The following is a 57671-nucleotide window of genomic DNA, read 5'->3' as shown; positions in this document are numbered from 1 at the left end:
AAGCTCGAGGGCCTGCGCTCGGGTGCTTTCGCGCTGCTCGGCGCGGCGTCGATGCTGCGCGCGGTTCCCGGCCATGAAGGCGCGCTCAGGATTGTCCGGCAGTTCGGCGGCACACTGCATGCGGCGCTGCTTGAATATCGCCGCGCCGATTGGCGTTGGTTCGAGCCCGTACTCGCTTATGATAATGCCCGGCTGCCCGAGGCGCTGCTTCTCGCCGGCAAATTGCTCGGTGACGCCGCGATGAGCGAGGCCGCGCTCGATGCGCTCGATTGGCTCGACGGCGTCCAGACCGCAAAGGCGGGTCATTTCCGCGCCGTCGGCACCGAAAGCTTCGGCCGTCGCTATGCCGCGCCGATGATCTATGATCAGCAACCTTTGGAGGCATGGGCCAGCGCCGACGCTGCGATCACCGCGTTCGAAGCGACCGGTGACCCGCGCTGGCACGAGGCCGCGATGCGGGCATGGCGCTGGTATCTGGGTGAAAACGACCTGGGCCAGCCAATGGCCTCGATGGCGGACGGAATATGCTTCGACGGGCTGATGACCGACCGGGCGAACCTCAACACCGGCGCCGAATCGGTGCTGGCATTCCAGCTTACTTGTTGCGCTATTGCACGTTTGTCGGGAACCGCCGACGATGCGGAGCATTCCGGAGCAGGTGCGGTCGCCATGTGAATGTCAGCCGCTGACCGTATGAGGGGAGACGGCAGGTTTGGTTGAAGTGATCCACACGGCGATGCGGCTGCAGGCGGATGCGTCGCGCGTTGTGGTCCGTCCGTTTCATCTGCCCATCGATCCGGCGAATCCTCATGGCGGGCGGGTAGGCCGTATCGTCAGCGAGGTGCTCGCGTTCGACGAGCAGCAGGCTGACAGCGTTTTGGCGCTGATCTTCAAGGACTTCGAGGCGCGCCACTGGCAGACCCGCAGCGTGTTCAATGAACGCTATGGCCAGATTGCCAAGGCGCTCGGTCTCAACGGCAGCATATCTCCCGTTCAGAAAGAGCTGATCGGCGCCTATTTCTGCCACGAATATAGCTATGCCGCCGCTGCGCTGATGAACCCCAGCATCGTGCTGCACCCCGATCAGTCGGGCCTGTCGCCGGGGTCTCGCCGCGTGATAATGTCGCTGCGCGCGGTGGGGGAGGGGCATATTAGCTCGATCGCCTTCCGCGAGGGAATATTGTCCCCCGGTGCGCACTTCGAATTGGGGCCCGAGCCGCCTTTCGCCATCGCCGCCGCGCTGGGGCGCAATGGGCATGATCTCGGTAACGAGATGATCGAGATCCATCGCCATGAAGATTCGACGATCTCGGGCACGCTGATCTTCCCGATCACCCGCGAGCAATCGAACGGGCTGGAGGATTTGCGCCTGCTCCAGTTTACCCATGACGATGGCTCGGTCGAATGGATCGGCACCTACACCGCCTATGACGGTCGCACGATTCGGTCGGAATTTCTGCGCACCGGCGACTTCCGCAGCTTCCGCATGCAGCCGATCCGCGGCACTTCCGCGCGCAACAAGGGCATGGCGCTGTTCCCGCGCACCGTGAACGGCGACTATATGATGATTGGCCGCCAGGATGGGGAGAACCTCTTCCTGATCCGCTCGCCCGAGATCGACAACTGGGCTGAGGGCGAGTTGCTGATCACGCCCAAATATCCGTGGGAGATGGTGCAGATCGGCAATTGCGGCGCGCCGATCGAACTCGACGAGGGCTGGCTGCTGCTTACCCATGGCGTCGGCGCGATGCGCAAATATTCGATCGGCGCGGTGCTGCTCGACAAGGACGACCCGTCCAAAGTCCTAGGCCGGACGGTCGAGCCGCTGCTCGCCCCGGGCGACGAGGACCGCGAAGGCTACGTGCCCAACGTCGTCTACACCTGCGGGGCGCTCCGACATGGCGACATGCTGTTCATACCCTATGGCGTGGCCGACAGCTCGGTGGCGTTTGCGTTCATTCCCATCGACTCCCTGCTGGCGGCGATGGGGTAAGCCAGCCGCGCGATGGTCGATGCGGCCAATGCCGGTTGACAATCGCCGGCCCCGCCGCCATTGCCGCGCTCCTCTGGCCCGATGGCGGAGTGGTTACGCAGAGCACTGCAAATCCGCCGTCAGGGCCCGGAAATCCGCCAAAGTTTGCAGATTTCACGCTTCGCCCCCCCCTGATTTCAATGACTTACGGGGCGAGTGAAAACTCGTTGGGGATTTTCCACGTCGAGCCGTGTGTATTTATTTGCACAAAGACGCTTGACGCCTTGTGCATCCGTGTGTATTTATATGTGCATGGAACGAGATACGAAAAAGATCATCAAGCAGCTCAAGCGCGAAGGCTGGGAGCTAAAGTCGGTGAGCGGCGCGCACCACAAGTTCACCCGCAACGGCAAGGTGATCATCGTATCGCACCCCAACCGGGACCTGCCAATCGGGACCGCCCGGCAGATAGCAAAGGAAGCGGGGTGGCTCTAGGCCACCCCAACGGAGGATCGATATGAAATATTTCTATGCAGTGGTGCACAAGGATCCGGACAGCGCCTATGGGGTCCACTTCCCCGATCTTCCCGGCTGCTTCTCAGCCTCAGACGATTTGGAAGACGTCCTCTCCAATGCGACCGAGGCGATGGATCTTTGGCTGGAGGATCAGCCCGAGCCCGCCGCGAGCAGCGTTGCGGCGATCCGCGAGGTGGCGGCGGCCGACTTGGCCGAGGGCGCGTTTCTGATCGCGGTTCCGCGCATGACGGTGAGCGGCAAAGTCACCCGAGTGAATCTATCGATGGATGCGGGAACGCTCGCAGCGATCGACGCGGCAGCTGGTGCCCGCAAGCTGACCCGGAGCGCGTTTCTCGCCGAGGCGGCGCGCAACGAAATCCAGGGCAGGCATTGATGGAGGGATCAGATGCCCCCGAAGGCCAAGACATCCGTTGACCGTCCGCGAACCCGCACCGGTAAACGCCAGAAGATTTCTATCGAGATCGACCGGGACATTTTGGATCATTACGTTCGGCTCGGGCCTGACTGGCAGTCGCGCATGAGCGAAGCGCTGCGCAGGGCGGTTGAGCTTTGAGCATCTAGCTACGGGGGAAGGCCATCACGAACCGCGCGATCGCTATGATCCAGGCAGCGGCCGAGCTTGACCCGCCTCCCGCGATGGTGGCGGCTAAGCCATGCCGCCGAGCGTGACCTCCGCGCCGCCATCCGGAACTATGATGTCACCAACTTTGCTCAGACCCTCAACGATGATCCGAAAAGCTACTTCGGCCTGCCAGTCGAGATCGTCGATAGCGATTGCGATATCGAAATGATTGTGGAGGGTGATATGCGCCTTGGCAGCTACGCTCAACCGACGCGCTGTCGTCGATTGTGGGCATTGCCTTCGACACGACGACGCGCAAATAGGCGTCAGTTCTCCCATACCTTCAGGCTGCGAACGCGCATCTCGCCGGAACCGTCGTCATAGGGTTTTAGGGTGTCGGGGGTCTTCACCGCAACGTTCATGATCGGATACCAGGTCGATCGGTGGAACGGGTTGACCGCCTGGTAGACCTCGAGCCCGTCAATGAAGATGGTGATATAGTCCTTCTGGATATCGACGAGCCAGCGATGATAGCCCGTCGTCAGGTCGCCGATGCCATAGACGTCCGTGGCGTTGACGACGACCGGCACCGTATACGATCGCCACGATCTCGACCGTTTCGCCGATCGCCTCGACGGACAACCGCTGGACACCGCCTCCGAGGCGGAGGAAGCTGACGACGTCGAACGGCGATTTTTGGAGAAGCGGAACCGTGGCCGTGGCTAAGCTGCCCTACACCTATGTCGTGAAGGGCGTTTATTGGCGCTTTAGGCGTGGCGGGCTCAACTGCCCGCTGCCCGGCCAGCCCGGCGAGTCGGCCTTCCATGCGGCCTATGCCGAGAAGATGGCGGCGGCGGAGCGCAAGCCAGCCGCGATCGACCGCAAGTCGTTCCGCTGGCTGATCAAGCGCTATCGCGAGAGCGCCGAGTTCCGCGCGCTCGCCGACCCGACCCAGCTCGACTACGGCAAGACGCTCGACATCCTCGAAGCCGACGATCTGGCCGACCAGCCCTATCGCTACATCACCTGGGCGATGGTGAAGGCGGTGCGCGACGACTTCGCCGGCACCCCGCGCAAGGCGCACAAGGTCAAGCAGATGGTGTCGGCCCTTTATGGCTGGGCTGACCAGGCGGGGATGGTGCCGGAAAAGTTCAACCCGGCCGCCGGCCTCAAGAAACTCAAGACCAAGGGCGGCGACAAGGAGATCGTCGTCTGGTCCGATCACGAGATCGCTCTGTTCCTCCAGCACGCCAAGCCGCACATCGCGACGCCGGTCATGCTCGCGCTCTATACGGGCCAGCGGCTGTCCGACGTCGTGGCGATGACCTGGTCGCGCTACCAGACCGACATGATCCGCGTCCGCCAGTCGAAGACCAGGGCGCTACTCGACATCGCCTGCCACAGCCTGCTGCGCCGTCACCTCGACGCGATCAAGCCGAAGGGCAGGGCGGTGGTCCCAATGCCCGACAAGGACGTCATCTGCCTGCGCGAGGACGACGTGCCGTGGAGCGCCAACGCTTTCGGCTCCGCCATGTCGCGCGCGGTTCGCGCCACGCCCGGCATGCCGCATGACCGATCGATGCACGGCCTGCGCTATGCGGCCGGATCGACGATGGAGGAGGCCGGTTGCACGGTCGCCGAGATCGAGAGCGTGCTCGGTCACCAGACCTTCAAGATGGCGCTGAAATACGCCTCCCAGCGGCTCCGTGCTAAGGCCGCACTCGCGAAAATCGAGGCCTGACCTAGCCAGATCAGTCCTCGTCTGGCTCGGCGTCATAGGCAGGTTTTACCCACGGGCGCGTTGCGAAGGTAGCCTTGCAGCGGGAGCAGCTATGCACAACTTGGCGCGCGTCGTTGCCACGCCCCTGAAACTGCAAGATCGACTTCTGGCCATCATCGAAGCAACGGGTGCACAGCCAGTAAGGCGGATCGTCGCGCCGCTCATCCGGCCGCAGCATATAGGCGAACGTGCCCACCCCGATGTTCTTGAGTTCATAGCGCTGCTTCTCGGACGACCAGTCCCGAAGCCGCTGGATTTCCGCGGTCAGTTCGTTGACGCGCTGTGCACTGGCCGTCTGCGCTTCCTGCGCGGCAAAGAGCCCTTGCTGCGCTTCGAGAATGTGCCCCTGCAATGTCAGCTTCACATCGTTGATGGCGGCGGCTGTCTGGATGCCGTTGAGCGCCTGGACGATGTCCTTTGCCGCCTTGAGACTTCCCAGTCCGGCACCGATTGCCTCGATCATGATATGCTCCCCTTTAGCCGATCACCCTATCATCAGCAGGGACATTTGTAAGGCTTCTGGTGGGGAGGAACGAATCACGCACGAATTATCCGACTGCAAACTTGACGGATCCGACTGCAAACTCTAGAGCCCGCTGACCACGAAAAACCCCGTTTTTCAACGTTTGGCCCGATGGCGGAGTGGTTACGCAGAGGACTGCAAATCCTTGCACGCCGGTTCGATTCCGGCTCGGGCCTCCACTTCCCGCACTATTGCTCCTCGCTAACTTCGCGTCCGTCGCGGAGGAGATCGCGCTTGGCTGGAATGCCGCGACGCGATAAAGCCTTGAACCTCGCCTTACTGTATTGTAGGGATAAGACACTAAATAGCGGGAAACCCCAGTGACCGAGCAGAATTTCGAGCAGATGCGCCGAGCCATGGTCGTCAGCCAGCTGCGGACCACCGGCGTCAGTGACGCTCGGGTCGTGTCCGTCATGGGCGATGTGGCGCGCGAACGCTTCGTTCCGGCCGACAAGGCGCAGACCGCCTATTCGGATATCGCTCTGCCGATCGGCGGCGGGCGGGCGCTCAATCCGCCGATGGTGACGGGACGGCTGCTGACCGAAGCGCGGATCGCGCCGGGCGAGACCGTGCTCGTTGTTGGCGCGGCGACGGGCTACACCGTAGCACTGCTCGAAAAGCTGGGCGCGACGGTCGTCGCTGTCGAGGAGGATGCCGATCTGCTCGCGACGGGCAAGGCGGCTGTGCCTGGCGCGACCTGGGTCAAGGCGGCGCTCAACGCGGGCAGCAAGAAGGGCGCGCCCTATGCGCTGATCGTGCTCGATGGCGCGGTCGAGGAAATTCCGCAGGCGCTGATCGATCAGCTGGCCGATGGCGGCCGGCTGGTCGGGGCCATTATCGACAATGGCGTGACACGGCTCGTTTCGGGCGTGCGCGCCGGGCGTGGGTTCGGGGTCAAGGCGTTCGCCGATGCCGATGCCGCCCGCCTGCCCGGTTTCGCGACACCGGCGGCCTTCAGTTTCTGAGAGGGATGATCCGGGTGAGTTTCAAGCTTGGTAACGGGTCGGCGATGCGCCGCTGGGGTGTCTCGGTCGCGGCGGTGATGGCGGCTGGCCTCTCGGGTCCCGCGTTCGCCGATACGTTGCGCGATGCGCTCGCCCAGACCTATGCGGCCAACCCGACGCTGACCGGCGCGCGCGCCGGCCTGCGCGCCACCGACGAGGATGTCGCGATCGCCCGCGCCCAGGGCCTGCCCGATGTGAGCGCGACCGCCGCCTATAACCGCTTCGTCAAACGTTCGGCAAACAGCTTCACCTCGCCCAAGAAGTCGATCGGCGGATCGGTCACGGCGTCTGTGCCGCTGTTCGAAGGCGGCTTCGTGCGCAATTCGATCAGGGCGGCCAAGGCGCGCGTCGAGCAGGGCCGCGCCAATCTGCAGGCGACCGAGGGCGATGTCTTCACCAGCGCGGTGGCCGCCTATATGGACGTGATCCGCGACACCGCGATCGTCGATCTCAACGCCGGCAATGTGAAGGTGCTGCAGACCAATTTGCAGGCGAGCAACGACCGTTTCGAGGTCGGCGACCTGACCCGCACCGACGTTGCCCAGTCCGAAGCCCGTCTTTCGGTGGCGCGCAGCGATCTTCAGCGCGCGCAGGCCGAACTCGACAACAGCCGGCAAACCTATCTCGAAGTGGTCGGAAAATTCCCCGACAATCTCGAAGCGCCGCCCGCGCTGCCCGGCTTGCCGGCGCTGTCCGACGACGCGGTCGACATCGCCGTAACCAACAATCCCGATCTTGCCGCCGCCAGGCAGGCGTCGCGCGCCGCCGACTATGACATCGGCATCGCCCGGGCGCAGCGGATGCCGCGCATCTCGGCGTTCGGCACCGGCGACTACACCGATTATCAGGGAACGCTGGCCGGTGGTGCGGCGGGCGTGCGGCAGGTCGACAAGACCGCGACTGTCGGCCTCCAGGCCCAGATCCCGATCTTCCAGGGCGGTGAGCCCGGTGCGCGGGTCCGTCAGGCGCAGGCTCGCAAGAGCCAGGCGATCGAGGCGCAGACCGCGGCCGAGCGCGCGGTGATCGCCGACGCGCGGGTCGCCTTCTCCCGCTATCAGGCCGCGCTGGGCGTGATCGATTCGTCGCAGCAGGCAGTTTCGGCCAACGAGCTCGCGCTTGAAGGCGTCCGCGCCGAACAGGGCGTCGGCACCCGCAACGTGCTCGACGTGCTGAACGCGGAGCAGGAGCTGCTCATTTCGCGTTCGACGCTGGTGTCGGCCAAGCGCGACGCCTATGTCGCCGGCTTCGCGCTGCTCGCGGCTATGGGGCGCGCGCAGGCCCGCGATCTCGGCCTCGATGGCGGATCGCTTTACGATCCGGTCGCCAACTACAAGCGGGTCAACAGCCGCATCTGGGACTGGGACGAGGACAAGAAACCGAAGCCGGTCGCAACCACCACGCTGGGCCAGCCGACCGTTTCGGCGGTGCCCCCTTACACGCCGGTGGCAACCTCCAGGAAATAGCCTATATCGGCTCCATGGCCGAAGCGCGTCCCGAACCCTCGATGGAAGATATTCTCGCTTCCATCAAACGCATCATCTCCGACGAACAGACGCCGTCGCCGCAGTCCGTGGCGCCGTCGCGGGTCGAACATGCGCCCATAGCGCCGCCGCCCGCGCCGCGCAGCCCTGGCGAGCCGATGACCGGTTGGCCCCGGCCGGGCGAGTCCCAGCCGCCCGAATCGATTCTCGAACTGACCGAGCGGGTGCCCGGTCGCGTGCCCGATCGCACCGCCGAGGTTCCGCCACCGCCGCCACCGCGCGCAATCCCTGAACCTGCCGCGCCCGTCCAGCGCGCGGTCGAACGGCTGCGTCAGGCCGAGGCCGAAATGCCGCAGCCGGCCGCGCCGCGTCCGGTGCCGCGCGACCTGATGCCGCGCACGCCCACCCCCCGTCCGGCCGGGGGCGATATCACCCTCGACGCGCTGGTCCGCGACGCGCTTCAGCCGATCCTGAGCGACTGGATCGAGCGGAACCTGCCCGACATGGTCGAGCGGCTTGTCCAGGCCGAAATCCGCCGGATGACCGAGAAGGACGGCTGACCGAAGGGAGTGTGTACCACTCCACTGATACAGCTCTTGCGCCGACCTGCATTTGGCTTAGTCTTGCGCCATGCAAAAACTCCCGCTCCTGGCCATTGGCCTCGCCGCGGGCATCGGCGCCACCGCGCATGCCCGCCCGCTCACCATCGAAGATGTCGTCTCGCTCTCGCGCATCGGTGCGGCCGATGTGTCGCCCGACGGCCGCTGGCTCGTCTGGGATCAGCGCGGAACCGATATGGCCGCGAACAAGGGCCGTACCGATCTGTGGCGGCTCGACCTGTCGAGAAAGGGAGCTGTCCCGGAGAAGCTCGCGGCCGATCCCGCGCTGAACGAAGCCGCCCCGGCCTTTTCGCCCGATGGGCAATGGGTATTCTTCACCGCCGCTAAGGGCGACAAGACCGCGCTGTGGCGCGTGGCCGTCGCGGGGGGCGCGCCCGAACTTGTCGCCGATCAGGACATCAGCGGCTTCAGGATCGCGCCGACCGGCGACAAGCTGCTCGTCTGGGCCGATCGCCCGGTCGGCGCAAAGTCGCTCGCCGACACGCGGGCCGCCGCGAAGGGCGGTAGCGCACGCACCTACGACCATTATTTCATTCGCCACTGGGACACATGGGCCGATGGCCAGCGCTCCCAGATATTCGTGTTGCCGCTGAGTGGAGGCAAGACCAGCGGCGATGGCATTCCGATCGTCGGTGCGCTGGTCGGCGATACGCCCTCCAAGCCGTTCGGCGATGGTAGCGAAGTCGCGTGGAGCAAGGACGGCCGGACCGTCTACTTCACCCTGCGCGAGGCCGGGAAGACCGAGCCGCTATCGACCAACCTCGACATCTTCGCCGCGCCAGCGGACGGATCGGCGGCCCCGGTCAACCTGACCGACGCCAATGACGGCACCGACACGCTCCCGGTCGTGTCGCCCGATGGAAAGTGGCTCGCCTATGTCGCGATGAAGCGGCCCGGCTACGAAGCGGACCGGCAGGTGATCCAGCTCCGCAATCTGGCGACGGGCGAGGTCCGCGCGCTGACCGAGGCGTGGGACCGGTCGGTCGGCAGCTTGACCTGGAGCAGGGACGGCAAGTCGCTCTATGTGACTGCGCAGGACACCGGCGATGATCCCGTGTTCGCGGTATCGGTTGCGACCGGCAAGCCGACCCGGCTGACCGGGGACGGCAGCGCGGGGACGCTGCTCGCGACGCCGAAGGGCTATATCTACGCGCTCAACAGCATCACCGCGCCGTCGGACTTCTATTCGGGAACTGGCAAGGGCAAGCCGGTGCGGCTGACCGCGGTGAACAAGGACAAGCTGGCGGGCATCGAGATGCCGGCGGTTGAGCATTTCAGCTTCAAGGGTGCGAACGGCGACACCGTCTGGGCCTATGCGGTCAAGCCGGCGGGGCTCGCCCCCGCCGCCAAAGCCCCGGTCGCCTTCCTGATCCATGGCGGGCCGCAGGGATCGTTCGGCAATGGCTGGTCCTATCGCTGGAATCCGGCGGTGTTCGCGGGCGCGGGCTATGGCGCGGTGATGGTCGATTTCCACGGCTCGACCGGTTATGGTCAGGCCTTCACCGATGCGATCAACCAGGACTGGGGCGGCAAGCCGCTCGAAGATCTCAAACTCGGCCTCGCCGCCGCGACGGCGAAGTACAGCTGGCTCGACGGCAGCAATGCCTGCGCGGCGGGCGGCTCCTATGGCGGCTATATGGTCAACTGGATCGCCAGCCAGTGGGCCGACGGCTTCAAATGCCTCGTCAGCCACGCCGGCGTCTTCGATGCCCGCGCGATGGCCTATGAAACCGAAGAGCTATGGTTCGACGAATGGGAACATGGCGGCCCCTATCATGAGGTCGCGTCGAACTACGAGAAGTGGAACCCGGTCAACCATGTTACCGCCTGGAAGACTCCGATCCTCGTCCTGCACGGCGAGAAGGATTTCCGCATTCCCTATACCCAGGGCATCGGCGTGTTCACTGCCGCCCAGCGTCGCGGTGTCGAAAGCCGGTTGGTGATGTTCCCCGACGAGAACCACTGGATACTCAAGCCGAAGAACAGCATCCAATGGTATGGCGAGGTACTCGGCTGGATGGGAAAATATCGCGGGAAGTGATTGTCCCTGTTTCCTGATCGTCACCCCGGCGCAGGCTGGGGTCTCGGGAGGATAGCGCGCCCTTGCGCCCCCCGAGATCCCAGCCTGCGCTGGAATGACGCTTTTTGCATGTCGCGTAAAAACGGGTGGCGTCCGCCCGCATTCCCCCGCTAAAGCCAGCCCCATCATGACGATAGACAAGACGTTCGACCCCGCCGCCATCGAAGCGCGTTGGTATAAATATTGGGAAGAGCAGGGGCTGTTCCGCCCCGAGCGCCCCGATGCCGAACCGTACACGATCGTCATCCCGCCGCCCAATGTCACCGGTAGCCTGCATATCGGCCATGCGCTTGATGACACGCTGCAGGACGTGCTGATCCGTCACGCCCGGCTGAAGGGCAAGGACGCGCTATGGGTGGTCGGCACCGATCATGCCGGCATCGCGACCCAGATGGTGGTCGAGCGGCAGCTCAACGCCGCCGGCCAAAAGCGCACCGATTTCAGCCGCGACGAGTTCATCGCGAAGGTCTGGGAATGGAAGGAAGAGAGCGGCGGCACGATCACCCGTCAACTCCGCCGTCTCGGCGCGTCATGCGACTGGGCGAACGAGCGCTTTACCATGGACGAGGGCTTCTCGAAGGCCGTCCTCAAGGTGTTCGTCGATCTCTACAATCAGAAGCTGCTCTATCGCGACAAGCGGCTGGTGAACTGGGATCCCGGCCTGAAGACCGCGATCTCCGATCTCGAGGTTGAAACGAAGGAAATCCAAGGGAAATTCTGGCATTTCTCCTATCCGCTCGCCGATGGTTCCGGCGCGATTTCGGTCGCGACGACGCGGCCTGAAACGATGCTCGCCGACATGGCGGTCGCGGTGAATCCGGAGGATGATCGCTACAAGGCGTTGATCGGCAAGCAGGTGAGGCTGCCAATCACCGGCCGGCTGATTCCGATCGTCGCCGACGAGCATGCCGATCCGGAACTGGGCTCGGGCGCGGTGAAGATTACGCCGGGGCACGACTTCAACGATTTCGAGGTGGGTAAGCGCGCGGGCTTCAAGGCCGGCCAGATGCTCAACATGCTCGATGCCGAGGCGAAGGTCGTCCAGACCTCGGACGGCCTGATCCCGCCGGACTATCTTGGCCTCGACCGCTTCGAGGCGCGCGGCAAGGTGATCGATGCGATCGACGACGCCGGCCTGCTGGAGAAGATCGAGGACCGGATCATCCAGACGCCCTATGGCGACCGCTCGGGCGTGGTGATCGAGCCCTGGCTCACCGACCAATGGTATGTCGATGCCGAGACGCTGGCGAAGCCCGCGATCGAAGCGGTGCGATCGGGCGCGATCAAGGTCGTCCCCGAAAGCTGGACCAAGACCTATTATAACTGGCTTGAAAATATCCAGCCGTGGTGCGTCTCGCGCCAGCTCTGGTGGGGGCATCAGATCCCGGCCTGGTATAACGAGGACGGCGAGGTTTACGTCGCTGAGGACGAGGCAGGCGCGCAGGCGCTGGCGGGCGCGGGCCGGAAACTGACCCGTGACAGCGACGTGCTCGACACCTGGTTCTCCTCGGCACTGTGGCCGTTCGGCACGCTCGGCTGGCCCGACGCGCCGTTGCAGGGCGATCCGGCGGGGGCGGGGCGCTCGCTGCTGACGCGCCATTATCCCAATGACGTGCTGATCTCGGGCTTCGATATCCTGTTCTTCTGGGATGCCCGCATGATCATGCAGGGTTTGCACTTCATGGGCGAAGTGCCTTTCAAGACCTTGTATCTGCACGGACTTGTCCGTGCCGCCGATGGCTCGAAGATGTCGAAGTCCAAGGGCAACACCGTCGATCCTCTCGGCCTGATCGACAAATATGGCGCCGATGCGCTGCGCTTCACGCTCACAGCCATGGAGAGCCAGGGCCGCGACATCAAACTCGATGAGAAACGCGTCGAGGGCTATCGCAACTTCGCGACCAAGCTGTGGAACGCCGCACGCTTCGCGCAGGGCAACGGCATCGGAGCATCGGCGTCGATCGCGGCGCCGAAGGCGGAGCTGGCGGTCAATCGCTGGATCATCGCCGAGACGGTCAAGACGGTGCAGGCGCTCGACCTCGCCATTGCCGACCTGCGCTACGACGAGGCGGCGAACACGATTTACCACTTCACCTGGGCCAGCTTCTGCGACTGGTATATTGAATTGACCAAGCCGCTGCTCGCCGAGGGTGCGGACGAGGGCCATGCCGCCGAGACCCGCGCCGTCGCGGGCTGGGCGCTCGACCAGATCCTGGTGATGCTCCACCCGTTCATGCCCTTCATCACCGAAGAGCTGTGGCATGCGCTGGGCGAGCGGCCATACGACATCATCGTCGCGAAATGGCCGATGGCCGATGCGCGGGCGATCGACCCGGCGGCGCAGCAGGAGATCGACTGGCTGATCCGCATGGTGAGCGAAGTGCGCGGGGCGAGGACCGGGCTGAACGTGCCGCCGGGCGCGCGCATGCCGGCCTATGCGCGTGATGCCAGCGATCTGACGCGGTCGCGGCTCGTGGCGAATGCGGCAGTGATCGCGCGCCTCGCGCGGATCGACTTGGCCGAGGGCGATGCCCCGGTCGGCAGCGCCGCGCAGGTCGTCGTCGATGAAGCGACTTATGTGCTGCCACTGGAAGGCGTGATCGATCTCGACGCCGAGCGCGCGCGCCTGGCCAAGGGGATCGCGGCGGCCAGCAAGGAGCGTGACGGTCTCGCCGCCCGCCTCGGCAATCCCGCCTTCGTCGAAAAGGCCAAGCCCGAAGCGCTCGACAAGGCACGCCGGGACCATGCCGAGAAGAGCCTCGAAGCAGAGCAGCTGAGCGCGGCGTTGGCGCGGCTGGGCTGATCGTACGCTCCGGCGTGGTGAAACCCGGCGCATCTGGTCGTTGGCAAGGCGGAGGGTGCGAACATGCAGCAACAGCTTTCGGTCATCACGCTCGGCATAAGCGATCCCGATCGTTCAAAACGCTTTTACGGAGAAGGCTTCGGCTGGACTCCGGCGTTCGAGAATGACGAGATCGCCTTTTATCAGATGAACGGTTTCGTCCTCGGCATGTGGCTTCAGAGTGCGCTGGAGGCGGACATGCAGCGGCAGGGGCTCGGCCGCCCAGGGGCTTTCGCATTGGCGCATAATGTCGACTCGCCGGAAGCGGTGAAGCAGCTCATCGACAGGCTGGTCGCAGCCGGCGGGACGCTGCTGCGCGAAGGCGATGCGCCGCCCCATGGCGGCTTTCGGGGCTATGTCGCCGATCCGGACGATCATGCCTGGGAAATCGCGTGGAACCCGGCCTGGGCGATCGACGACCGGGGTCTAGTGACCTTCGGCGTCTAGCGGAGCCATCACGCGAACCGCCTTGACGGCGACCCTTGCGGTGAAGGGTGTCTTGGCGAGTACCTCGCCGTCGATCGAGATCTTAAGCGGCGGCACGGTTTCGACCCGGATTTCCCGGCCGCGATACTCGATCGTGGTGTCCTTGCGCGCGCGCAGCCGCAAATAGCTGGTGAACCAGCTCCAGCCGAGCTGCGCGGGCGAACGGCCGACGACCACCTGGACGACGATTTCCCCACTCTGCGGATCGGCCTCGTCGATCAGCTCGACTCCGCCATGGTAGGAGCCGTTGGCGATACGGACCTCCAGCGCGTCGACCGTCTCCCGCACCCCGTCATGGGTAACGATCAGCTTGAACGATTTGAATTTCATCGACTGATAGCTCGCCCAGATCAGATAGCCGAGCCGCCCCAGCGTCTTCTTGAGGACGGGCGGGATATGTCCGCCAATCTTGGTGGACAGGCCGATAGCGGCGCAGTTGCAGTAATAGTCGTCGTCGATCATGCCGAGGTCGATCCGGCGCGGCGCGCCTTCGGCGATCACCTTGATCGCGCCGTCGAGATCAAGCGGTATTTCGAGCGAGCGGGCGAAGCTGTTCGCGGTGCCGAGCGGCAGGATTCCGAAGATGGTGTCGGTGCCGACGAGTTGATCGACGGCGCAGGACAGCGATCCGTCGCCACCGCCGATGATCAGCATCGACGGCTTGCGCGCCACGGCCTCGGCCACTTTGTCGTTCAGCGTGCCCGGCTCGTCGATCGCGATCGCGTCCAGCAGGTCGACGCCCGCCGCACGCAGCCCGGCGCAGGCGGCGTCATATTGCTTTCGGCCCTGGCGAGACAGGGCGTTGACGATCAGGATGGCGGAGCGGGCAGGGGATTGGGGATCAGTCATGCAGCGGGCCAACGCGCGACTGTCTGTTTCGGGTCCAGACCGTTCGCGTAGCGTGGCTTTGCACCCCAAGCCTCCAGCCGCTAAAGCACCGCGCATGACTCACGCCTCCTATCCCGCGCTTCGCCTGCGTCGCCCGCGCCGTCATGGCTGGAGCCGTGCCATGTTCGCCGAACAGGTGCTGACCCCCTCCGACCTGATCTGGCCGCTGTTCATCGCCAATGGCGCGGATGTCGAGCCGATCGCCTCGCTGCCCGGCGTATCGCGCTGGCCACTCGCACAGCTTGCCGATCGCGCGCGGGAAGCGAAGGCCGCCGGGATCCCGTGCCTCGCGCTGTTTCCTAACACGCCGCGCGAATTGCGCAGCGACGACGGGCGCGAGGCGCTCAATCCCGACAATCTGATGTGCCGGGGGATCCGGGCGATCAAGGACGCGGTGCCCGATATCGGCGTGCTGACCGATGTCGCGCTCGATCCCTATACCAGCCATGGCCATGACGGGCTGGTCGACGCCACCGGCCATGTCCTGAACGATCCCACCAGCGGGGTGCTGGTTGCCCAGGCGCTGGTGCAGGCTGAGGCGGGCAGCGACATCGTCGCTCCGTCCGACATGATGGACGGGCGCGTCGGCGCGATCCGGGCGGCGCTGGAGGCGAGTGGCCATGTCGACATCCAGATCATGGCGTATGCTGCCAAATATGCCTCCGCCTTCTACGGCCCGTTCCGTGACGCGGTCGATACGCGTGGCCTGCTGAAAGGCGACAAGAAGGGCTATCAGATGGACCCTGCCAATGCCGAGGAGGCGCTGCGCGAGGTCGCGCTGGACTTGGCCGAGGGCGCGGACAGCGTGATGGTGAAGCCGGGGCTGCCCTATCTCGACATCGTCCGGCTCGTGAAGGAGCGCTTCGAGGTGCCGGTGTTCGCTTATCAGGTGTCGGGCGAATATGCGATGATCGAGCACGCCGTGGCTGCCGGGGCGGCCGATCGCGACGCGATGGTGCTGGAGACGCTGATGGCGTTCAAGCGCGCCGGGGCGTCGGGGGTGCTGACCTACCATGCGCTCCATGCGGCGCGCCTGCTCGGCGCATGATCGAGACCGAGCGTTTGGTGTTGCGCGGCTGGGTCGAGGCCGACAAGGCGCCGTTCCACGCGATGGGCAACGACCCGGCGGTGATGGAGTATCTCGGTCCGCCGTTGGGTCATGACGATATTGATGTCATGACCGCGCGGCAGAATGGGTTCCTTGCCGATGCCGGCTATTGCTTCTGGGCGGTTGAGCGAAAGCAAGACGGAGCCTTTCTGGGTTTTTGCGGGCTGAAACCGGGCGCGATCAGCACGCCGATCGAAGGACGTGTCGAAATCGGCTGGCGGCTGGCCGCCGCGCATTGGGGCGCGGGCTATGCGCGCGAGGCAGCTGCCGCCAGCCTTGCCTGGGGCTGGGCCAATACCGATGCCGACGCGATCTGGGCGATGACCGTGCCCGCCAACAGCCGGAGCTGGGGCTTGATGGAACGGCTCGGCATGCAACGCCGGCGCGATCTGGATTTCAACCATCCCCAGCCGGGCCTCGAAGAACGGCTGAAACCGCATATCGTCTACACTATCGGAAGACCCGCATGAGCAACGACGCAACCATCCTGACCTATGAGGGCACCACCCCCAAGATCGATCCTGACGCATTCGTCGCACCCGGAGCGCGAGTGATCGGCAATGTCGAGATCGGCGCGGAGTCGAGCATCTGGTACAATGTCGTCATCCGGGGCGATGTGCATCATATCCGCATCGGCGCACGCACCAACGTCCAGGATGGCAGCGTCATCCATATCTCGGCCGGCACTCACTCCACGGTGATCGGTGACGATGTCCTGATCGGCCATCTCGCAATGGTCCATGGCTGCACGCTGCACGACCGCGCCTTTGTCGGCTTCGGCGCGATCGTGATGGACGGCTGTGTCATCGAGTCGGATGGGATGCTGGCGGCGGGCGCGATGCTGACCCCCGGCAAACGCATCCCCGCCGGCCAGCTGTGGAGCGGCCGCCCGGCCAAATATATGCGTGACCTGACGCCCGAGGAGATCGCCCGGAATCAAAAAGGCGTTGCGGGCTATGTCGTCGAAGGGCGGAAGCACAAGGCGGCGGTCGCGAAGGGCTGAGGAGATCCCGGGCCGGCGGACGTCAAACATTGCCCCGTCCCGGCGCCGCGCCTATCTTGATCGCAACACGATCGAGGTTCCTCCCCATGTCCAGCTATGAAGACCGTCTGAAGGCGCTCCGCGAAGAACTCGCGCGCCGCAAGCTCGATGGATTCGTCGTCCCCCTGACCGATGAGCATATGAGCGAATATGTCGGCGCCTATGCGCAGCGCCTCGCCTGGCTGACTGGCTTCCAGGGCTCGGCCGGCTCGGCGGTGGTGCTGCCCGCCGAAGCCGCGATCTTCGTCGACGGGCGCTATACGCTTCAGGTCCGCGAACAGGTCGATGGCCAGCATTGGAGCTATCAGTCGGTGCCCCAGACCAGCACCGCCGACTGGCTGGAGGCGCACGCCCCCGATGGCGGACGGATCGGTTATGATCCCTGGCTCCACACCCGGACCTGGGTGATCGCGGCGCAGAAGGCACTGGCGAGCAAGGGCGCTGAGTTGGTCGCGGTCGATACCAACCCCGTCGACACCGTCTGGCCTGAACGGCCTGCGCCGTCGGCGGCGCGGCTGGTCGTCCAGCCCGATGAGCTGACCGGCAAGAGCTCGGCGGCCAAGCGCGCCGACGTTGCGGACTGGCTGACCGCGAAGAAGGCGGATTCGGCAGTCCTCTCCGCGCTCGATTCGATCGCCTGGGCGTTCAACATTCGTGGGCAGGACGTCGACCGGACTCCTGTGGCGCTTGCCTATGCCGTCGTCCATGCCGATGCGACCGCCGATCTCTATGTCGCCCCCGACAAGATCGACGACGAGGTTCGCGCGCATCTTGGCAACGGCGTGCGGCTGCATCCACGCGAGGGGTTCGAGTCCGCGCTCAAAGCTATGGCGGGCAAGACCGTCGCGGTCGATCCCGAGCGGGCGGTGGCCGCTATCTTCGAGGCGCTGGCGGGCGGCGGCGCGGCGCTGATCGAGGCGCGCGACCCAGTAGTGTTGCCGAAGGCGATCAAGAACGATGTCGAGGTAGCCGGGCACAAGGCGGCCCAGGCGCGCGACGGCGCGGCGCTGAGCCGCTTCCTCCACTGGCTGTCGGTTGAGGCTCCCGGGGGCGGGCTCGACGAACTGACCGCATCCGACAAGCTTCAGGCCTTCCGCGCCGAAACCGGGCTGCTCAAGGATTTGTCGTTTGACACCATCTCCGGCGCTGGACCCAATGGCGCCGTCGTCCATTACCGGGCTAGCGAGGAGACAAACCGCAAGCTCGAGCCGGGCTCGCTCTACCTCGTCGACTCCGGCGGGCAATATCAGGACGGCACCACCGATGTGACCCGTACCATCGCGGTCGGCACGCCCACTGCGGAGATGCGGGACCGGTATACGCGGGTGCTCAAGGGTCATCTCGCGATCGCCCGCGCAGTCTTCCCGAAGGGAACGCGCGGCGGCCAGCTCGATATCCTAGCGCGGCAATATTTGTGGGCGGCCGGGCTGGATTATGCCCATGGCACCGGCCATGGCGTCGGCGCTTATCTGTCGGTGCATGAAGGACCACAGCGGATAGCCACCTTCGGCGGTGGCGACGAACCGCTCCAGCCGGGCATGATCCTCTCGAATGAGCCGGGCTATTACAAGGCGGGCGAGTACGGCATCCGCATCGAGAATCTCATCCTCACCGTCGAACAGGATCTGCCGGATGCCGAGAAGGATATGCTCGGCTTCGAGACCCTGACCTTCGCGCCATATGAGCGCGCGCTGATCGATGTCTCGATGCTCGATGCCGGGGAGGTCGCCTGGGTCGACGCCTATCATGCCAGGGTGCGCGGGATCGTGGGGCCGCAGCTTGAAGGGGAGGCGGCGGACTGGCTCGTCCGGGCCACTGCGCCGCTGCTTGAAAGCGCGACCGCACAAGCATAAAAATCCTTTGTCCGGGCAGGTGAGTCGTTGCCGGTACGGGTTGGGCTGTTGGCCCATGTTGCGGGGCACAGGGGATTGGGCTGACGAGCATATGATGCCGTGGCGCCGGATGACGGCTCGTCTCATGGTTGCGCCGATGGTCTGGCTGGCTGTCGGTGGCGCAGCCCCCTTGTGGACGCCACAGGATATCAACGACCGGCTGCTGGCCGCGCACAATGCCGAGCGGGTGCGCCTTGGCATCCCGCCGCTGAAATGGAGCGAAAGGCTTGCGCGCCAGTCGCGCGAATGGGCGTTGCAGCTCACCCTGATCGAGGGGCTCGAGCATAGCGATACCGCCGACTATACCGACGCGATCGATGGCGAGGAGGGTGAGAATCTCTGGCGTGGCACCCGGGGCTATTACACGCCCGAGCAGATGGTGAATCTGTGGGTCGACGAGCGCAAGATCTTCGTCAACGGCCCGTTTCCACGCAACAGCACCACTGGTCAGTGGCGCGACGTCGGCCATTATACGCAGCTCGTCTGGCGATCGACTACCGAAGTCGGCTGCGCGATCGCCGCGAGCGCGGAGGATGAGGTGCTGGTGTGCCGCTATCTCGAAGGCGGCAATGTGATCGGCGAAAAGCCCTACTGATCGGCTTTGTCGGCGGCCGGAGGCGAGTCCGCCGTGGCCCGCGCCTGGGCCTTGCGGCGGTGCAGATTGGCGCGCAGCGCCTCGGCAAGGCGCGCGGCGCGATCGTCGGCTGGTTTGGCGTCGCCCTTCTTCATTGGAGGATCGATAACCATATCGCACCACAATCGGCAAGCTGCCTTGACGCCAGCCCCGGCATTGTCCATAGGCCCCCGACACCGCCGGGACGAACATCCCGGCTGCCCGCTAATCGCAGGCAATGCTGCCGTAGCTCAGTGGTAGAGCGCATCCTTGGTAAGGCTGAGGTCGTGAGTTCAATCCTCACCGGCAGCACCATTTTTCAGAAGCTTAGAGTGAAGCTTGGCCCTCCGGGCACCCGCTGTCCGCGAACAGCCACCTGAAAAATATGACAGCCGCGACGGCCCCCGAGATTTGACCTGCCAGGAATAAAGAGACCGACGTTGGTGCGATGCCGGAGAAGCTGTTCGACAGGCTGCGCGCGATCGTCACCGCGGGGTTTGCGAACGAAGTCGATGCGGTGAACCAATAGGCGGCGGTGATGTAGAGGCCGATCGCGGCGGGCGTTTGCTCCGGACGGGAGCGGCGCATGCCGAATATCGTTCCGATCAGCCCGAACGTCGCGATCATCTCGGAAAAGCCCTGCGCTGGGCCGGCGCGCACTTTGTACGACAGCTGGATCAACGGCTCGGCAAACATGGCGTGGGCGGTCCAGACGCCGAGCACCGCCCCAATGCACTGTGCGGCGATGTAGAAGCCAGCTGTCCGAGGCGCGACCTCCCGATGAAACGCAAAGGCGAGCGTTACCACCGGATTGAAATGCGCGCCGGATATCGGACTGAAGACATGGATCAGCACGATCAGCCCAGCGCCGGTCGCGATGCTGTTGCCCAGCAGCGCGATGGCCTCGTTGCCGCCGGACAGGCGCTCTCCCATGATGCCGGAGCCGACGACGATCGCCAGCAGGAACGCCGTGCCGATGCCTTCGGCAACGATATGCCGGATCATGCGCGGGCGGGTTCGTCGCGGGTCTGGCCGATATCGTCCATCTGGCGCTTGATCGCCATGCGGCCGAGGCTTTCGACCGGCAGGCTGGCGAACAGTCCGATACGATTGCTCAGCATCCGGTACGTGTCGGCAAAGGCCAGCGCGACCATCGGGTCCGGGCCTTCGACAGCGGCGGGATCGGGGACGCCCCAATGCGCCTGAACGGGTTGCCCCGGCCATATCGGGCAGATTTCCCCCGCCGCATTGTCGCAGACGGTCATGATGAAATCCAGCTTCGGAGCGCCCTGCACGGCGAACTCTTCCCACGACTTCGAACGCAACCGCGATATGTCATGATCCAGGCTGGCGAGCAGTTGGATTGCGTGCGGATGCACTTCGCCTTTTGGCATCGAACCCGCCGAATAGCCGACAAACCTGCCATTGCCGACGCGGTTCATGATGGATTCGGCGAGGATCGACCGGGCCGAATTGCCAGTGCACAGAAACAGCACATTGTAGGGCGCGCTCATGCGTCGAGTGCCTCAGGCGTGGGCGTGGAGCATCTGGACTGATCCGCGATGTCGATCAGCGGGGCGCAAATCTCGGGACGCCCGCCGCAGCAGTCGGATACGAGGAACTCCAGCAGATCGCGCGTGCCGGGATAATGGGCGATGTAGATGACGGACCGCCCTTCACGCCGCGATGCGATCAGCCCGGCATGGCCGAGGATCGTCAAATGGGTCGAAAGCGTATTCGGCAGCACCCCGATCTCGCGCGCGATGTCTCCCGCTGCCACGCCATCCGGCCCGGCCCGGACCAACAGGCGGAAAACAGCCAGCCGGCGTCCATGAGCCAGCGCGGACAGGGCGGTGACGGCAGTGGGCAGTTGCATCATGATCTCCATCGATTCGATAATTCGAATATCATGGAAATATAGAATTAGAAAGGAGGGCGCCGTCCAGGCGAGTTTCGATCACCACTTCGCAAAGCGTTCACTTGCTCTTGGTCACAGCGTCGATCTCCGTCGCCAGATCATCGAGACGATAGGGTTTGACCAGCAGACGCAGGCCCTCGGACGCCGCCGAAGCCGCCGCCGCGCTGTAGCCGGTCATCAGGATCGTCGGAAGCTTCGGCCATTTTTTCGCAATCACGCGCACCAGATCGAGACCGTTCATTTCCCCCGGCATCATCATGTCCGACAGAATGAGCTCGACCTCGGTATCGGCTTCGAGCCGCTCGAGAGCGGCATCGGCCGAGGCGACGCGGTCATGGTCGAAGTCGAGCTCGTCGAGCATGCCGCCGACCATCGTTGCGACCGTATCGTCATCCTCGACCAGCAGGGCGCGGCGGCGTCCTTTTCCGCCGCGCGGCGCGACTGGGGGGTGGCCCGCAGGTTTTGGCACCGCCTTGTTGGTGCGCGGAAGCCGCAGGCGCATCGTCGTGCCCTGACCCGGCTCGCTCTCAACCTCGATTTCGCCGCCTGAGGACTGGACGAAGCCATAGACCTGGCTGAGTCCCAGCCCGGTTCCCTGTCCGACCCCCTTGGTCGTGAAGAACGGCTCGAAGACTTTGCTGATCTGTTCCGGTTCTATGCCCGTGCCGGTGTCGGCGATGGCGAGGACGATTTGATCCCGCGCTCCGGGCTGGGCGTGGTTATGCGCGCTGATCGTGATCGTGCCGCCGGCCGGCATGGCGTCGCGTGCGTTGAGCGCCATGTTGAGCACCGCGACTTCGAGCTGTGAGGCATCGACCTCGACCAGCCACAGGTCCTCGGGCAGATCGAGGACGATCGCCACATCCTCGCGCAGCGACCGGTCGAGCAATGTATCCATGCCGTGGATGCGGTCGGCCAGGTCGATGACTTCGGGGTTGAGCGGCGAGCGGCGGGCAAAGGTGAGAAGCTGTTGAGTCAGTTTGGCGCCGCGATCGACGGCCTGTCTGATGCCGGTGTTGAGCCGCTTGCGTTTTTCCGGGTCGGTGGTGCGTTCGAGCAGTTCGAGCCCGCCCGATGCGACCATCAGCAGGTTGTTGAAATCATGAGCGACGCCACCGGTCAGCTGGCCCATCGCTTCCATCTTCTGCGACTGGCGCAGTGCGGCTTCCGCCTTCTCGCGGCTTTCGATCTCTGACCGAAGCCGTACGAGCGAATGGCTGAGCGAGGCGTAGGCGGCGCCGAGCAGCGCCACTAGGAAAGAAGCGAATACGACGATGAGGGCGATGCCGAGATACCGCATCGCGCGGCGCAGGCCGCTCTCGATCGATGACCGCATGTAAACAGTGCCGATCCGGCTGCCATCCTGCGCGACCGCGGCGGTGACGATGAGGTCGCGGCCCTGGAAGGCCGGGGTCGTCAATCGACCGGTGGGGGGCAGGGCGGCGCCGGGCTGCGCGAAGCCCGCCACCAGCTTGCCATGTTCGTCATAGGCCGCCGCCGCCTGGATCGCGGCATCGGCGCGGAAGGCGTGCAGATATTCGCGAATGGCGTCATTGTCGTCAAAGGCGAGCGGCGCGGCGAGGCTGCTGGCCAGGATGTTCGCCTGGACGGTCGCCTGGCGCAGCTTTTCGGACTTGCCGAGGCGATCATTCTGAATCGCCAGGAACAGCGCGCCTATCAGCAGCGCCACCGCTATGAGCAAGGCGCCGAGCGGGCTGGCCGTCAGCCTGCGGGCGAGGCGATCGAAGAAATCGGGTATGGGTTTCATCGGGCCACCGTTACAGCCAGCCCCAGCAGCTTCGAACTGATGGAAAGATGCGCGGCCCGCGCCGCGCCGTTGTCGATCTCGAATCGAACCCGGCCCGCCTGCCGCACGAACCGGATCATGCCTCCGTCGATGCCCGCGCTCTTGTCGGTTATGGTCAGGACGGGCTGGCCGGCCACATGGTTCAGCATGGTGTCGGAAGGCCCGGCTCCGACGAGGAGGATATGGCAGCCGCCGGCCGGTGGGGACTCTCCGATGCGCCGGATCTGCATCGGCCGGCCACGAACCTTCTGCGCGCGGGCGACCTCTTCAAGGACCGGGCCAAAGGCGTCACGACCGGCGACGCAGATCGTGAACGGGCTTGCCGGTGAGGCGAAGGCGGCTGCCGGCCACTCGACGAAGGGCGCGAACTTGGTGATGTAGCTAGCCTTGATCGCCTGCTCGAGCGGCGCCGGCGCGGCCGCCGGCACGGCGAGGGCCAACCCGCCCCCCAAGAGCAGGGCTACGGCTGGATATAGCCGTCGCAACAGGGGCGCGATGCCGCTCAAATGTGCCATTTCAGGGCGGCGAAGACGCTGCGCGGCACCGCGCTGGCCTCGGTGACCGGCAATTCGCGATGCCTCTTGTGGAGCAGATTGAAGCCGGAGACCGAGAATTCCGCCTGCTGACCGATCATATAGCCGATGCGCGCGCCCATCTCGACATAGCCAGAAACGCGCGGGTTCGGGAGGCTGCTGACATAGCGCAGATCGGCGTCCAGATTGATCCGCGTCCCGATATCCATCGACGATCGCAGCGTGATGCGATGCTTGGGATCATTGCCCACCTGGCCGACATCGAGCAGTCCGCTTGCGCCGGGCTTGAAGCGGAAGCGCTGGATCAACAGGCTGTAGCCCGGCTTTATCCGCCACCAGTCGGCGACACGCAGATCGGCCCAGCTGTCGAAGCCGTAGCTATGACCCTTGATCCCGTTACCCCACTGCAACGGCAGGAAGCCCCCGGGGGCGGGCTCGATCGTGCGCAGGTCGTCATAGACATTGTAGAATCCCGATACCGACAGCGAGGCACGCGACGATGCGATCAGCCGGCTGCCGGCTTCAAAGGCGGTCAGCTTCTCAGAGCGGAAGCTCGACGGGCCGATCAGAAAGTCGACGCCGCCCAAGCGTTCGACGACATCGCGGTCGAACGGCGTCGGGGAACGTACTGCGCGCGAGACCGCGCCCCACAAGAGCCAGCGGGCATCGGGTTTCCACGACAGCCGCGCGCTGGGCAGCAGCACCGCGCCCGAATAGGGATCCTTTTCCAGCTTGAGACCTGCGATACCGGTGAGCGTCGGCGCCAATTCGATGCTGTCCTGCATGAAGATATTGGCGAGGAAGAGCGTCCGCTTGGCCGGAGCAAAAAAGATGCTCTGATTGCCGACGATGTCGTAACGGGCAACCCGCGCTCCGCCGCCCCAGACGATATCGTGCCGCTCGCCGATAGCGATGCTGTGCTGGATGTCGATATCGCCCGTGTCGACGGTGAAGCTGCCGCCACCATTGCGCGTCTTGCGTCCGGCGCGGTCATAATAGGCCTGCACCTGCAGCGAGGAGGTCGCCCCGTCGCGGTTCCAGCGCGCCAGGATGTCGCGGCCATGGATTTCCTCGCGCGGCGCGGCATTCTGGCCGCGCGCGCCGCGATAGCCGTCGCCCTGCACCATGAACCGGTCGATATCGGTCGGGGTCCAGTCGACCTGGAATCCGCCCTGAATGCGCCAGCTGTCGTTGTTGATCGTCTTGCTGCTGTCGAGGTTGCGGTGCCCCTTGGCGTAGAGCCGATAGTTGATCGTGTCGCCGATCCGCCCGCCATAGCGCAGCCCGGCGTCGCGGGTCCGGTTGCCGACTACACCGGTCGCATATAGTCCCTGTGTCGCCCCGGCAGGGCGCGTGATAATGTTGATCACGCCATTGACGGCGTTCGCACCCCACAGGGTCGCGCCCGGGCCGCTGATCACCTCGATACGGTCGATATCCTCGGGCAGCAGGTCCTGCATGTCCCAATAGACGCCCGAATAAAGCGGCGTGTACACGCTGCGGCCATCGATCAGGACGAGCAGTTTGTTCGAGAAATTCTGGGCTCCCGCGTTGCCGCTCAGCCCGCGGGCGGTGACGATCAGTCCGCCCTGGCCGCCGCGCATGACCTGAAGATTGGGCGCGAGGCGCAGCATGCCGGGCAGGGTGATATTGCCCGACCTGACGATGTCGTCATGCGTGATGACATAGATCGAAGCCGGTGCGTCGGAGAGCGTCCCGGCGGATTTGGTGACCGAAGAGACGTCGAAGTTCGCGAGGTCGTTGATCGACATGTCGCGCAGTTCTTCGATGCTCTGTGCATTCAGCCCGCCGCACGGCCCCAACACTGCCATCGCCCACAGGCTCGTGATCGCCGCATTGCGCTTGATACCCCGTTCCATAACCCCCCTTTAGCCGACACGCGCCGAGCTGCGCGAGACGCATGACAAAAAAATTAGTTCCTGGTTGTGACGCTGCATTCCAGCGTGCGAGGTCGCGGTCGCTCGAGCCCCGGGAACCGGCATTGGGCGTTCGCAAGCTTTGGGAGAAAGCCAAAGCGGATCATCGAAATGCCGCATCGTATGGCGGCAGATCGGCCCACTCGTCCAAGGATGGAAAGCCGGCTGCCAGCCAACGAAAACGTCCTGAGATTTTTTGGGGCGTTTTTCGGGGTGTTAAAGGGCTGTTAGGAAGGCTTTAAGCCAGCTTTTGCCGGAAAAAGGCAATGGTGCGATCCCATGACAGCGCGGCGGCTTCGGCATTGTAGCGCGCCGCCGAGCTGTCGTTATGGAAGGCGTGCTGCGTGCCAGGATAATCGAAGCGCTGCACATCGGCCTTCGCGGCATTGAGCGCATCGACCCACGGGGTTGCGCCGGCATTCACGCGGTCGTCGGTTCCTGCATAATGGAGCATCAGCGCGCTCCTGACCTTAGCGGCTTCGGACGGCGGCGGCGGCGGACCATAATAGGCGCAGGCGGCTGCCAGTGTGGGGCCGGAGGCGACCGCGAGCCGGTTCGCCATCGCGCCGCCCCAGCAGAAGCCGACGACGCCGACCTTGCCCTTGAGCAGCTTGTCGGCGGCAAGGAAGTTCACGGTTGCGACGCCATCGGCGGTAGCGGCGGACAGGTCCAGCGCGCCGATCATCTGCCGCGCCTTGTCCTCGTCGGCGGGGGTTCCCCCGACGGGCGCGAGGAAATCCACCGCGAGGCCGACGAAGCCCGCAACGGCGAGCCGCCGCGCGACATCCTTGGTATAGGGCTGCAAACCGCGATTCTCGTGGACGACGATCACTGCGGCGGGTTTCTTCGCATGCTTTTTCGGGATCGCCATATAGCCGAACAGCTGACGGTCATCGGCGCCCTTCCAATGGACCATCTTCGTGTTCAGCCGCTTATCGTCCTCGGCGATCACCGTAGCGGCGGCGGGGCTTGCGGCGATCGATGCGATCAGCACCTGCGCGGCGGTGGCGCTGCCTGCGAGGCGGGTCATGTCCGCCATGAAGGCCCGGCGGTCCTGCGTGCCATGGGTGAAGCGATCATGAAGCGCAATCGCGCGGGCCTTGAGTTCATTCTCGTCGATCATCTCGATTCCCCTGACTTCATAGGGCTTTAGTTTCCTGTCGTGACCGGGGGCGGTGCGGCAGGTGCGGGCGGTGGCGGCAGTGCGATCAAGGGCGACGGTGTCGCGGCGGCGGCTGGTGCTTCGGGCTCTTCGACCGCCGGGCGCGGTTCCGGTTTCGTCGTGGTGACGATCGCGCCGCCATCCCGTGGCATGCCGCCGGCATCGCCGGTCGCGGCATCGATCGCTGTGATCTGCGCCGATCGGTCCACGGGCAGCGCGTAATCGTCGATGCTGGTCGCGATCTGCGGCTCGCCGACGGCCCCGGCGTCGGTCGATGCCTCCTCCTTGCCGCAGGCGGAGAGCGTCAGCAGCGCAGTGGCGATCAGGAAGGGTCGCAAGATCATCTCATATCCCATGATAGGCGCGGAACCAGTCGACGAAGCGCGGAACGCCTTCGGCGATGCTGGTGGTCGGGTGGAAGCCCAGATCGCGTTGAATGGCGCTGATATCGGCAAAGGTCTCGCGCACGTCGCCGGGTTGCATCGGCTTCAAGTCACGGATCGCGGGTTTGCCGCAGGCGGCCTCGATCGTCGCGATCAGCGTGGTCAGCTCTTCGGAGCGATGGTTGCCGATATTGTATACAGCATGGGGGCCATGGCTGCCTCCGGCCTTTTCCACCCCGTCATCGGCAGGCGCACGATCGAGCGCGGCGATCACCCCGGTGACGATATCGTCGATATAGGTGAAGTCGCGCCGCATCTCACCGCCGTTGAAGACCTGGATCGGCCGTCCTTTCAGGATCGCATCTGTGAACAGCCACAGGGCCATGTCGGGCCGGCCCCAGGGGCCATAGACGGTGAAGAAACGCAGCCCGGTCTGCGGCAGGCGATAGAGATGGGCATAGGTTTCGCTCATCAGCTCATCGGCCTTCTTGGTCGCGGCATAGAGCGAGACGGGATGATCGACTCGGTCCTCGACCCGGAAAGGCAGGCTGTCGTTGCTGCCATAGACCGAGGATGACGAGGCGTAGACGAGATGCCTGGAGCCGCGATGCCGGCCCAATTCGAGCATGTTGAGATGGCCGAGCAGATTGCTTTGCGCATAGGCGCGGGGATTTTCGATCGAATAGCGCACCCCGGCCTGTGCGCCGAGGTGGATGATCCGGTCGAACTCGACCCCATCCAGCGCGGCTTCGAGCGCCGCGTGATCGGCGAAATCGCATTGGATAAAGCGGAAGTCGCCGCCCGCCTTTTCGACATGCGCGATCCGGTCCTGCTTCAGGCTGACCGGGTAATAATCGTTGAGATTATCGATCCCGATCACCGCCTCGCCCCGCGCGAGCAGGCGCAATGTACAGTGCATGCCGATGAAGCCGGCGGCGCCAGTAACCAGGATCGTCATGGCGACACCCTAGAGCCTGATCGTCGGAGGTGGAAGCGCTGTGCGCTTCCGCCCGGCGGCGTGAATCAGGCTCTGACGGGATAGCGGCGACTTTGATTCACGCTTCAGGCCAATCAGCCTGAAGCGATTGAGGTACTGGCTTTTGGAAAAGCTGTCTTCAAGGCTTCCCATTGCCCGGCGATGGCTTTAATGGCCGCTGACCACGCGATGCTGGGGCGTCGCCAAGTGGTAAGGCAGCGGCTTTTGGTGCCGCCATTCGCAGGTTCGAATCCTGCCGCCCCAGCCAATTTCCCGCCTGCGTCCAACCGATCGGGCGAACGCGATCAATCTCGCAAGAACAGCTCTGCCGCCGCGTCGGCGATCGCGTCGCGATCGAGACGATAGGTTCGGTAGAGGTCGGGCAGATCCCCGGTCTGGCCAAAGCGGTCGAGGCCCAGCGGGCTGACCTTCTGACCGCGCACGCCGCCGATCCACGACAGTGCGGACGGGCTGCCGTCGATGATCGTAACGAGGCCCGCATCGGGCGACAATTCGCGCAGCAGTGATTCGACGTGCGAACGCTCGCCGGCGGCGCCTGCTTCCCATCGGCCCGCTTGTCGTGCCGACCAGCCGCGATGGAGCAGGTCGGGGGAAGTGATGTTGAGCAGTCCCAGTCCGGGAATGTCCTCGACCAGATCATGATAGGCGGCGATCGCCTCGGGCGCGATGGCACCCGTAAAGACGATCGCCGCCTCCGCGCCGGGGGCTGGCCGCATCAACCAATATCCGCCCTTCAGCGCGTCCTCGTGCCACCCGTCGTCAGGGCGCTCGATCTGCTCGAGCGCGCGGGTGGTAAGCCGTAGATAGACCGAACCGCCGTCGTCGGCCTGCATATGCTCGAACGCCCAGCGCATCATCAGCGCGAGCTCGTCGACGAAAGCGGGTTCGAAATAGGTGAGGCCGGGCTGGCCCATGCCGATCAGGGGAGAGTTGATCGACTGATGCGCGCCGCCCTCTGGCCCGAGCGTCACCCCCGACGGGGTCGCGACGAGCAGGAAGCGCGCGTTCTGGTAACAGCCATAGTTGAGCGCATCGAGGCCGCGCGCGATGAAGGGGTCGTAGACAGTGCCGATCGGCATCAGCCGCGTGCCGAAGACCGGCGCGGAGAGGCCAAGCGCCGCGAGCATCAGGAACAGGTTATGCTCGGCGATGCCCAACTCGATATGCTGGCCCGCGCCATGGCCCGACCATTTCTGCGCCGAAGGGATCTTCGCGGCGTGGAAGACGTCCTTGAGCTCCTGCCGGCGGAACAGGCCGCGCTGGTTCACGAAGGCGCCCAGATTGGTCGACACGGTCACGTCGGGCGAGGTGGTGACGATCCGGTCGGCGAGCGGGTGGCCCGACTTGGCGAGATCCAGCAGGATGCGGCCGAAGGCGGCCTGGGTCGACTGCTCTTTGCCCTCGGGCGCGGGGATGTGCGGTACCGGGACGATATTGGCGGGCGCGGGGTCGGCGCGCGTCGCCAGCGGCGACTGGTCCACGAAGGCCTTGAGCGTCGCCGCCACATTGTCGCCGAGCCCGCCGAACGGCGCCCATTCGTCGCCCTCGGCGATGTTCAGGCTGGTGCGCAGCCCGTCGATCTGGGTCGGGTTCATCAGCCCGGCATGATTGTCCTTGTGGCCCGCGAAGGGCAGGCCATAGCCCTTGACCGTATAGGCGATGAACATCGTCGGCTTGTCGTCACTGGCCTGGGCGAAGGCGTCGAGCAGCGTTTCGATGCAATGCCCGCCGAGATTGGTCATCAGCCCCGCCAGCGCCTCATCGTCGAAGGTCGCGATCAGCTTGAGCGCCTGCGCCTGTCCCGCCAGGTCGGCGTTCAGCCGCGCGCGCCATGCCGCGCCGCCCTGATAGGTAAGCGCGGCGAACTCGGCATTGGGGCAATTGTCGATCCAGTCGGCGATCGCCTGGCCGCCGGGCTTGCGGAAGGTGTCGCGCTGCTTCTTGCCATGTTTCAGAGTCAGCACGCGCCAGCCGCAGGTGCGGAAGATGTCGTCGAACCGATTGAACATCCGGTCGGCGGTGGTGTGATCGAGCGACTGACGGTTATAGTCGACGATCCACCAGCAATTGCGGATATCGTGCTTGTAACCTTCGATCAGGCATTCGTAGATATTGCCCTCGTCGAGTTCGGCATCGCCCATCAGTGCGATCATCCGGCCCGCATCGGCCTCGGCAAGCTCGCCATGCGCGATCAGATAATCCTGCACCAGACTGGCAAAGGCCGTGATCGCGACGCCAAGGCCGACCGAGCCGGTCGAGAAATCGACGGGAATCTTGTCCTTGGTGCGGCTCGGATAGCTTTGCGCGCCGCCGAGGCCGCGAAAACGCTGAAGCTGGTCAAGGCTCTGGTTGCCTAGCAGATAATGGATCGCGTGCAGCACCGGCCCGGCATGCGGCTTCACCGCCACCTTGTCGTTCGGGCCGAGCGCGTGGAAGTATAGCGCCGCCATGATCGCGGTAATCGAAGCGCAGCTTGCCTGATGTCCGCCGACCTTCAGCCCGTCGCGGCTGTCGCGCAGATGATTGGCGTTGTGAATTGTCCATGACGACAGCCAGCGCAGCCGCGTCTCGAGAGTCTCGATCGCGGCTACGACCGATGGATCCCGTGGCTTAATGTCGTGCAGCATGGTCGCGTCCCTCAGGTGTGATGCTGCCCCTGATAACCTATTGATTGATTTCGTTCATTGCGAAGATAGCTGCGTTATCCTATCTGATTGGCATAAAATATCTGCGGATCGGCAAAGTGGAGCGGATTATTTCAAATTATACGATAGATGCGATAGATCAGCGGATCCTGTCGGAACTCCAACAAGATGGCCGGATCACCAATCATGATCTCGCGGGTCGGGTCGGCCTGTCGCCGAGCCCGTGCCTCCGCCGCGTGCGTCAGCTCGAGGGGGCGGGGATCATCCGCAACTATGTCGGGCTCGTCGATCCCGCTGCGGTCGGCTTGCAGGTCACGGCATTCGTCCGGGTGCGCCTCGATGGCCAGCACGACCGCCATCTGGCTGCCTTCGAGCAGGCCATCGCGGATTTTCCCGAGGTGATGGAATGCTATCTGATGACGGGTGAGAGCGACTACCAGCTCCGGGTGCTCGTCGCCTCGCTTGCGGAATTCGAGGACTTCCTCCGTCAGAAGCTAACCCGCATCGCCGGCCTTTCACAGGTCACGTCCAGCTTCGCACTCCGCCCCATCGTCTATCGCACCGCCATCCCGGTGGCGTCGATACGGTGATCGCGGGGCGGGGGCTGGCGTGCGCCGGGGCGTCTCCCCATATGGCTCTGCATCCACCGTCTGTTGGAGGCAGCCCGCCCGTCATGATAGCTTCAATTGCCCATCTCGGTCTCCTCGACGATGAGGATATCCAGCTCGATATCGCTGCGCTCGAACTGAGCGCGCTCGACCATGACGGGATCGACCTGGCTCCCTATGTCGCCCGGCTCGGCGATATCGAGGAGGAGCTCGGCGAGGCGGCGGGAGATGCGGCCTCCGGTGCGGAACAGGCCGCGATCCTCGCGCATATTCTGGCCGAACGGCATGGCTTCACCGGCGACAAGGCGACCTATGACGCGCCGCTCAACGCCGACATGATCCGCGTGATCGACCGGCGGCAGGGCCTGCCGGTCAGTCTTTCGATCCTCTATGTCGCCATGGCGCGGCGGATCGGCTGGTCGGCCGATGCGCTCAACACGCCCGGCCATGTCCTCGTCCGCATCGGCCCGCCCGATGCGTCGGTGGTGATCGATCCCTTCCATGACGGGATAGTCATCACGCCGACCGCATTGGTGAATCTGCTTCGCAACGCGCTGGGCGCGGAAGCGGCGGTCGAGCAGATGCATGTCGCGGCCATGACCAACAGGCTGGTGCTCGTGCGGCTGCTGCTCAACCAGGCGAACCGCGCCGAACAGGAAGGCGATGCCGGTCGGGCCCTCGTCATCTACGAACGGATGGTCGAGGTCGCGCCTTCGAACGGTCAGGGCTGGTGGGATCTCGCCAGGCTTCAGCTCGCCGCCGGCCAGATCGAAAACGCGCGGATCAGCCTGAGCGCGATGCTCGAAATCACCCGCGATGGGGACAGCCGAGCCCAGATATCTGCCGCGCTGGAGGCGATTTCGGGACGGTAGGACCGATGAAATCGCGTTAAGCCGACTAGCGCACCGTGAACAATATCTGGTCGGCGGCGCGTCCCTTCGCATCGCGCAGGATCAGCCGGTGCGCGCCGGGACCCGGCAGGACCAGCGGTTGCGCCGCGGCGGGACCGACATCGCGCCTGTCGAGGATCAGCCGATGGTTCGCGACCGCGCCGCTGACGAGGATGCGGATGCGCTGGCGATCGATCGGAATGTCGGGATCGAGTGCGTAGACGCTGCCGGATAGCGGGCTGGTGATCCGCGCGCGGCGGGCTTCGGGCGGCGCGGGGCCGAACAGCGGCTGGCCGGTGCCGCGCAGGAAATATTCGGTGCGCGGCGGCTCGATATTCCCGGCGAAACGCACAGGGCGGCTTTCGACATCGGCGGGCTTCGCCGGACGTTGCGGCGCGGCGTGGCGATGGAGCGCCAGCATCAACTCGCGCCAGACCGGCGCCGCTCCGCTGGTGCCCGACACCGCACGCATCGAATCCCCTTCGAGATTGCCGATCCACACCGCAACCGTGTACCGCGCCGAAAAGCCGATGCACCAATTGTCGCGCATCGCTTTCGACGTGCCGGTCTTCACGGCGGTCCAGAAGGGCAGGCGCAGCGCGCTGTCGAGACCGAAGGTGCCGGCCCGCGCGCCGGGATCGGACAGGATGTCGGCGGTGATCCAGGCCGCGGCGGGGGTGATCACGGCGCGAAAGGCGGCGTCCGGGTCACGTTCGATCAGCCGCGCCGCTGACCACCGCCCGCCATTTGCGAGCGTGCGAAAGGCATTGGCCTGTTCGGTCAGGGTCACCTCCGCCGAACCGAGCGCGAGTGAGAAGCCGTAATAGTCGCCCTCCTCGGTCAGTCCCTTATAGCCGATGTCCCATAGGTGATCGCGGAAGGCGTTGACCCCGACGAGCAGCAGCGTGCGCACCGCGGGCACGTTGAGCGACGCCGCCAGCGCCGATCGCGCCGAGACGGGACCCTTGAAGCCGCGATCGTAATTCTGCGGCACATAAAGGCCCGATGCGGTATCGAGCTGGACCGGATTGTCGTCGAGGATCGACCCGGCGGTGAGATAGCCGCGCTCGAACGCGGCGGCGTAGAGGAAGGGCTTCAGCGTCGAGCCCGCCTGGCGCGGCGCACCGGCGCCGTCGACCGCCGATGCGGTCGATCCGCCGCCGACCCCGCCGACATAAGCGAGCGTGTCGCCTGTCGCGTTGTCGAGGACGATCACCGCCCCATCTCGCGCGCGCTGGTCGCCCAGGCCGATCAGCTGGCGGGCGAGCGCGGCGTTGGCGATGCGCTGGATATCGGCGTCGATCGTCGTGGCGACGCGCATTCCGGGCTTGTCGAGCAGCCGTGCGGCGAGATGCGGGGCGAGACCCGGATCGATCCGCATCCGCCGCGCGCTGCCTAGCGACTGGGCCGCCAGCGCGGTGATCGCGCGGCAGTTGCCGGGAACGAGCCGGCAGGCCCGTTCCGCCACCCGTTCGGGCGGGGCCTGCGGATTGGGAAGGAGTGCGGTCAGCAGCGCCGCCTCGTCATGCGACAGCGCCGAGGGCGGCTTGTCGAACAGCTGGCGGCTGGCGGCCGTCACGCCCTGCGCCTCGCCCCGGAAGCCGGCCAGATTGAGATAGGCTTCGAGGATCTGCGCCTTCGACCAGCGGGCCTCGATCGCCATCGCCGCGCGCATCTGCCGTGCTTTCTGCCACAGCCCGCGCGATCCGGGCCGGGCGAGCTGCGGCGCGAGATAGGCGGCGAGCTGCATACTGATCGTCGAAGCGCCGCGCGCGCGCCTGCCCGACAGCGCATCGCGGATCGATCCCGCCGTCGCCAGCCAGTCGACCCCGCCATGGCTGGCGAAGCGGCGGTCCTCGGCAGCGATCACCATCTGGCGCAGCGCTGGTGCGATGTCGCCGATCGGAGCCCAGCCGAGCCGGCGCTGGCTGAAATCGACCCGACGGCTTTCGAGCAGGCGGCCTTGACGATCGTAGAGCCAGCTTTCGGTCGGCCGCCATGCCGCGCCTACCGCCTCCGGCGCGGGCATCACCGGCGGCCATGTCGCGAGCCAGAGCAGTATAAGCAGCGCGAACGGCGAGAGCAGCAGCACGCGCCGCACGACCCCGCGGGAGGGCATTCTCACTGCGGGTGAACCGAGACCATGGCATTGGGCAGCGCGGCGCGGATCTCGGGCGAATACATCGCCTGCACCCGCGTCGGAGGCAGCTGGAAGCGTCCCGGCGCGTTGAGCCGCACCGCATATTCGACGGTGAAGCGCCCGCGCGGCACCCAGGCGAAATAGCCGCGCCAGTCATCCTGGCCGCGCTCGACATAGCTTGGCTGGATGCCGTCGCCGCCGCCTGAAACTTGCGCTGCGAGCGCTGCCGATTGCCCGCCGAGGTCGCTGACGATAGTTGCGCCCGCCGGGATCGGATCGTTGACCACCACCCAGTTGCGCTCGGCCCCTGCGTCGATCGTCAGGCGGATACGCAGCACGTCACCCTTGGTGAGCTTGTTCGGATCGCGCCGCTGGATCGCACTGACCTGCCGCGTCACGCGATAGCCGGCGAAGAAGGCCTGTTTGAGCGGCACCGCCGCCGAGACCTGCACCTGCGCCCACGGTCCCGCAGCGCCCGGATGCGACAGCCGGATCGGGGCAGGGGCGCTGGGCAGCGGGAAGCGTAGCGTGACCGGCGCCGACGCAGGCCAGTTCGCGGCGCGCGACTGGCCGAGCAGGTTCAGGCTCGTCGTGCCGCTGATCGCGGTGGGTGGGTAGAGCGCGGCGAAGCGCCTGGCCGCGACCACACCCCAGGCATTGGCGGGCGTCGTGTCCCAATGGCCGCGCTGCTGGCGCAGCGACGCGCCGACGACGAGGCGGGGCAGGTCATCCTGCCAGCCGGGCCGGCCGGTGAGCACCGCGACCGCGCGGTTCGCCATCTCGTCGCCCGATGTCATCATCCACCACGGCGCGGTGCCGCTGTCGACAAAGTCGAAGCGCGATCCTTCATAGGCGATGCGGGTGCGCAGCGCCGCGTCGGCGCGCGCGATCATCGCGGGGTCCGCGCCCGGCGTGCGGGTGAGGGCGGCGAGCCAGTCGATCAGCGCCGAGCTCTGCATGTCGGCGGGGGCCATGCCGATCTGGCCCAGCAATACCGGGCTCGACGCGCCGTTGCGGGCGAGCGCCGCCAGCGCGGCGATCTTTTCCATGCGCGTGTCGGCGGACCAGGCGGTCTCGCGCGTCAGCCGCCCCTCGACCACGGCCTGCAGCGCGGCGATCAGCCGGGCCCGTTCGTTGTCGGGGAGAGCGAAGCCCGCCTCGGCGGTGATCGACAACGCATAGGCGGTCAGCGCGATCGACCCCTCGATCCGTTCCTCGGGGAAATAGCGGAGCAGCCCGTCACGATCGATATAGGCTGGCATGTCGCCCGCCAGCCGGTTCCATGCCGCCATGTCCTCGGCGACCACCGCCTTGGACAGTCTTTGCTCGAAACAGTCGAACTCATAGGCGCGCATATAGCGGCGCACGCCGTCAAGCGGCGGCGTCAGGCTGTCGGTCAGCCGGACCTCGATCCCGCCACGCCCCGGCAGCGCGCCAGCGGGCGCGGTCAGGTTGACGAAGGATTGCGGCCTGACATGCAACAGGGTGGCCGCCCAGACGTCGACCGGCACCGCGGGCACGATCGTCTGCGCGACGGTCAGCCGGTCGGCCGACTTCCCGTCGGACGATCGCGCAGCGACCGTCCAGGTCAGCTTATCGAGCCCGGCGGGGGCGTTCAGCCACCATGTCACCGACCTGGCGGCCCCGGCGGGAAGGGTGACGGTCAGCGGCTTGCCGCGCACGATCGCGGGATCGGCCGTCACCCGCGCCGTCACCGTCATTGGCCGTTCGGATCCGTTGCGCAGCGTGAAGCTCGCGCCATAGCGGTCGCCCGAGCGGACCAGCGGGGCCATCCCCGAATAGATGCTCAGATCCTGCTGGGTGCGGACCGTTGCCGCGCCCGTGCCGAAGCTGCCAGCGCCCGATGTCGCGATCGCAACCATGCGGAAGGAGGACAGGGAATCCGACAGCGGCACCGCGATCTTCGCCGTGCCTCGCGCGTCGAGGGGCACCCGGCCCTTCCACAGCAGGACGGGGCGGAAATCCTCGCGGTTGACCTGGCTCAGGTCGCCGCCGCCGCCACCGCCCGCGGCGACCGCCTTGCGCCCATAATGGCGCTTGCCGACGACCTGCATCTGCGCAGTCGAAGTCAGCACCGCGAGCGCGCGTTCGCCCATCATCGCGTCGAGCAGCTTCCAGCTATCGTTGGGCGCGAGCGCGAGCAGCGCCTCGTCGATCGCTACGAAGGCGATTTCGGCGGACCTCGGCGGCTTTCCATCGGGACCGGTGACGCGCACGGCCACCTGCGCCCGGTCGTGGACATGATATTTGGGCCTGTCGGTCGAGACATCGACCTTCAGCCGATGCGCGTCCCAGCCGACCCTGATCCGCGCCACGCCCATCCGGAAGCTCGGCTTGGCGAGATCGACCAGCGCGGTCGGCCTTGCGGCGAGGTCCTGGAAGAAGGGAAGGTTCCAGTCGCGTGCGAATTCGGCGAGCCACAGCCGCCAGCCCGCGACGCGCCCCCGCACCGCCATAACCGAAACATAGACGTCGGGCGCATAATAGCCCTTCAGCGGCACTTCGATGACAGGGTCCTTGCCCGACAAACTGGTGACGAAGCTCGACAGCACGCCTTCGCGCTCGACCGTAACCAACGCGGTCGCCGAGCGGAACGGCATGCGCACCTGGAAGCGCGCGGTGTCGGTCGCCTTATATTCGCGCTGCTCGGGAACGAGGTCCATCCGGTCGCCATTATTCCCGCCGAACCACCAGTCGCCACCCGCGAGCCACACCGATGTGACCGCACGGGTTTCGTTGCCCGCGCCGTCGCGCACTATCGCGACCGCATAGACCTCGCCCGACACGCCGGGATCGAGCTTGCAGTTCGCAAGGCCGCGGGCATCGGTGAAGACGGTGCAGCTGGGCGAGAGCCGCGTGACCTTTGCATTATTCTCATAGGCGTAGAAGCCGCCGATCAGGCGTCGGCGCGACGATAATATCTCGCGGCTATAGAGCTTTACCGAGACGCTGCGTCCCTGCACCGGCTTACCGTCGAGGTCGAGCGCGACCAGGCGGAAGCGCAGGTCGTCCTTCTTCATCAGCCAGCCGTCGGTCTTGATGCCCAGGCGCAGCGCGGCGGCGTGCAGGGTGAGGCGCTGGGTGGCGGTCAGCGTTTCGCCATTGGCGTCGGGATAATCCATCTCGACCGACAGCGTCGCGCCATCGCGGACGCTTTCGGGAATGGCTATATTGCTGCGCGCCGCGCCCTGCCGGTCGAGCGACAGCGCCAGCAACTGGACGGCGGGCAGGGGCGTCGCCATGTCGCGATTGTCGTCGTCCAGCGGAGTTACGCCCTCGACCAGCGGGATTCCGCCGAAGGTCCAGTCCTCCCACTTTTTCGGCGATGGCGTGGCGCTGTCGAAGCTCGTCCGGACCGAGACGGGCAGGTTGCCCGCGCCCCCGCCCGACAGATAGCCGACGAACAGATTGACCGGCACCGTCTTCGGGCGGACCAGCTTCTCCTTCGGCCCGGATATAGTCGCCCGCATCGTCGGCAGGCGGTATTCGTCCACCCGCACCGACTGGCCCGGATAGATGGTCGTGTCCTTGTCGACGATCACAGAAAGGTCGTAATCGCCCTGTGGCGTGCCCTTTGGTGCGGTCCAGTCGCTCAGGCCGATACCGTCGCGGCCCACGCTCAGTGGCAGGTCATAATGGGTATCCGATCCGCGATGGCTCAGCCGCAACGTCCCCTTCATCGCCATCGGCGCGAAGCCCGTCGCGACCGGACGGCGCACGACATGCTTCATATGCACCGTCTCGCCCGCGCGCATCAGCACCCGGTCGAAGATGCTGTGGAAGGTCAGCGGGCGGTCCTCCCATTCGAAGGGCAGGTCGAAATCATAGGGGCTCAGGCCATTGCCCCATTTCGTCAGCGTGAAGCTGAAATCGCCGCCTTTGCGCGCCGACACCATCAGCGGATGGTTCTCGCCTTCGCACGCGCCATAGCTTTCGGGCTGGGGCAGTTTCTGGCGCAGCAACAGCCGTCCGGTCGCGTCGCTGCTGCCGCTGGCGAGCGGTTTGCCGGTGCAGCTGTCAATGACCTGTACCGCCGCGCCCGCGACCGGTTCGCCGCTATCGAGCGCCGTCACCCAGGCGAGTGACGAACTGCGCCCCCATTTGAAATGGACCGCCATATTGGTGACGAGCGCGCCGGTCGCGACATAGCGGGTGGCGTCGCGGCCAAGCAGGGTGCGGCCCAGCGTCGGGCTCGCGACCTCGACGACATAGAAGCCGGGTTTGCTCAGCGGAATGCCGACCACTTCGAACGCCTTGCCCCTGGCGGGGAAGGCAATGCTGGTCGGCTTCAGTCCCGCCTGCTTGCCGAGCAGCGGGGTGTCGCGGGTATGGTTGGTGGCGATTTCGGTTTCGCCGCGCCGTTCATAGGAGAACTCGCTGCCCTCGGCGTCGTCGAGCCGGCGCAGCCAGGCGGCGACCTCGCCATCGGACGCGCTCAGCCGCAGTGTCTTGCCGCCCAGCGGCAGCATCCTGCCCGCCAGTTTCGCTTCGACGTTGCGGATCGTCAGCGGCAATATGCCGCCTTCCTTCGCCTCCAATATGCCGAAGGTGGCGGCGAACTTCACCAGCGGCGGCGCGGCATCGAAGCGGATGTCGAGCGGGAAGCGCCGCGCATTGGCGAGCGGCCGGTCATTCTCGTCGATCACCCGCGCGGGCATGATCAGCGTCGCCTTCGTGGCGGTCTGGTCGGCCGCCACGGTGAACTTCACGCTCGAGACGGTGGGTGACGGCGTCGCATTCTCGCTGTCGTCGAAGCCGGCCGGCGCGATCAGGCGGCCATTGGGCAGGCGAATGCGGATCGCGGCGGCGGTGGCGTGCGGCACGGGGGCGGTGAAGCGGACATAGGCCGGTTCGACCGGGCTGCATCCGGCGCGCGGATTGGTCCGCGAACATTCGAAACGCGCGGTGAACTCGTCGATCACGCGGAAGTCGAAGCGCTGGGTTTCGAGCGCGATGCGTCCGCCGCCTGTCACGCTGTTCGGCCAGACCAGCGCCATGTCCCGCCCGGGCGGCAGCGGCCGGCGACAGCGCAGCGCGACGAGATTGCGCAGATCGCTGCCCGGCTTCTTCGCGGTGTCGGGATCGAGCCCGGCCTGTTCGAGGAAATTGCGAAGCTGATAAGCATTCGACAGCCCGGTGATCAGCTTGCGCGGGACATCGCTGCCCAGCACGTCAACCGGTAGCTTCTCGCCGATACCGTCGACCGCGCAATAGACCTCGCGCGCGATTGAGGCGCGGTCGGCGGCGATGTTGGTGGCAATCAGGAAGCTCTGGTCCTGCTGGATGTTGCCGCTGTAGCGCGCCGGCAGGATGGCGCGCAGGTCGGGTGCCCCCATGTCGAGGACATAGCGGGCGGGCGGCCCCACCAGCGGACTGCCGTCGAGCCCGGCAAGATCGGCGCGCAGGGTCAGCGTGCACTTCATGCCGCCGGCCAGCGGCTTGAGGAATTCGTAGCTGTAGCTCTGCTGATCGGACCAGCGGCCCTGGCCGGCGATCGGACAGGCGATATCGAACGGCCCGCGCGCTCTCGGTTCGCCCAGCGGCACCATCTGCGTCGAGAAGCGGATCTGGAAGCTGCGCATCCCGCCGCTCTCGCTGCCGGGACTGGCGGTAACGACGCTCGGGCCGCCGCCTTGTGAGGAAGCGACCGACGCGAGCATGAGGAGCACCGGAGCAAGCCGGATCAGTACGCCGCGCATAGACTCTCCCTGAGCAGCGCAGACTGTCCGAGATAGCGGGCCAAGGCTAGCCCATTTTGCGCGCGCTTATTTGATGCTTCGGACCAGCCCGAGCACCTGGTCGGCCAGGTTGATCGGATCGAACGGCTTGGTGATCACGCCCAGCGCGCCCTGCGCGACATAGGCCTGGATATCCTGCGGGCGGGCCCGCGCGGTGACGAAGATGATCGGGATGGCCGCGGTGTCGGGATCGGCGCGCAGCTTGTCCATCAATTCGGGGCCGGTCAGCCCCGGCATCATCACGTCGACCATCATCAGTTCGGGCCGCCAGCTTGCACTTTGCAGCATGTCATAGGCGGCGTCGCCGGAGATTGCGGTGCGGACCTCGATGCCGGGCCGCAATTGCAGCGCCATCTCGACGATCATCCGGATGTCGGCTTCATCGTCGACGTAGAGGATGGACAGACTGTCGCTCATTGCGGGCCTCCATGGCGATCGACGATATCGAGGACGGTGGAGGCGAGCTTCGGCAGTGCGCGCCGTGATTTGATGATCACGGCGTCGGCGAGAGCGCCTGCGACCTTATCGACCTCTTGCGCCGAATACAGGATCACCGGCAATGGATTCTCCTGTTTCTTCAGCTCGACCAGCAGATCCTGGCCCGATCCGTCGGGGAGGCCGAGGTCGAGCACGATGATATCGGGGCGGCGCGCGGCGAGGATCGTGCGCGCCGCAGCCAGGCTGCCGGCATTGAGCAGCAGCCCGCGCCCGGCGAGCGCGGCGGAGAACAGTTCACGCGTATCGTCATCGTCATCGACATGCAGGATCACCGCCTTGCGCGCGCCCGCCCGGCGGATCGCGCGCTGGATCAGCTGGATCAGCCGGGGCGGATCGAACGGCTTTTGCAACCAGCCTGCATAGGCATCACCGTCGATGTCGTTATGCGGCGGGGTGCCCGAAATGATGATCACCGGCAGCCGCTGGGTGCCCTTGTCGGCCTTCAATGCTCGCAGCAGGTCGGTGCCGTCGGAATCGGCCAGCGTCAGGTCGAGCAGCACACCGCTATAAGGCTGCGACCGGGCGTGGGCGATGCCGTCGCGCACCGTGGTGACGAGGTCGCTGGCATAGCCATGCGCGGTGAGGATCGACTGGATGGTGAAGCCGGCGTCACTGTCATCCTCGCAGATCAGCAGCCGGGTCGAGCGGTCGCCCTCGGCGACATGCGCGCTGTCCCGCGGAACACTGAAGGCAAAGCGCGCGCCGCCTTCGGCGCGGTTCTCGAACGATATCTCGCCGCCATGATTGCGCACGATCTCGCGCGAGATGGCGAGGCCGAGGCCGGTGCCGGCGATCAGCTGCTTGTCGGGCCGCGCGCCCTGCGCGAAGCGGTTGAAGATGTGCCTGGCGAATTCGGGATCGATGCCGGGGCCGCGATCGGTGATCTGGATGATATGATCGTCGCGTCCTTCGATCAGCTCGAACGCCACTGTCGATCCCTCGGGCGAAAATTTGATCGCGTTGGACAGGAGATTGCCCGCCACCTGGACCAGCCGCTCGGTATCGGCGCACGCCATCACCGGGCCATCGGGCGCGGTCAGGCCGATCCTGATGTCGCGCCGGTCGGCCAGGCCCTGCATCGTCTGGATCGTGCGGGTCATCACGTCGCGCAGGTCGACCACCGCATAGTCGAAAGCCATCCGGCCTTTCCGTATCTGGTCGATGTCGAGGATGTCGTTGATCAGCCTTATCAGCCGTTGGCTGTTGGTCTCGGCGATCTCGGCCAGCCGCTGCGCCTGGGCGGGCAGCGGGCCCGCCGCGCCACTGCGCAGCAGCCCCAGCGAGCCGACCACTGAGGTCAGCGGCGTGCGCAGTTCGTGGCTGACGGTGGAGATGAAGTCGTCCTTGAGCCGGTCGACCTCTTTGCGGCTCCCCGCATCGCGCAGCGCGGCGATGATGTGGAGGCCATCGGGAAGCCGCATCGTCCCCAGCGTGATGTCGACCGACACGGTTTCGCCCTGACTGTCGCGGCCGGCGATGTCGAGCAACTCGGTCTTGCGCAGGCTGCCCTTGTCGATGCCTATCCGTTCGAGAAAAGGACCCTCGCCGGGCGCGATATCGATCAGGGTCGAGATGTCGCGGCGCAGCAGGTCGTCGGGGCGGAAGCCGAACATCTGCTCCGCCGCCGGATTGATCGTCTCGATGCTGCCGCTCGGATTGATCAGGATGATCGCGTCGGTCGTACCCTCGAAGATCGCGCGCTGCCGCGTCGCCGATTCCTCGCGTTCGAGCGACAGCTGGTTGCGGAGCCGCATGCCCCGGCCGATCAGAAAGCTCAATATCGCGGCTGCGAGCGCGGTGATCGCGACATAGCTCCAGATGATCGAGCCGGTTCTGTCGCCGCGTTCGGTCTGCGTTTTCTGGATGTTCTCCAGATTGGCGCGGCTGCGTTGCTCGATTTTAGCGACAGTGTCGCGGATGTCGTCCATCAGCTTCTTGCCGAGGCCCTCGCCCAGGCGAGCGGAGGCGGCACCGGGCCCGGCGCGATCGTGCAAATCGATCAGGGCCTGCATCTCGACGAACTTGGCGCGGATCAACCGATCCAGACGCCGCAGGTCGGCGGCATCGGCGCTGGTCGGAGGAGTCAGCCGGGCGACCTCGGTGAACTGCCCCATGAGATGGGATCTCGCCTCCAGATAAGGCGCCAGGAAAGCGCGGTCGCCGCTGATCAGATAGCCGCGCTGGCCGGTCTCGGCGTCCTTTAGCAGCGACAGAAGTTCGGCGACCGCGAGGTTGTATTCGACCGACGTGCCGACCGCGGTCCGTGCATCTCGCGCGCTTCTGATCTCGCCGCCGAGGAAGAGCGCCATCAGGGCCAGCAGGGCCGGGCCGATCAGGGCAAGCAGGGCAACTTGTGGCCAACTGGGCCTGATGTGAGGGCGGCGGGATTTTACTATGTTCATGAAGGCTCGAGCAGAGGGCGCATCATCAGGATCGCCTGGGTCCGGTTGGTGACGCCCAATTTACGGAAAATCGCGGAAAGATGCGCCTTGATCGTCGCTTCGGACACGCCGAGATCGGCGGCGATCTGCTTGTTGAGATCGCCGCTGGCGAGCGCGAGCAGCACGCGGCGCTGCGCTCCCGACAGGCTTTCCAACTTCTTGCGGAGCAAGTCGACCTGCGCATCGGGGCCCGGGGAGGGCGGGAACACCCGGCCGCCATTCAGGATGATCTCGATTCCGGCGATCGTCGTGTCGAGCGGCTGGCGCTTCGACAGGAAGCCGGCGGCGCCTACCGCCTGTGCGGTCGATACCATATGGGCGCTGTCGTGCGCTGAGATGATCGCGATCGGCGTACGGCCGAGCAGATGCTGGAGCTGAAAGAAGCCGCCAAAGCCGTTCGCGTCGGGCAGCTCATAGTCGAGCAGCAGCAGACGATAGCGTCCATGCCGCTCGATAAGCGCTTGCGCCTCGGCGATCGTTCCAGCGACATCGACCACGTTGCCCGGATGGCGCGCTCTTATAGCGAGCTGTATGCCTTCCTGGATCAGCGGATGGTCGTCCGCGATCAATATCCTCCCAGCCGTCACCCGATCTTCCCCGGCGATCAACATGGCCGAGGCTACGCCCCGGCACCTCCATCCACAAGCGCCCCCTAGCGACCGATGGAAAAGCAGTTAAACTGTTGCTACCACGGCAGTCTTGGCCTCGGGAAATGCGATGGAAAACTCCGGGATTCTCCTAGTGGATGACGAGTCGGCGTACCACGCCATCGTCGTTGCGCTATTGCCCTGGATCGGTGGCGTCGACTTCGCGGGCACCGGGCCGGAGGCCGTCGCGGCGGTCCGTGCGCGGCCCTATGACCTGGTTCTTGTCGACATCGAAATGCCGGGCCGCGACGGCTATCAGGTCGCGGCCGATATTCGCGCCGCCGCCGAATGGGCGCGGCTAGCCCCCGTCATCGCCTTCACTACGCTACGCCCGGCGGCGGGTGTCCAGCATTTCATCGACAGGGGCTTCGACGGCTGGCTGGCCAAGCCTTTCGCCGCTGCCGATCTGGTGGCGCTGGTCCGCCGCTGGATCGGCGGCGATCAACCGATGATCGGCGCGGACGACCGGCGGTCGCAGCTCGCCGACCTGCTTGGTCAGGAGGCGGCCGACGCAATGGTCGGCCGGATGCTGGCGAGCCTCGCCGAGGCGGTCGAAGCGATCGACGCGGGCGGTGACGAGCGGGCGCTGGGCCACCGCATGGGTGGACTGGCGGGCACCCTTGGATTTCCGGCGCTGAGCGCGGCATGGCTCGCGCTGGAGGACGGCGGCCGCACCATGTGGCCCACCGCGCGTGCGATAACCCAGGAGACCATTCAGCGCCTCGGTGGACGCAGCCGGAACGATTTGTCGACGAACTAACCTGATTCTGGCATGATATTTTGGTGGCAAATACCCGGTGCACGGGCTTTTCCGAAAGATTCGATTAAATATTCCATTGCTTGGCCGCCCCGTATCAAACGGGGGAGTCGACCATCGGCCGCTTCTTTATCGGATCGCCTTTATCGGATCGCCGCTGGCAATCTGATGTGTCTGGCGCGGAGCGGCTTCATCATCAGCGAAACCTCTGTGACATCGCTCGCTGCGGGACGCATCGGGGCTGTGAGGGCCTAGGGCGCTGCCAGACCATCGATCTGGTCGCGGATGCCGCCCAAGATCAACGAAATATCTGCATGTTATACTAAAGTACTACTACTAAGGCACAATGCTTGTGACTTTTGTCTAATAAAATAGTCACTATCACCTCAATGTCTGGTCAATAAGAGCGCAATTAGTAACGGATCGATAATCAAGATTTGGCAATTCACATCTGTCCGGTGGGAGTTGTGTTTCTTGTTGTTCGATGTGCCTGTTTGTTGCTTGGGATATCGCCGTCGCGGCCGTACGCATTTTGTTGCGGCGGGCGCGGCGATCGGCATGCTGTTCGCGGCCAGTGCCGCGACGGCGGCAATGACGCCGGCCGGAACCACGATCAGCAACGTCGCCCGCATCGATTACCGCGTGGGTACAGGCGCTGTGTCTCGCGCGTCGAACCGGGTGGACATCCGGGTGGGCGAGATCATCGACTTTTCGGTTACGGCTGCGCCGCCATGCGCGGGCGGTGCGGGGACAGGCGGCGTTGTCGCGATCGGCTTTCGCATCACCAATCTCGGCAATGGTTCCGAAGCCTTCATCCCCGGCTCGCCCAGTGTCACGGGCGGCAGCAACTTCGTGCCCGCCGGCGTGATCGCCGATAGCAATGGCAATGGCTGCTACGATCCCGGCGTCGACCAGCCGATTCCTCCCGGTGGCAAGACCCCGCCGCTCGCGCCCGGCCAGTCGATAATCGTGTTCGTGATCGGCACCGGCGGCAATGGCATCGGTGAACTGGTTCTGCCCGTGACGTCCGAGACCGGAACCGGGAGGCGGGGGACCGCCATTCCCGGCGGCGGGCAGGGCGGTAGCGATGCGGTGATCGGCGATAGCGGCGGCGTCGTCACGCAGCCGGTTCCGGCGCCGAGGCCGCTGATCGCGAGCCTCGTCAAGTCGCAGAGCGTCCGCGCACCGGACGACAGCACCGAGCCGCGTTCCGGCGCGGTCATCACCTATCGGATCGAGGGCAGCTTCGCCGGTATCGGCATGGCGAGCGATGTCGCGATCGCCGACAGCATTCCCGCGGGCACCAGCTATGTCGCCGACAGCCTGACCCTCGACGGCGTGAAGATCAGCGACGCGGCCGACGGCGACAACGGTCTTTTCAACGGCACGGGCATCGCCGTTCGGCTCGGCGACGTCGCCGCCCCGACGGTGCACGCCATCAGTTTTCAGGTTCGGATCAATTGAAACGGAGTAAGTTCATGAAGTGCAAGCTCGCCTTGCTGGCCGCGATCGCCGTGACGCTGAGCGTCCCCGCCGTCGCGGGCGGCATTTCGCTCGAAACCAGGGTGCTCAAGGCCCAGACCGTCCGTCTGCCCAGCGGCGGCACCGGGGAAAAGCTCGTGCCCGCCGATCGGGCGGTCCCCGGCGATCCGATGGTCTATGTCCTGGCGTATCGCAACGATGCCGCTCAGCCGGCCACCGATGTCGTGCTCGACAGCCCGGTGCCCGCCACGATGATCTATCGCGGTGCCGGCGTCGGCGCCGAGCCGCAACTTTCCATCGATGGCCGCAATTTCGCGCGCCTCGCCGAACTTGTCGTCACCGGTCCCGGCGGCGTGCGGAGGCCCGCGCGGCTTTCCGACGTCACCCATGTCCGCTGGCACATCACCAACCCGATCGCGGCCGGAGCCGCGGGCGAGGTCTCTTTCCACGCAGCGCTTCGCTGATTGGGGCTAGAATACAGGAGTAGTTATGAAGTTGCGTAAGCTTTCCCACGGGATAGCTTTCTCGGGAACGGCCTTGTCGCTGGTTCTTTCGGGAGCTGCCCATGCCGCGGCGGGAACGACCGCCGGCACCACGGTATCGAACACCGCCAGCGTCGCCTATACGATCGGCGGCGCGGCGCAGACGCCGGTTGCGTCCAATGCCGCGGCCTTCCTGGTCGATCGCAAGGTCAACGTCACGGTCGCGCAGGTCGGTGGACAGGCGACGGTGGTCAGCTTCGGCGAGACCGACCAGGTCATCGCCTTCACCGTCACCAACAACACCAACGCGACGCAGGATTTCAGGCTGGTCGGCGTGCAGCAGCTGGCGCTGGTCGCGACGCTGCTCGGCCATGCGGACAATTATGCGGTCGATAACTTCCGCGTGTTCGTCGACGTCAACGGCAACAACGTCTACGACGCCGGCGATACCGCGACCTATATCGACGAACTTGCGCCCGACCAGAGCAAGACCGTGTTCATCGTCGCGGATATCCCCGGCACCGGACCAAGCGATGCGATCGCGGGCGTCGTCCTGACCGCGATCGCCGCGGCGGGCGGCGGCGGCGGCTCGTTGGGCTCCGATCTGATCGCCACGCTGCTGGGTGACACCGCCAACGCAATCGACAATGTGTTCGCCGACGCCGCCGGCGCCGTCGATCTCGTGCGCGACGGCAGGTCTTCGGCGCTGGGCGAATATAACATCGGCTCGACCGCGCTCGACGTGAACAAGATAGCGACGACGATCAGCGATCCGATCAACGGCGCGCTGTTGCCGAAGGCGATCCCCGGCGCGGTCGTGGAATATTGCATCCAGGTCCAGAACACCGGGTCGGGCGCGGCTACCGACATAGCAGTGACCGACACCATTCCCGATCACTCGACCTATGTCGCGGGTAGCCTGTTCGTGAACGGCACCACGCTGCTCGGCGCGTGTAACGGCGATGGCAACAACGAGGATGACGACGCCACCGGCGCCGACGACAGCGACACCGTCACCGGTTCGTTCGATGGTTCGAAGATCGCGTCGAAAATCTCGACCCTTGCCGCCGGGGCGACGCGGACGACGCGTTTCCGGGTGACGCTGAACTGATCTAAGTTGTTCGGAATAAACATCTTTACCTCGTCCGTGCGGTCGGGGAGGGGCGGAGCCTTGACCAGGCTTCGCCTTCCCCGGCCGCGCGCGATACTACTCGGCCTCGCCGCCGCTGTCTCGACGGCGGCGGCGGGTGCCGAGACCATTTCCAATATGGCGACGATGTCCTTCCGCGACGGCCCGGCCGCGCATGTCGTGACGTCGAACACCGTATCGCTGAATCGCGCGGTGGGTCTGCCCGCTTCGGTCCGCTTCACCCGCTTGACCGCCGCTTTTACCAGCGATCTCCCGGCCGCGACCTGCCGGAATGGTAGCCTCACTGTCACCGACGAAGCCGGCCACGCCGATGACGCGCCGACGAGCGCCTATCGCGACAGCAAGAGCTACGCGCATGACGTGCATGTTCTGGTCGAACTGACCAATCCTTCGGGAAATGACGACCCGGCGCTTGCCGAGACGTCGGACATCGTCATCCGGTCCGACCGTGGCGACGTCGAGCATCTCACCCTCAGGGAAACCGCGCCGGACAGCGGCATGTTCGCCGGCGCGATTCATAATCGCTCGGCTCCGATCGTTGTCGAGGACTGCGCGCTTCAGACCATCGCACGTGAAAAAATCACGGTCGACTTTGACGGGTCGCATGAGGGAACCAACAATGCCAGCGATATTGCGCTGATTGATCCATATGGGTTCGTTTTCGACTCTCTGACGGGCAAGCCCGTCGATGGCGTCACTGTTTCCCTGATCAATGTCGACACGGGGCGGCCCGCCGAGGTTTTCGGTGACGACGGCATTAGCGCCTATCCGTCGACAGTCGTCTCGGGCCAGACCGTCACCGATGCCGGCGGCGCTGTTTATTCGGCGGAAAACGGCCGTTATCGCTTTCCGCTGATCGCGCCGGGACGGTATCGGCTGCAGGTCGATGCGCCGACCGGCTATAGCGCGCCGTCGACGGTGGCGCCCGCCGGTCTGGCGACGCTGGAAGGTCCGAACGGCGCCTATCTCGTCATGGACGCCTCCTATGGCCGCAATTTCCTGCTCGATCAGGTCGATCCGCTCCAGGTCGATATCCCGATCGACCCCAGCGGCGGCGAATTGTCGCTCGACAAGATAGCGTCGGCGCGCACGGCGGCGCCGGGCGATACTGTCCAGTATCGACTGCGCCTCGCCAATCGCGACGGGTCGATCGTTATTCCGGGAGTCACCATCACAGATATATTGCCGCCGGGGATGCGCTATCGCCGGGGGTCGACGCGCGGCGTGGCCGAGCCCGATGTCAGTGCCGATGGCCGTTCGCTGATCTTCCGGCCCGGCGTCATGGCCCCCGGAAGTTCGCTCGAAATCCGCTACAGCGTCACCATCTCGCCCGGTGCGCCGGTCGGCGAGGCGCTCAATCGCGCGGTCGCGGTCGATGCCAGCGGCCGGCGGAGCGCCGCCGGCATCGCCGCGGTGCGGATCAGACCGCTCCTCAACAGCGATGCGCTGACCGTCGTCGGCCGCGTCACCGAGGGCGCCTGCGGCGTCACCGGCGGTGCGCGCAGGGGCGTCGCCAATGTCCGCATCCTGATCGAGGATGGAACCTATGTGGTTACAGACCGCGATGGCCTCTATCATATCGAGGGCATCCGGAGGGGTCGCCATGTCGTCCAGCTCGACACGCAGAGCCTGAAGCCGGGCCTGTCGCCGGTCGATTGCGATCCCGACACGCGCTCGGCGGGGCGCGCCTTCTCGCGCTTCGTCGAGGGGCAGGGCGGCACGCTCCAGCGGGTGGACTTCAACCTGCTGCGCGATCCGGCCGTTGCGGACGCCGCCGAAAGCAAGGCTTCGGTCGCCATCGCCGACGACGCGGCGGCAGCGGGCAATGGCGTCGACTGGCTCGATTGGGCAGGCGAGGAAAGCGGAGTCGACTGGCTCTTTCCGATGATCGACCATAATCCGCGCGCGCCGGTGCTCCGCGTCGTCATCAGGCATCTGCCCGGACAGGCGACCGACCTGCGCCTCAACGGCGCGCCGGTCGACGAACTCGCCCGCGATCAGGGCGACGGCAATGCGAAGGTCGCCATCGCCAAATGGACCGGCCTGCCGCTGCGCGAAGGCGACAATCTGCTCGAAGCGCGCATCATGGACGCGTCCGGAAAGCTGGTGACCACGCTCACCCGCACCGTCCATTATGCCAATGTCGCGGCGCATGCCGAATATCTCCCGGCGCGGTCGAACCTTGTCGCCGACGGCATCAACCGCCCAGCTATTGCGGTGCGGCTTACCGATCGCGACGGCAAGCCGGTGCGCAAGGGCACCCCCGTCAGCTTCGAGATCGATCAGCCTTACACCGCGGCGATCGAGGCCGAGGCGCAGGACGAAAAGCCGCTCGAAGGCCTCGGCCGCGCTCTGCCCACCGCGCGCGTCGCGGGCGACGACGGCGTCGCGCTGATCGCGCTCGAGCCGACGGCGCAGGCCGGCGCGGCGCATATCGTCATCAAGTTCACCCAGGATGGCCAGACCCGCACCGTGGAGCTTCGCCCCTGGCTGCAGGCGGCGGCGCGCGAATGGGTCGTGGTCGGCTTCGGAGCGGGCACGGTCGGCCACACCATCCTGTCGGGCAAAGCGCGCAAGGCGGGAATGCCCGGCAAGAGCGACAGCTTCACCGATGGCCAACTCGCCTTCTACGCCAAGGGCCGGATCAAGGGCAGCTGGCTGCTGACCATGGCCTATGACAGCAACCGGAAGCTTGATCGCGATCACGGCCTGCTGTCGGCGATCGATCCGGACCGCTACTACACCGTCTATGGCGACGGCACGAACCAGGGCTATGACGCCGCGACGCGCGGCAAGCTTTACCTGCGGCTCGAGCGCAAGCAATTCTATGCGCTGTACGGCGATTATCAGACCAACCTGACCCAGGCGCAGCTGACCCGCTTCAGCCGCACGCTGAACGGCCTCAAGGGAGAGTTTCGCGGCCGGATGGTCTCCTTCACCGGCTTCGCCGCGAACAGCGCGGAAAGCGCCGCGCGTGACGAGATCCAGGGCAGCGGCCTGACCGGTCCCTATCGCCTGCGCGGCCGCGCGATCGTCCCGAACAGCGAGCAGGTGCGGATCGAAATCCGTGATCGCCTGCGCTCGGAACTGATCGTCGAGACGCGCAACCTGACCCGGCATATCGACTATGACATCGACACCGACCGGGGCACGCTGATATTCAAGTCGCCGGTGCTGTCGCGCGATGCGGATGGCAATCCGGTTTTCATCGTCGTCGATTACGAACTGTACGGCGCCGGCGTGAAGCGGCTGGTCGCGGGCGGCCGCGCCGCGGTGTCGCTGCTCGACGACAAGGTCGAGATCGGCGCAACGATGCTGCGCGACGAGACGAGCGGCGCGGCGACGGTCGGCGGCGTCGACCTGAAGGCGAAGATCGCGCAGAACACCGAGCTGCGCGTCGAAGCGGCTGCGGGCGGGCAGGGTGGCGATACATCCGACCGCGCTTATCTCGCCGAGGTCGAGCATCATGATGCCCGGATCGATCTGCTCGCCTATGTCCGCCAGCAGGATCAATATTACGGCGTGAGCCAGCAGAATGTCGTCGAGGCGGGCACCCGCAAGTTCGGCGCCGACGGCCGGGTCAAGCTGACGAGCAGGATCGCCCTGAACGCTGCCGCCTGGCACCAGCAGTCGCTGACCGGTCCGGCGAAACGCGACGCGCTCGACGCGCGCGCCGAATGGCGCGGCAACGGCGCGAGCTTCCACGCCGGAGTCAAGCTGGCGAGTGATATAGGCGTCGGCAACCTCGCCAGGAAATCACAGCTGCTCACCATGGGCGGATCGAAGGACCTGTTCGACGGCAAGCTGCTCGTCGCGGCGGAGAACCAGCTTGCGCTGGGCGGCCAGAAGGACAGCGTCGATTTCCCGATCCGCCGCACGATCGACGCCAGCTACAAATTCACCGAATCGGTTCGCCTGATCGCCGGCTACGAGACAGCAAAGGGTGAGCGCTATTCGGCGCGCGGCCTGCGGCTGGGCTTCGATGTCGAGCCATGGAAGGGCGCGAAGCTCACCAGCACCGTTAACCATGAGGCGGTTGGCGAAAGCGGCCCGCGCAGCTTCGCGCAGTTCGGCATGTCGCAGTCGCTGCCGATCGGCGAAAAGTGGACGGTCGATGCCGCGCTCGACATGAGCAAGACGGTGAGCGGGCGCATTCCCGCGGGCGCGGTGGTCAATCCGCTGCATCCGGTGGCGCTGGGCGGCACGCTCGGCCAGGACGGCAATATCAACGAGGATTACCGTTCGATCAGCCTGGGGGCGTCGTGGCAATCGGGCAGCTGGTCATGGAACGGCCGCGCCGAGCATCGTACCGGGGACAGTTCGACCCGCTGGGGCGTCACCAGCAACGTCATGCGCCGACTGGGCGAGGGCCGGACGATCGCGTCGTCGGTTCGTCTGTACCACATCCGGGAAAAGGATGGCGCGATCGCGGCGGCGATGTCGGGCGATATCGCGATTGCCTGGCGTCCGCTCGACAGCCGCTGGTCGATCCTCAACCGCACCGAGCTGCGCTACGAGCGCGGCGACGCCGGGGTCGGCACGGGCAATCTGCTCGGTGTCGGCACCGCCAATGGCGCCGATGCGCTGTCGACCCGGATCATCAACAATCTCGTGGTCAACTGGCGCGACGGGCGCGAGGGTGAGGATCATCGCTGGGAGGCGTCGCTCTATTATGGCGTCAAATATGTCCGCGGCCGCTTCGACGACGACCGGTTCGACGGGCTGATCGACGTCACCGGCTTCGATCTGCGCCGCGATATCGGCCGCCGCATCGACATCGGCGTCAGCGGTAGCGTCCAGCATGCCTGGACCGAAAAGGCGGTCGCCTTCAGCATCGGCCCATCGGTCGGCGTGACCCCGGTGGACAACGTCTGGATCAGCCTCGGCTATAATCTTAAGGGCTTCCGCGACCGCGATTTCGAGGACAACCGCTATCTGCGGCAGGGGCCTTATGTGACGATGCGTCTGAAGTTCGACCAGCAAAGCATGGCTGCGCTCGGCGGCAAGATCGGGGGGATGTTCCGATGAAACGCTTGTTCCTGATCCTCATGCTCTCGCTGGCGGGCCTCGCCTCTGCCCCGGCCGGCGCGGCCCTGACCGTCAGCAAATCGTCGGTCGCGGTGTGGGATCCCTATAATAAATTCCTGCTGCCAAAGGCGATCCCGGGCGGTCTGGTCGAATATACGATCACTGTGTCGAACGCGCTGTTCCAGTCCACGGCGCGCAACGTCACGATCAGCGACGCGATCCCCGCGAAAACGAAATTCTATGTGGGGTCGGTGTCGGTGTCGACCTTGCTGACCAACGTGACCTACACTGCCGCCGGCGGGTTGGAATATTCGAGGGACAATGGTACGAGCTGGAATTACACGCCGTCCGCCGATGCCGATGGCGGCGACGCTAGCGTCACCAATATCCGCGTGACTACCGGGGGCAGCCAGCTGGCGACCCAGAGCTTCAGCATCGTCTTCCGCGTCATCGTCAAATAGGCCGGGGGTTGACCGACCCGGCCTGCGCCGCCAAGCGGCTCCGCGTAAAGGAGCCGCCGTGGTCGAGACCTATATCCTGACGCTGTCCTGTGTCGATCATCCCGGCATCGTCGCCGCCGTGTCGACCTCGCTCGCGCGGCATGGCGCCAATATCATCGAGGCGCAGCAGTTCGACGATCTGCTGACCGGCCATTTCTTCATGCGTGTCGAGTTCGCGCTGGTCGGCGGCGCATCGATCGCGCAGCTTGAGGCGGGCTTCGCCCCGGTCGCCGCCGATCACGGGCTCGACCACCGTTTCCGCGCCTCGTCGGCACGCAAGCGTGTCCTGCTGCTCGCCAGCAAGTTCGACCATTGCCTCGCCGATCTCCTCTATCGCTGGAAAATCGGCGAGCTGGCGATGGAACCCGTGGGGATCGTCGCCAACCACCCGCGTGAGACCTATGCCCATCTCGATTTCGGCGATATCCCCTTCCACCATCTGCCGGTGAACAGGGACAACAAGTCCGAGCAGGAGGCACGGATCAAGGCGATCGTGAGCGACAGCGACGCCGATCTCGTCGTGCTCGCCCGCTATATGCAGATATTGTCGGATGACCTGGCCGGTTTCCTGTCGGGCCGCTGCATCAACATCCACCATAGCTTCCTGCCGGGCTTCAAGGGCGCGAAGCCCTATCATCAGGCGCATGCGCGCGGGGTGAAGCTGATCGGTGCGACCGCGCATTTCGTGACGCCCGACCTCGATGAGGGGCCGATCATCGATCAGGATACCGAACGCGTCAGCCACCGCGACACCCCCGACGACCTCGTCCGCAAGGGCCGCGACATCGAACGCCGCGTCCTCGCGAGCGCGGTGCGCGCCTTCCTCGAAGACCGCGTGCTGATGAACGGCGCGAACACGGTGGTGTTCAGCTGAGGCATCCCGGGTGAGCCGTCATGCCAGCCTCCGTTGGGGTGACGCCTATTTGGCCGGACTCGTCCTGAACGCCGCCACTATCTCCGCGCCGCGCTTCGCTTCAAGCGCCCCGCATGAATTGATCTGCTCCACCGTCCGGTCGAGCGCGAGCGCGCCGCGCTTATATTGCACGACCTTGGGGCGATAAGCCGCCTCGACCGCCTTCGCCTTTTCGACCGAACAATATCGCCCCGGCACGGTCGGCAGGCGGTTGGCGGCGAAGATGCCGCTGCCCTTGACCAGCACGTCGTAATTTCGGATCGACCAGTCATAGGTCATGTCGCGGGTCTCGGGCTCCAGCGCCATCACCTGGACGAGGTTGATCTTGTCGCTGACCCGCATCCGCTTGTCGTCGATATGATCGAGCAGCCAGCGGCCGGTCTCGGCCTTGCCGGTGCCGGACAGCGCGCTCAGTGCGCTGTCGCGGAACAGCGTGTCGTCGCTGCTCATCGCCTTGTCGAACAGGCTTTCGACCGCCGGCGTCCCGCCCACCGCCAGATAGGCGCTCAGCCCATCGGTGAAGAAGGCCTGGTCGAGCGCGGTCTTGTCGCCGCCCAGCCAGGCGGTCGCGGCGGCGGCGAGGCGGGTGCGCAACGCCTTGTCCTCGGCCTCACCCGCGACAAGCGAGACGAGGTCGGCGCGCAGCTTCTGCCGGTCGCCATTGTCGGCTTCATAGACGCCCGCGCGCGGATCGAAGCCGATCGCGGCGAGCTTCGGCCCATAGGTGCTGGCGATGAAGGCGCGATAGCCCGGCAGTGCATCGCCCGCGATCATGCCGCGCTGTCGCAGGCCGGAAAGCCGCAACCCGCCGTCGACGGCAGCGCCCGAATAATCGTTCGACGCCATTGCCTTGGCCGCATCGATCAGCAGCGCCGGCGCGACCTCGCCCGCGCGGAACCCCGCCCACAGGCTGTCGGTCAGCGCCAGCGCCTCGCCCGATTCCAGCTTTGCGGCATCGGCGATCAGCGTCCGCCATTCGGCCTCGGGCAGCGAGAAGCGGTAATAGCCGGTGCCCCCGGCATTCGCCATGATCGCGCCCTTGCCGGTCAGCTTGACGCTGCCCGTCGCCTGATCGAGCAGGCTGCATTCGCGCGTCTCGCCGACGCGGACGCACAGCGGAATGATCCAGCTCTGCTGCGGCAGCTCGGTGCCGAGCAGCGCATAGCGTTTTTGGCTGACGGTTAGGCCGTCTTTCGCGCGCTCGATCCGCACCACGGGCACGCCCTGCTGGTCGACGAAGCTCTTGAGCGAGGCGAGCAGGCGCGTGTCGTGCGCCGCCTCGGCGAGCGAGCCGAAGAACTGCTCGGTATTGGCGCTGCCATAGGCATAACGCTTGAGGTGGAGGCGGACGCCGTCGCGGAACTTCTCGTCGCCCATATAGGCGGCGATCATCGACACGACATGGCCGCCTTTGCCATAGGTGACCTGGTCGAAAGCGCTGTCGATCTCGCCATTGGTCCTGATCGGCTGGTGGATCGGCCGCCCGGCCTTCAGCGCGTCGATGTTCATCGCCGCGAAGCCCTCGTCGAGCGCGCCGGCCCAGATCTTCAGGTCGGGCCGCCATTCATCGCCGATGCGATAGCCCATCCAGTTGGCGAAGCTCTCGTTGAGCCAGAGATCGTCCCACCAGACCGGGGTGACGAGATCGCCGAACCACTGGTGCGCCAGCTCATGCGCCACGACCATGCCGAAGGTCTTTTTCTGGTCGGTCGATGCGCCCTTGTCGAGCAGCAGGATCGTGTCGCCATAAATGTCCGCGCCCGCATTCTCCATCGCGCCCGGCATCACCGGCGAACCGATCTGGTCGAGCTTGGGGAAGGGGAAGGGCGTCGCGAAATATTTTTCGAGCAGCTCGACGATCGGTCCGGTGTTTTCCAGCGCGAAGTCGAGCTTGTCCTTATAGGGCTGAGTCCCGATGATGCGGACCGGCAGCGGCTCACTGCGGACTGTGGTCGCCTTGGCGGTGCCGCTCGCGGTCGCATAGGGGCCGACGACGAACGCCACCAGATAGGTCGGCAGCGGCCTGGTCGGCATGAAGTCATGGCGGATGAGATCGCCCACCTTGGTCGTCTTCACATCGGGGGCGTTGCTTACCGCGACATGGCCGGGCCGCGTGGTCAGCGATACGGTGAACGGGGTCTTGTAGCCGGGCTGATCGAAGCTCGGGAAAGCGGCGCGCGCGTCGATCGACTGGAACTGGGTCCAGACATACCACTGCTCACCGACCTTGATCCGGTAGATCCCCGCCGGGCTTTCGCCGAACGGCGCGTCATAGTCGAATATCAGCGTCGCCTTGCCCGACGGCAGCGGCGCCGCGAAATCGAGACGCGCGACGCCGGTTGAATCGACCTCGCTATAGACCGCCTTGATCGTCTTTCCGCCGACTTTCGCGATCGCCCCCGACACCTTCAGGTCGCGGCCATGGAGATAGAGCGAACTAGTGGCGCCCTTCAGCGTGACGTCGATCTCCGTGTGCCCGGAAAAGCGCTCCTGATCGGGCAGGATCGTCAGGTCGAGCCGATAGGCGCTGGGCGTCGCGGCGTCGGACAGGATGCCAAGCGGCACCGGTTCGGCGGTGGGCGCGGCGGCAGGGAGGGCGGTCGAGAGCGCGGCCAGGGCGACGGCGGCGAGCAGATTTTTCATGTGGCATCCTCTTGGGGAGATGCACTGGTCATATAGTTGAGTAACACACCTCGCAAGCCGGCTAGTTGTTCTCTATTTGTTCTTGAATTATAGGATTCGGCTATGTAACCCTGTTCGGCAGCAATGTGGCTATGATGCATGGAGTATGCAGATGGCTGATGACCGCAAGCGTGGCGCGACCCCGCTTCTAGATAGTTATCGGTGGGCGGATTCCTACAAGGCCTGGGGTTCTATAAGGGCAATGTATACGAGAATTTCGCTCAAGGGGCTGCAAACGAGATGCGAGATTCTTATTGGGCCAAGAAAAGAAAGCGGTGGTGAGGGGGATATGGCAAGCGAGAACATGCGTTGGATATCGGCATGGCTTGGGGTTATGCTCTGGCTATCTTATCCCTTCATTTTCTACAGGACGTCGAAAGTAGAACTTGAATATATCATTTTGAAAAATCCTGATTTCTTCAATGATCATCTGCCGATACTGGAATTCCTGTTCATACCAGCCTTCGTGCTGACATTTGCCTATTTATTCGCGCGTTTCGCGTTCACGATCTACGCTCCGCCCGCTGACGAGCGATCGGGCAAATGGTCGCTGGCGGCGACGAGCAGCGGAGACGAAGCATTTCCGGTTGTTCAGATCGCTGCAGTTCTTGGTGCAAGCTGGTCTGTGTACCAGTTGTCGCACCTGCCGCCCTTGGCGGCATATTGGTATTTGCCGGTTTATTGGGTTGCTTGGATTTTATGGTTCATCACCGCCGCCGCTGTCAGTTGGCCCAGCAAGGATTCCGGTGACTAGTTTGCCTAGGGTCCGGACCCATAAATGGGATTCCCACGGCGGCTCGGATGTGATTCAGGCTCTGCGACAGCAGGAGCGTGGATTTGAGCGAGTTTTGGTTGAGTGAACAGCAGTTCGAGCGGCTTCGG

General features: G+C 65.3%; 48 protein-coding genes and 3 tRNA genes (1 of these 51 running past the window's edge). 30 read left to right on the top strand and 21 right to left on the bottom strand.

All coding sequences use genetic code 11. The features are described from left to right. The 5 genes from WP12_RS05000 to WP12_RS23920 all read left to right on the top strand — a co-directional run. Positions 1-675 carry the 3' end of a glycosyltransferase family 4 protein gene (locus WP12_RS05000; RefSeq protein WP_046192655.1) on the top strand. The gene continues 1599 nt to the left of window position 1, outside the view, so only the last 675 of its 2274 coding nucleotides appear in the window; its start codon lies off the left edge, out of view; it ends in the stop codon at positions 673-675. Positions 676-712: 37 nt separating this feature from the next. Further along, entirely contained in the window at positions 713-1993 is a 1281-nt protein-coding gene (locus WP12_RS04995; protein ID WP_235398971.1) for a glycoside hydrolase family 130 protein, read from the top strand. Positions 1994-2284: 291 nt separating this feature from the next. Next, positions 2285-2467 (top strand): type II toxin-antitoxin system HicA family toxin, encoded by a 183-nt coding sequence (locus WP12_RS04990; protein ID WP_046192654.1) that lies wholly within the window; start codon positions 2285-2287, stop codon positions 2465-2467. Between the two features lie 22 nt (positions 2468-2489). Further along, positions 2490-2882, top strand: coding sequence for a type II toxin-antitoxin system HicB family antitoxin (locus WP12_RS04985; protein ID WP_046192653.1), 393 nt, complete (start codon positions 2490-2492; stop codon positions 2880-2882). Positions 2883-2894: 12 nt separating this feature from the next. Then, positions 2895-3062: a BrnA antitoxin family protein gene (locus WP12_RS23920; protein WP_084690966.1), complete on the top strand. Its 168-nt coding sequence runs from the start codon at positions 2895-2897 to the stop codon at positions 3060-3062. A gap of 93 nt (positions 3063-3155) precedes the next feature. Here the strand turns inward: WP12_RS23920 and WP12_RS04980 are convergent, their stop codons facing one another. Together WP12_RS04980 and WP12_RS04975 are read right to left on the bottom strand one after the other, a co-directional pair. Beyond that, entirely contained in the window at positions 3156-3338 is a 183-nt protein-coding gene (locus WP12_RS04980) for a hypothetical protein (protein ID WP_046192652.1), read from the bottom strand. A 59-nt stretch (positions 3339-3397) separates the two neighbouring features. Next, positions 3398-3661 carry a hypothetical protein gene (locus WP12_RS04975; RefSeq protein ID WP_046192651.1) on the bottom strand — a complete coding sequence of 88 codons (264 nt, stop codon included), beginning with the start codon at positions 3659-3661 and terminating at the stop codon, positions 3398-3400. Positions 3662-3789: 128 nt separating this feature from the next. Here WP12_RS04975 and WP12_RS04970 point away from each other — a divergent pair, with 128 nt between their 5' ends. Next, positions 3790-4812 (top strand): tyrosine-type recombinase/integrase, encoded by a 1023-nt coding sequence (locus WP12_RS04970; protein ID WP_152663898.1) that lies wholly within the window; start codon positions 3790-3792, stop codon positions 4810-4812. Positions 4813-4822: 10 nt separating this feature from the next. Here WP12_RS04970 and WP12_RS04965 read toward each other — a convergent pair whose 3' ends face one another. Continuing rightward, positions 4823-5314, bottom strand: coding sequence for a hypothetical protein (locus WP12_RS04965; RefSeq protein ID WP_046192649.1), 492 nt, complete (start codon positions 5312-5314; stop codon positions 4823-4825). Between the two features lie 165 nt (positions 5315-5479). On the opposite strand from WP12_RS04965, the gene WP12_RS04960 reads away from it, so the two are divergent. The 7 genes from WP12_RS04960 to WP12_RS04930 all read left to right on the top strand — a co-directional run bounded on the left by WP12_RS04960 (position 5480) and on the right by WP12_RS04930 (position 13848). After that, a tRNA-Cys gene (locus WP12_RS04960) sits at positions 5480-5553 on the top strand. Between the two features lie 141 nt (positions 5554-5694). After that, positions 5695-6339, top strand: a complete 645-nt coding sequence (locus WP12_RS04955) for a protein-L-isoaspartate O-methyltransferase family protein (protein ID WP_084690965.1) — start codon at positions 5695-5697, stop codon at positions 6337-6339. Positions 6340-6353: 14 nt separating this feature from the next. Further along, complete coding sequence (locus WP12_RS04950) at positions 6354-7841, top strand: TolC family outer membrane protein (RefSeq protein WP_152663897.1); 1488 nt, start codon at positions 6354-6356, stop codon at positions 7839-7841. Between the two features lie 14 nt (positions 7842-7855). Beyond that, complete coding sequence (locus WP12_RS04945) at positions 7856-8419, top strand: DUF2497 domain-containing protein (RefSeq protein ID WP_046192647.1); 564 nt, start codon at positions 7856-7858, stop codon at positions 8417-8419. 70 nt (positions 8420-8489) lie between these two features. Then, a complete protein-coding gene (locus tag WP12_RS04940) occupies positions 8490-10520 on the top strand; it encodes a dipeptidyl-peptidase 5 (protein ID WP_046192646.1) in 2031 nt (676 codons plus the stop codon). A 166-nt stretch (positions 10521-10686) separates the two neighbouring features. Continuing rightward, entirely contained in the window at positions 10687-13362 is a 2676-nt protein-coding gene (locus WP12_RS04935; RefSeq protein WP_046192645.1) for a valine--tRNA ligase, read from the top strand. Between the two features lie 63 nt (positions 13363-13425). Then, on the top strand, positions 13426-13848 hold the full coding sequence (locus WP12_RS04930) for a VOC family protein (protein WP_046192644.1): 423 nt from the start codon (positions 13426-13428) through the stop codon (positions 13846-13848). Here the strand turns inward: WP12_RS04930 and WP12_RS04925 are convergent. Then, a complete protein-coding gene (locus WP12_RS04925; protein ID WP_046192643.1) occupies positions 13828-14736 on the bottom strand; it encodes a diacylglycerol/lipid kinase family protein in 909 nt (302 codons plus the stop codon). The genes WP12_RS04930 and WP12_RS04925 overlap by 21 nt on opposite strands. 94 nt (positions 14737-14830) lie before the next feature. On the opposite strand from WP12_RS04925, the gene hemB reads away from it, so the two are divergent. The 5 genes from hemB (at position 14831) to WP12_RS04900 (ending at position 19412) form a co-directional block, all read left to right on the top strand. Next, positions 14831-15823, top strand: coding sequence for a porphobilinogen synthase (hemB, locus tag WP12_RS04920; RefSeq protein WP_046192642.1), 993 nt, complete (start codon positions 14831-14833; stop codon positions 15821-15823). Beyond that, a complete protein-coding gene (locus WP12_RS04915) occupies positions 15820-16353 on the top strand; it encodes a GNAT family N-acetyltransferase (protein ID WP_046192641.1) in 534 nt (177 codons plus the stop codon). The genes hemB and WP12_RS04915 overlap by 4 nt, the downstream gene beginning before the upstream one ends. After that, positions 16350-16886, top strand: coding sequence for a gamma carbonic anhydrase family protein (locus WP12_RS04910; RefSeq protein WP_046192640.1), 537 nt, complete (start codon positions 16350-16352; stop codon positions 16884-16886). Before WP12_RS04915 ends, WP12_RS04910 begins: the two co-directional genes overlap by 4 nt. Before the next feature lie 86 nt (positions 16887-16972). After that, a complete protein-coding gene (locus tag WP12_RS04905) occupies positions 16973-18778 on the top strand; it encodes an aminopeptidase P family protein (RefSeq protein ID WP_046192639.1) in 1806 nt (601 codons plus the stop codon). 109 nt (positions 18779-18887) lie between these two features. Then, a complete protein-coding gene (locus WP12_RS04900) occupies positions 18888-19412 on the top strand; it encodes a CAP domain-containing protein (RefSeq protein ID WP_084690969.1) in 525 nt (174 codons plus the stop codon). Here the strand turns inward: WP12_RS04900 and WP12_RS25475 are convergent. After that, positions 19406-19546: a hypothetical protein gene (locus WP12_RS25475; RefSeq protein ID WP_200894456.1), complete on the bottom strand. Its 141-nt coding sequence runs from the start codon at positions 19544-19546 to the stop codon at positions 19406-19408. The two genes, WP12_RS04900 and WP12_RS25475, sit on opposite strands and share 7 nt — an antisense overlap. 124 nt (positions 19547-19670) lie before the next feature. On the opposite strand from WP12_RS25475, the gene WP12_RS04895 reads away from it, so the two are divergent. Continuing rightward, a tRNA-Thr gene (locus WP12_RS04895) sits at positions 19671-19745 on the top strand. Between the two features lie 12 nt (positions 19746-19757). On the opposite strand, the gene WP12_RS04890 is transcribed toward WP12_RS04895, so the two are convergent. From WP12_RS04890 to WP12_RS04850, 9 genes are all read right to left on the bottom strand, one after another. After that, a complete protein-coding gene (locus WP12_RS04890; RefSeq protein WP_046192638.1) occupies positions 19758-20435 on the bottom strand; it encodes an MIP/aquaporin family protein in 678 nt (225 codons plus the stop codon). After that, positions 20432-20944, bottom strand: a complete 513-nt coding sequence (locus WP12_RS04885; RefSeq protein ID WP_046192637.1) for an arsenate reductase ArsC — start codon at positions 20942-20944, stop codon at positions 20432-20434. The genes WP12_RS04890 and WP12_RS04885 overlap by 4 nt, the downstream gene beginning before the upstream one ends. Next, positions 20941-21318 (bottom strand): ArsR/SmtB family transcription factor, encoded by a 378-nt coding sequence (locus WP12_RS04880; protein WP_327196190.1) that lies wholly within the window; start codon positions 21316-21318, stop codon positions 20941-20943. Before WP12_RS04880 ends, WP12_RS04885 begins: the two co-directional genes overlap by 4 nt. An 88-nt stretch (positions 21319-21406) precedes the next feature. Then, positions 21407-23116 carry an ATP-binding protein gene (locus WP12_RS04875; protein ID WP_046192636.1) on the bottom strand — a complete coding sequence of 570 codons (1710 nt, stop codon included), beginning with the start codon at positions 23114-23116 and terminating at the stop codon, positions 21407-21409. Beyond that, positions 23113-23595: a YfiR family protein gene (locus WP12_RS04870; protein WP_235398970.1), complete on the bottom strand. Its 483-nt coding sequence runs from the start codon at positions 23593-23595 to the stop codon at positions 23113-23115. The genes WP12_RS04875 and WP12_RS04870 overlap by 4 nt, the downstream gene beginning before the upstream one ends. Before the next feature lie 62 nt (positions 23596-23657). Continuing rightward, positions 23658-25568, bottom strand: coding sequence for a TonB-dependent receptor plug domain-containing protein (locus WP12_RS04865; RefSeq protein WP_052730222.1), 1911 nt, complete (start codon positions 25566-25568; stop codon positions 23658-23660). 295 nt (positions 25569-25863) lie between these two features. Continuing rightward, positions 25864-26748, bottom strand: coding sequence for a dienelactone hydrolase family protein (locus WP12_RS04860; RefSeq protein WP_235398969.1), 885 nt, complete (start codon positions 26746-26748; stop codon positions 25864-25866). Between the two features lie 26 nt (positions 26749-26774). Continuing rightward, on the bottom strand, positions 26775-27131 hold the full coding sequence (locus WP12_RS04855) for a hypothetical protein (protein WP_152663896.1): 357 nt from the start codon (positions 27129-27131) through the stop codon (positions 26775-26777). Position 27132: 1 nt separating this feature from the next. Then, on the bottom strand, positions 27133-28128 hold the full coding sequence (locus tag WP12_RS04850; protein ID WP_046192634.1) for an SDR family NAD(P)-dependent oxidoreductase: 996 nt from the start codon (positions 28126-28128) through the stop codon (positions 27133-27135). Positions 28129-28339: 211 nt separating this feature from the next. Between WP12_RS04850 and WP12_RS04845 the strand changes: the two genes are divergently transcribed. After that, positions 28340-28414: transfer RNA gene (locus WP12_RS04845), tRNA-Gln, on the top strand. Positions 28415-28451: 37 nt separating this feature from the next. On the opposite strand, the gene WP12_RS04840 is transcribed toward WP12_RS04845, so the two are convergent. Next, positions 28452-30794, bottom strand: coding sequence for a transketolase (locus tag WP12_RS04840; protein WP_046192633.1), 2343 nt, complete (start codon positions 30792-30794; stop codon positions 28452-28454). Between the two features lie 116 nt (positions 30795-30910). Between WP12_RS04840 and WP12_RS04835 the strand changes: the two genes are divergently transcribed. Together WP12_RS04835 and WP12_RS04830 are read left to right on the top strand one after the other, a co-directional pair. Further along, complete coding sequence (locus WP12_RS04835; protein WP_235398968.1) at positions 30911-31402, top strand: Lrp/AsnC family transcriptional regulator; 492 nt, start codon at positions 30911-30913, stop codon at positions 31400-31402. Positions 31403-31485: 83 nt separating this feature from the next. Further along, positions 31486-32292, top strand: a complete 807-nt coding sequence (locus tag WP12_RS04830; protein WP_046192632.1) for a SirB1 family protein — start codon at positions 31486-31488, stop codon at positions 32290-32292. Positions 32293-32317: 25 nt separating this feature from the next. Here WP12_RS04830 and pbpC read toward each other — a convergent pair whose 3' ends face one another. The 5 genes from pbpC to WP12_RS04805 form a co-directional block, all read right to left on the bottom strand. Continuing rightward, on the bottom strand, positions 32318-34429 hold the full coding sequence (gene pbpC, locus WP12_RS04825; protein WP_052730221.1) for a penicillin-binding protein 1C: 2112 nt from the start codon (positions 34427-34429) through the stop codon (positions 32318-32320). A 2-nt stretch (positions 34430-34431) separates the two neighbouring features. Continuing rightward, complete coding sequence (locus WP12_RS04820; protein ID WP_046192631.1) at positions 34432-40170, bottom strand: alpha-2-macroglobulin family protein; 5739 nt, start codon at positions 40168-40170, stop codon at positions 34432-34434. A 66-nt stretch (positions 40171-40236) separates the two neighbouring features. Then, positions 40237-40626: a response regulator gene (locus tag WP12_RS04815; RefSeq protein WP_046192630.1), complete on the bottom strand. Its 390-nt coding sequence runs from the start codon at positions 40624-40626 to the stop codon at positions 40237-40239. Continuing rightward, positions 40623-43109: a CHASE3 domain-containing protein gene (locus WP12_RS04810; protein WP_046192629.1), complete on the bottom strand. Its 2487-nt coding sequence runs from the start codon at positions 43107-43109 to the stop codon at positions 40623-40625. The genes WP12_RS04815 and WP12_RS04810 overlap by 4 nt, the downstream gene beginning before the upstream one ends. After that, positions 43106-43759 (bottom strand): response regulator transcription factor, encoded by a 654-nt coding sequence (locus tag WP12_RS04805; protein ID WP_046192628.1) that lies wholly within the window; start codon positions 43757-43759, stop codon positions 43106-43108. Before WP12_RS04805 ends, WP12_RS04810 begins: the two co-directional genes overlap by 4 nt. A gap of 130 nt (positions 43760-43889) precedes the next feature. On the opposite strand from WP12_RS04805, the gene WP12_RS04800 reads away from it, so the two are divergent. From WP12_RS04800 to purU, 7 genes are all read left to right on the top strand, one after another. Continuing rightward, entirely contained in the window at positions 43890-44555 is a 666-nt protein-coding gene (locus WP12_RS04800; RefSeq protein WP_235398967.1) for a response regulator, read from the top strand. 555 nt (positions 44556-45110) lie between these two features. Next, positions 45111-46016 (top strand): hypothetical protein, encoded by a 906-nt coding sequence (locus tag WP12_RS04795; protein ID WP_152663895.1) that lies wholly within the window; start codon positions 45111-45113, stop codon positions 46014-46016. A 14-nt stretch (positions 46017-46030) separates the two neighbouring features. Beyond that, positions 46031-46498: a hypothetical protein gene (locus tag WP12_RS04790; protein ID WP_046192626.1), complete on the top strand. Its 468-nt coding sequence runs from the start codon at positions 46031-46033 to the stop codon at positions 46496-46498. A gap of 25 nt (positions 46499-46523) precedes the next feature. Further along, positions 46524-47627 (top strand): DUF11 domain-containing protein, encoded by a 1104-nt coding sequence (locus tag WP12_RS04785; protein WP_084690964.1) that lies wholly within the window; start codon positions 46524-46526, stop codon positions 47625-47627. A gap of 60 nt (positions 47628-47687) precedes the next feature. Next, positions 47688-52694: a DUF11 domain-containing protein gene (locus tag WP12_RS04780; RefSeq protein WP_152663894.1), complete on the top strand. Its 5007-nt coding sequence runs from the start codon at positions 47688-47690 to the stop codon at positions 52692-52694. Then, complete coding sequence (locus WP12_RS04775; protein ID WP_046192625.1) at positions 52691-53155, top strand: DUF11 domain-containing protein; 465 nt, start codon at positions 52691-52693, stop codon at positions 53153-53155. The genes WP12_RS04780 and WP12_RS04775 overlap by 4 nt, the downstream gene beginning before the upstream one ends. 58 nt (positions 53156-53213) lie before the next feature. After that, entirely contained in the window at positions 53214-54068 is an 855-nt protein-coding gene (gene purU / locus WP12_RS04770; RefSeq protein WP_046192624.1) for a formyltetrahydrofolate deformylase, read from the top strand. A gap of 45 nt (positions 54069-54113) precedes the next feature. Here the strand turns inward: purU and WP12_RS04765 are convergent, their stop codons facing one another. Beyond that, on the bottom strand, positions 54114-56750 hold the full coding sequence (locus WP12_RS04765; protein ID WP_046192623.1) for a M1 family metallopeptidase: 2637 nt from the start codon (positions 56748-56750) through the stop codon (positions 54114-54116). A gap of 151 nt (positions 56751-56901) precedes the next feature. Here WP12_RS04765 and WP12_RS04760 point away from each other — a divergent pair, with 151 nt between their 5' ends. Beyond that, a complete protein-coding gene (locus WP12_RS04760; RefSeq protein WP_152663893.1) occupies positions 56902-57543 on the top strand; it encodes a hypothetical protein in 642 nt (213 codons plus the stop codon). Positions 57544-57671 lie beyond the last annotated feature (128 nt).

Origin of the sequence: Sphingomonas sp. SRS2 (genome assembly GCF_000971055.1) — a bacterium.
Taxonomy (GTDB): Bacteria; Pseudomonadota; Alphaproteobacteria; order Sphingomonadales; family Sphingomonadaceae; genus Rhizorhabdus.
The sequence above is the reverse complement of the archived record's forward strand: the minus strand, read 5'-3'. Positions and strand labels throughout refer to the sequence as shown.

Bases quoted from the DNA above. Each gene is read 5' to 3' on its own strand.
- WP12_RS04990 (WP_046192654.1), top strand. From the start codon at position 2,285: ATGGAACGAGATACGAAAAAGATCATCAAGCAGCTCAAGCGCGAAGGC.
- WP12_RS04985 (WP_046192653.1), top strand. From the start codon at position 2,490: ATGAAATATTTCTATGCAGTGGTGCACAAGGATCCGGACAGCGCCTAT.
- WP12_RS23920 (WP_084690966.1), top strand. From the start codon at position 2,895: ATGCCCCCGAAGGCCAAGACATCCGTTGACCGTCCGCGAACCCGCACC.
- WP12_RS04965 (WP_046192649.1), bottom strand. From the start codon at position 5,314: ATGATCGAGGCAATCGGTGCCGGACTGGGAAGTCTCAAGGCGGCAAAG.
- WP12_RS04945 (WP_046192647.1), top strand. From the start codon at position 7,856: ATGGCCGAAGCGCGTCCCGAACCCTCGATGGAAGATATTCTCGCTTCC.
- WP12_RS04940 (WP_046192646.1), top strand. From the start codon at position 8,490: ATGCAAAAACTCCCGCTCCTGGCCATTGGCCTCGCCGCGGGCATCGGC.
- WP12_RS04935 (WP_046192645.1), top strand. From the start codon at position 10,687: ATGACGATAGACAAGACGTTCGACCCCGCCGCCATCGAAGCGCGTTGG.
- WP12_RS04930 (WP_046192644.1), top strand. From the start codon at position 13,426: ATGCAGCAACAGCTTTCGGTCATCACGCTCGGCATAAGCGATCCCGAT.
- WP12_RS04925 (WP_046192643.1), bottom strand. From the start codon at position 14,736: ATGACTGATCCCCAATCCCCTGCCCGCTCCGCCATCCTGATCGTCAAC.
- hemB (WP_046192642.1), top strand. From the start codon at position 14,831: ATGACTCACGCCTCCTATCCCGCGCTTCGCCTGCGTCGCCCGCGCCGT.
- WP12_RS04915 (WP_046192641.1), top strand. From the start codon at position 15,820: ATGATCGAGACCGAGCGTTTGGTGTTGCGCGGCTGGGTCGAGGCCGAC.
- WP12_RS04910 (WP_046192640.1), top strand. From the start codon at position 16,350: ATGAGCAACGACGCAACCATCCTGACCTATGAGGGCACCACCCCCAAG.
- WP12_RS04905 (WP_046192639.1), top strand. From the start codon at position 16,973: ATGTCCAGCTATGAAGACCGTCTGAAGGCGCTCCGCGAAGAACTCGCG.
- WP12_RS04900 (WP_084690969.1), top strand. From the start codon at position 18,888: ATGACGGCTCGTCTCATGGTTGCGCCGATGGTCTGGCTGGCTGTCGGT.
- WP12_RS25475 (WP_200894456.1), bottom strand. From the start codon at position 19,546: ATGAAGAAGGGCGACGCCAAACCAGCCGACGATCGCGCCGCGCGCCTT.
- WP12_RS04890 (WP_046192638.1), bottom strand. From the start codon at position 20,435: ATGATCCGGCATATCGTTGCCGAAGGCATCGGCACGGCGTTCCTGCTG.
- WP12_RS04885 (WP_046192637.1), bottom strand. From the start codon at position 20,944: ATGAGCGCGCCCTACAATGTGCTGTTTCTGTGCACTGGCAATTCGGCC.
- WP12_RS04880 (WP_327196190.1), bottom strand. From the start codon at position 21,318: ATGGAGATCATGATGCAACTGCCCACTGCCGTCACCGCCCTGTCCGCG.
- WP12_RS04875 (WP_046192636.1), bottom strand. From the start codon at position 23,116: ATGAAACCCATACCCGATTTCTTCGATCGCCTCGCCCGCAGGCTGACG.
- WP12_RS04865 (WP_052730222.1), bottom strand. From the start codon at position 25,568: ATGGAACGGGGTATCAAGCGCAATGCGGCGATCACGAGCCTGTGGGCG.
- WP12_RS04860 (WP_235398969.1), bottom strand. From the start codon at position 26,748: ATGATCGACGAGAATGAACTCAAGGCCCGCGCGATTGCGCTTCATGAT.
- WP12_RS04855 (WP_152663896.1), bottom strand. From the start codon at position 27,131: ATGATCTTGCGACCCTTCCTGATCGCCACTGCGCTGCTGACGCTCTCC.
- WP12_RS04850 (WP_046192634.1), bottom strand. From the start codon at position 28,128: ATGACGATCCTGGTTACTGGCGCCGCCGGCTTCATCGGCATGCACTGT.
- WP12_RS04840 (WP_046192633.1), bottom strand. From the start codon at position 30,794: ATGCTGCACGACATTAAGCCACGGGATCCATCGGTCGTAGCCGCGATC.
- WP12_RS04830 (WP_046192632.1), top strand. From the start codon at position 31,486: ATGATAGCTTCAATTGCCCATCTCGGTCTCCTCGACGATGAGGATATC.
- pbpC (WP_052730221.1), bottom strand. From the start codon at position 34,429: ATGCCCTCCCGCGGGGTCGTGCGGCGCGTGCTGCTGCTCTCGCCGTTC.
- WP12_RS04820 (WP_046192631.1), bottom strand. From the start codon at position 40,170: ATGCGCGGCGTACTGATCCGGCTTGCTCCGGTGCTCCTCATGCTCGCG.
- WP12_RS04815 (WP_046192630.1), bottom strand. From the start codon at position 40,626: ATGAGCGACAGTCTGTCCATCCTCTACGTCGACGATGAAGCCGACATC.
- WP12_RS04810 (WP_046192629.1), bottom strand. From the start codon at position 43,109: ATGAACATAGTAAAATCCCGCCGCCCTCACATCAGGCCCAGTTGGCCA.
- WP12_RS04805 (WP_046192628.1), bottom strand. From the start codon at position 43,759: ATGTTGATCGCCGGGGAAGATCGGGTGACGGCTGGGAGGATATTGATC.
- WP12_RS04795 (WP_152663895.1), top strand. From the start codon at position 45,111: ATGCTGTTCGCGGCCAGTGCCGCGACGGCGGCAATGACGCCGGCCGGA.
- WP12_RS04790 (WP_046192626.1), top strand. From the start codon at position 46,031: ATGAAGTGCAAGCTCGCCTTGCTGGCCGCGATCGCCGTGACGCTGAGC.
- WP12_RS04785 (WP_084690964.1), top strand. From the start codon at position 46,524: ATGAAGTTGCGTAAGCTTTCCCACGGGATAGCTTTCTCGGGAACGGCC.
- WP12_RS04775 (WP_046192625.1), top strand. From the start codon at position 52,691: ATGAAACGCTTGTTCCTGATCCTCATGCTCTCGCTGGCGGGCCTCGCC.
- WP12_RS04765 (WP_046192623.1), bottom strand. From the start codon at position 56,750: ATGAAAAATCTGCTCGCCGCCGTCGCCCTGGCCGCGCTCTCGACCGCC.
- WP12_RS04760 (WP_152663893.1), top strand. From the start codon at position 56,902: ATGGCTGATGACCGCAAGCGTGGCGCGACCCCGCTTCTAGATAGTTAT.